This window comes from Ruminococcus flavefaciens 007c (genome assembly GCF_000571935.1).
GTDB classification, from domain to species: domain Bacteria; phylum Bacillota; class Clostridia; order Oscillospirales; family Ruminococcaceae; genus Ruminococcus; species Ruminococcus flavefaciens_F.
In genome coordinates this window covers 57,672-115,342 of sequence record NZ_ATAX01000008.1, presented here as the reverse complement: position 1 = coordinate 115,342, position 57,671 = coordinate 57,672, and the positions used below count along the sequence as shown (strand labels likewise).

52 protein-coding genes and 1 other annotated feature (2 of these 53 cut by a window edge) are annotated in these 57,671 nt (G+C 49.6%); of the genes, 33 read left to right on the top strand and 19 right to left on the bottom strand.

Features of this window, described 5'->3' with window-relative positions; translation table 11 throughout:
- The 7 genes from RF007C_RS02315 to RF007C_RS02285 all read left to right on the top strand — a co-directional run.
- Positions 1-526: the end of a YifB family Mg chelatase-like AAA ATPase gene (locus tag RF007C_RS02315; RefSeq protein WP_037296879.1), read on the top strand. 1,001 nt of this gene lie to the left of the window's left edge; the window shows 526 of its 1,527 coding nt (coding positions 1,002-1,527); the start codon falls outside the window, past its left edge; the stop codon is at positions 524-526.
- A 66-nt stretch (positions 527-592) separates the two neighbouring features.
- Positions 593-1,750, top strand: a complete 1,158-nt coding sequence (locus RF007C_RS02310) for an FtsW/RodA/SpoVE family cell cycle protein (RefSeq protein ID WP_037296876.1) — start codon at positions 593-595, stop codon at positions 1,748-1,750.
- 293 nt (positions 1,751-2,043) lie between these two features.
- The gene (locus RF007C_RS02305) at positions 2,044-2,382 is read left to right on the top strand and encodes a hypothetical protein (protein WP_037296873.1); all 339 of its coding nucleotides are present in this window, start codon (positions 2,044-2,046) and stop codon (positions 2,380-2,382) included.
- A 73-nt stretch (positions 2,383-2,455) separates the two neighbouring features.
- Positions 2,456-2,689, top strand: a complete 234-nt coding sequence (locus RF007C_RS02300; RefSeq protein WP_037296871.1) for a hypothetical protein — start codon at positions 2,456-2,458, stop codon at positions 2,687-2,689.
- 222 nt (positions 2,690-2,911) lie between these two features.
- The gene (locus RF007C_RS02295; RefSeq protein WP_037296868.1) at positions 2,912-3,742 is read left to right on the top strand and encodes a dockerin type I repeat-containing protein; all 831 of its coding nucleotides are present in this window, start codon (positions 2,912-2,914) and stop codon (positions 3,740-3,742) included.
- A gap of 41 nt (positions 3,743-3,783) precedes the next feature.
- Positions 3,784-4,602: a dockerin type I repeat-containing protein gene (locus RF007C_RS02290; RefSeq protein WP_037296865.1), complete on the top strand. Its 819-nt coding sequence runs from the start codon at positions 3,784-3,786 to the stop codon at positions 4,600-4,602.
- Positions 4,603-4,605: 3 nt separating this feature from the next.
- Positions 4,606-5,679, top strand: coding sequence for a radical SAM/SPASM domain-containing protein (locus RF007C_RS02285; protein ID WP_037296862.1), 1,074 nt, complete (start codon positions 4,606-4,608; stop codon positions 5,677-5,679).
- Between the two features lie 287 nt (positions 5,680-5,966).
- Here the strand turns inward: RF007C_RS02285 and RF007C_RS02280 are convergent, their stop codons facing one another.
- From RF007C_RS02280 to RF007C_RS02270, 3 genes are read right to left on the bottom strand one after another with little or no spacing between them, the layout of a single operon-like run.
- A complete protein-coding gene (locus RF007C_RS02280; protein WP_037296859.1) occupies positions 5,967-6,764 on the bottom strand; it encodes an N-acetyltransferase in 798 nt (265 codons plus the stop codon).
- Positions 6,761-7,765 carry a M42 family metallopeptidase gene (locus tag RF007C_RS02275; protein ID WP_037296856.1) on the bottom strand — a complete coding sequence of 335 codons (1,005 nt, stop codon included), beginning with the start codon at positions 7,763-7,765 and terminating at the stop codon, positions 6,761-6,763. The genes RF007C_RS02280 and RF007C_RS02275 overlap by 4 nt, the downstream gene beginning before the upstream one ends.
- Positions 7,765-8,778 carry a M20/M25/M40 family metallo-hydrolase gene (locus RF007C_RS02270; RefSeq protein ID WP_037296854.1) on the bottom strand — a complete coding sequence of 338 codons (1,014 nt, stop codon included), beginning with the start codon at positions 8,776-8,778 and terminating at the stop codon, positions 7,765-7,767. The genes RF007C_RS02275 and RF007C_RS02270 overlap by 1 nt, the downstream gene beginning before the upstream one ends.
- A gap of 236 nt (positions 8,779-9,014) precedes the next feature.
- Between RF007C_RS02270 and RF007C_RS02265 the strand changes: the two genes are divergently transcribed.
- On the top strand, positions 9,015-9,875 hold the full coding sequence (locus RF007C_RS02265) for a DUF11 domain-containing protein (protein WP_037296851.1): 861 nt from the start codon (positions 9,015-9,017) through the stop codon (positions 9,873-9,875).
- A gap of 33 nt (positions 9,876-9,908) precedes the next feature.
- Here the strand turns inward: RF007C_RS02265 and RF007C_RS02260 are convergent, their stop codons facing one another.
- Positions 9,909-10,643 (bottom strand): polysaccharide deacetylase family protein, encoded by a 735-nt coding sequence (locus RF007C_RS02260; RefSeq protein ID WP_037296850.1) that lies wholly within the window; start codon positions 10,641-10,643, stop codon positions 9,909-9,911.
- Positions 10,644-10,772: 129 nt separating this feature from the next.
- On the opposite strand from RF007C_RS02260, the gene RF007C_RS02255 reads away from it, so the two are divergent.
- The gene (locus RF007C_RS02255) at positions 10,773-11,054 is read left to right on the top strand and encodes a hypothetical protein (protein ID WP_037296847.1); all 282 of its coding nucleotides are present in this window, start codon (positions 10,773-10,775) and stop codon (positions 11,052-11,054) included.
- Positions 11,035-11,604 (top strand): hypothetical protein, encoded by a 570-nt coding sequence (locus RF007C_RS02250; RefSeq protein WP_037296846.1) that lies wholly within the window; start codon positions 11,035-11,037, stop codon positions 11,602-11,604. The genes RF007C_RS02255 and RF007C_RS02250 overlap by 20 nt, the downstream gene beginning before the upstream one ends.
- 67 nt (positions 11,605-11,671) lie before the next feature.
- Here the strand turns inward: RF007C_RS02250 and RF007C_RS02245 are convergent, their stop codons facing one another.
- The 3 genes from RF007C_RS02245 to RF007C_RS02235 form a co-directional block, all read right to left on the bottom strand.
- Complete coding sequence (locus tag RF007C_RS02245) at positions 11,672-12,022, bottom strand: hypothetical protein (protein ID WP_037296844.1); 351 nt, start codon at positions 12,020-12,022, stop codon at positions 11,672-11,674.
- 65 nt (positions 12,023-12,087) lie between these two features.
- Positions 12,088-13,269 carry an iron-containing alcohol dehydrogenase gene (locus RF007C_RS02240; protein WP_037296842.1) on the bottom strand — a complete coding sequence of 394 codons (1,182 nt, stop codon included), beginning with the start codon at positions 13,267-13,269 and terminating at the stop codon, positions 12,088-12,090.
- Between the two features lie 39 nt (positions 13,270-13,308).
- Positions 13,309-14,322, bottom strand: coding sequence for an SDR family oxidoreductase (locus RF007C_RS02235; RefSeq protein ID WP_019679267.1), 1,014 nt, complete (start codon positions 14,320-14,322; stop codon positions 13,309-13,311).
- 390 nt (positions 14,323-14,712) lie between these two features.
- Between RF007C_RS02235 and RF007C_RS16220 the strand changes: the two genes are divergently transcribed.
- From RF007C_RS16220 to RF007C_RS02220, 3 genes are all read left to right on the top strand, one after another.
- Positions 14,713-15,855 (top strand): leucine-rich repeat domain-containing protein, encoded by a 1,143-nt coding sequence (locus tag RF007C_RS16220; protein WP_051456480.1) that lies wholly within the window; start codon positions 14,713-14,715, stop codon positions 15,853-15,855.
- Positions 15,856-15,983: 128 nt separating this feature from the next.
- Positions 15,984-16,808: a hypothetical protein gene (locus tag RF007C_RS02225; RefSeq protein WP_037296841.1), complete on the top strand. Its 825-nt coding sequence runs from the start codon at positions 15,984-15,986 to the stop codon at positions 16,806-16,808.
- Between the two features lie 68 nt (positions 16,809-16,876).
- A complete protein-coding gene (locus RF007C_RS02220) occupies positions 16,877-18,448 on the top strand; it encodes an SEL1-like repeat protein (protein ID WP_037296840.1) in 1,572 nt (523 codons plus the stop codon).
- 69 nt (positions 18,449-18,517) lie between these two features.
- Here the strand turns inward: RF007C_RS02220 and RF007C_RS02215 are convergent, their stop codons facing one another.
- The 4 genes from RF007C_RS02215 to RF007C_RS02200 all read right to left on the bottom strand — a co-directional run bounded on the left by RF007C_RS02215 (position 18,518) and on the right by RF007C_RS02200 (position 21,212).
- Complete coding sequence (locus RF007C_RS02215) at positions 18,518-19,507, bottom strand: diaminopimelate dehydrogenase (RefSeq protein WP_037296839.1); 990 nt, start codon at positions 19,505-19,507, stop codon at positions 18,518-18,520.
- A 468-nt stretch (positions 19,508-19,975) separates the two neighbouring features.
- Positions 19,976-20,188, bottom strand: coding sequence for a hypothetical protein (locus RF007C_RS02210; RefSeq protein WP_037296836.1), 213 nt, complete (start codon positions 20,186-20,188; stop codon positions 19,976-19,978).
- Positions 20,188-20,853 (bottom strand): tRNA (guanosine(46)-N7)-methyltransferase TrmB, encoded by a 666-nt coding sequence (gene trmB / locus RF007C_RS02205; RefSeq protein WP_019679272.1) that lies wholly within the window; start codon positions 20,851-20,853, stop codon positions 20,188-20,190. Before trmB ends, RF007C_RS02210 begins: the two co-directional genes overlap by 1 nt.
- Before the next feature lie 146 nt (positions 20,854-20,999).
- Positions 21,000-21,212, bottom strand: a complete 213-nt coding sequence (locus tag RF007C_RS02200; protein ID WP_037296835.1) for a DUF6897 domain-containing protein — start codon at positions 21,210-21,212, stop codon at positions 21,000-21,002.
- 418 nt (positions 21,213-21,630) lie between these two features.
- Between RF007C_RS02200 and pyrR the strand changes: the two genes are divergently transcribed.
- From pyrR to RF007C_RS02145, 11 genes are all read left to right on the top strand, one after another.
- Positions 21,631-22,152 carry a bifunctional pyr operon transcriptional regulator/uracil phosphoribosyltransferase PyrR gene (pyrR, locus tag RF007C_RS02195; RefSeq protein ID WP_019679274.1) on the top strand — a complete coding sequence of 174 codons (522 nt, stop codon included), beginning with the start codon at positions 21,631-21,633 and terminating at the stop codon, positions 22,150-22,152.
- Between the two features lie 34 nt (positions 22,153-22,186).
- Positions 22,187-23,461 carry a dihydroorotase gene (locus tag RF007C_RS02190; RefSeq protein ID WP_037296833.1) on the top strand — a complete coding sequence of 425 codons (1,275 nt, stop codon included), beginning with the start codon at positions 22,187-22,189 and terminating at the stop codon, positions 23,459-23,461.
- 22 nt (positions 23,462-23,483) lie between these two features.
- Positions 23,484-24,410 (top strand): orotidine-5'-phosphate decarboxylase, encoded by a 927-nt coding sequence (gene pyrF, locus RF007C_RS02185; RefSeq protein ID WP_019679276.1) that lies wholly within the window; start codon positions 23,484-23,486, stop codon positions 24,408-24,410.
- A gap of 240 nt (positions 24,411-24,650) precedes the next feature.
- On the top strand, positions 24,651-25,127 hold the full coding sequence (locus RF007C_RS02180) for a hypothetical protein (RefSeq protein WP_019679277.1): 477 nt from the start codon (positions 24,651-24,653) through the stop codon (positions 25,125-25,127).
- A 199-nt stretch (positions 25,128-25,326) separates the two neighbouring features.
- On the top strand, positions 25,327-26,424 hold the full coding sequence (locus RF007C_RS02175; protein WP_037296831.1) for a carbamoyl phosphate synthase small subunit: 1,098 nt from the start codon (positions 25,327-25,329) through the stop codon (positions 26,422-26,424).
- 42 nt (positions 26,425-26,466) lie between these two features.
- Positions 26,467-29,658 (top strand): carbamoyl-phosphate synthase large subunit, encoded by a 3,192-nt coding sequence (gene carB / locus RF007C_RS02170; protein ID WP_037296829.1) that lies wholly within the window; start codon positions 26,467-26,469, stop codon positions 29,656-29,658.
- Positions 29,659-29,847: 189 nt separating this feature from the next.
- On the top strand, positions 29,848-31,809 hold the full coding sequence (gene uvrB, locus RF007C_RS02165; RefSeq protein ID WP_037296824.1) for an excinuclease ABC subunit UvrB: 1,962 nt from the start codon (positions 29,848-29,850) through the stop codon (positions 31,807-31,809).
- Positions 31,810-31,979: 170 nt separating this feature from the next.
- Positions 31,980-34,175: a dockerin type I repeat-containing protein gene (locus RF007C_RS02160; protein ID WP_037296823.1), complete on the top strand. Its 2,196-nt coding sequence runs from the start codon at positions 31,980-31,982 to the stop codon at positions 34,173-34,175.
- Between the two features lie 186 nt (positions 34,176-34,361).
- The gene (locus tag RF007C_RS02155; RefSeq protein ID WP_037297048.1) at positions 34,362-36,170 is read left to right on the top strand and encodes a cellulase family glycosylhydrolase; all 1,809 of its coding nucleotides are present in this window, start codon (positions 34,362-34,364) and stop codon (positions 36,168-36,170) included.
- Positions 36,171-36,247: 77 nt separating this feature from the next.
- Positions 36,248-38,236 carry a cellulase family glycosylhydrolase gene (locus RF007C_RS02150; RefSeq protein ID WP_430344438.1) on the top strand — a complete coding sequence of 663 codons (1,989 nt, stop codon included), beginning with the start codon at positions 36,248-36,250 and terminating at the stop codon, positions 38,234-38,236.
- A 40-nt stretch (positions 38,237-38,276) separates the two neighbouring features.
- A complete protein-coding gene (locus RF007C_RS02145) occupies positions 38,277-38,498 on the top strand; it encodes a hypothetical protein (protein WP_037296821.1) in 222 nt (73 codons plus the stop codon).
- A 710-nt stretch (positions 38,499-39,208) separates the two neighbouring features.
- Here the strand turns inward: RF007C_RS02145 and RF007C_RS16815 are convergent.
- The 6 genes from RF007C_RS16815 to RF007C_RS02105 all read right to left on the bottom strand — a co-directional run bounded on the left by RF007C_RS16815 (position 39,209) and on the right by RF007C_RS02105 (position 47,751).
- Positions 39,209-41,506: a D-alanyl-D-alanine carboxypeptidase family protein gene (locus RF007C_RS16815; protein WP_082316664.1), complete on the bottom strand. Its 2,298-nt coding sequence runs from the start codon at positions 41,504-41,506 to the stop codon at positions 39,209-39,211.
- Positions 41,507-41,824: 318 nt separating this feature from the next.
- Entirely contained in the window at positions 41,825-43,783 is a 1,959-nt protein-coding gene (locus RF007C_RS17410; protein ID WP_037296810.1) for a DUF5620 domain-containing protein, read from the bottom strand.
- Between the two features lie 224 nt (positions 43,784-44,007).
- Positions 44,008-45,360, bottom strand: coding sequence for a CdaR family protein (locus RF007C_RS02120; protein WP_019679288.1), 1,353 nt, complete (start codon positions 45,358-45,360; stop codon positions 44,008-44,010).
- Positions 45,357-46,247 carry a diadenylate cyclase CdaA gene (gene cdaA, locus RF007C_RS02115; protein WP_037296807.1) on the bottom strand — a complete coding sequence of 297 codons (891 nt, stop codon included), beginning with the start codon at positions 46,245-46,247 and terminating at the stop codon, positions 45,357-45,359. Before cdaA ends, RF007C_RS02120 begins: the two co-directional genes overlap by 4 nt.
- A 144-nt stretch (positions 46,248-46,391) precedes the next feature.
- A complete protein-coding gene (locus RF007C_RS02110; protein ID WP_037296804.1) occupies positions 46,392-47,528 on the bottom strand; it encodes an aminotransferase class V-fold PLP-dependent enzyme in 1,137 nt (378 codons plus the stop codon).
- Complete coding sequence (locus RF007C_RS02105) at positions 47,515-47,751, bottom strand: putative Se/S carrier-like protein (protein WP_037296802.1); 237 nt, start codon at positions 47,749-47,751, stop codon at positions 47,515-47,517. The genes RF007C_RS02110 and RF007C_RS02105 overlap by 14 nt, the downstream gene beginning before the upstream one ends.
- 164 nt (positions 47,752-47,915) lie before the next feature.
- On the opposite strand from RF007C_RS02105, the gene RF007C_RS02100 reads away from it, so the two are divergent.
- Together RF007C_RS02100 and spoIVA are read left to right on the top strand one after the other, a co-directional pair.
- Entirely contained in the window at positions 47,916-49,457 is a 1,542-nt protein-coding gene (locus RF007C_RS02100) for a DUF3794 and LysM peptidoglycan-binding domain-containing protein (protein ID WP_037296800.1), read from the top strand.
- A gap of 38 nt (positions 49,458-49,495) precedes the next feature.
- Positions 49,496-50,971 carry a stage IV sporulation protein A gene (gene spoIVA / locus RF007C_RS02095; protein ID WP_037296799.1) on the top strand — a complete coding sequence of 492 codons (1,476 nt, stop codon included), beginning with the start codon at positions 49,496-49,498 and terminating at the stop codon, positions 50,969-50,971.
- Between the two features lie 49 nt (positions 50,972-51,020).
- On the opposite strand, the gene RF007C_RS02090 is transcribed toward spoIVA, so the two are convergent.
- Positions 51,021-52,019 carry a hypothetical protein gene (locus RF007C_RS02090; protein ID WP_037296798.1) on the bottom strand — a complete coding sequence of 333 codons (999 nt, stop codon included), beginning with the start codon at positions 52,017-52,019 and terminating at the stop codon, positions 51,021-51,023.
- Between the two features lie 4 nt (positions 52,020-52,023).
- Positions 52,024-52,266: a hypothetical protein gene (locus RF007C_RS02085; protein WP_037296797.1), complete on the bottom strand. Its 243-nt coding sequence runs from the start codon at positions 52,264-52,266 to the stop codon at positions 52,024-52,026.
- Between the two features lie 206 nt (positions 52,267-52,472).
- Here RF007C_RS02085 and RF007C_RS02080 point away from each other — a divergent pair, with 206 nt between their 5' ends.
- From RF007C_RS02080 to RF007C_RS02050, 7 genes are all read left to right on the top strand, one after another.
- The gene (locus RF007C_RS02080; RefSeq protein ID WP_019679294.1) at positions 52,473-53,288 is read left to right on the top strand and encodes an amidohydrolase family protein; all 816 of its coding nucleotides are present in this window, start codon (positions 52,473-52,475) and stop codon (positions 53,286-53,288) included.
- Positions 53,289-53,311: 23 nt separating this feature from the next.
- The gene (locus RF007C_RS02075) at positions 53,312-53,725 is read left to right on the top strand and encodes a peptide deformylase (RefSeq protein WP_019679295.1); all 414 of its coding nucleotides are present in this window, start codon (positions 53,312-53,314) and stop codon (positions 53,723-53,725) included.
- Between the two features lie 101 nt (positions 53,726-53,826).
- Positions 53,827-54,083 (top strand) — a binding site (T-box leader).
- 63 nt (positions 54,084-54,146) lie between these two features.
- Positions 54,147-55,613, top strand: a complete 1,467-nt coding sequence (gene trpE / locus RF007C_RS02070; RefSeq protein ID WP_019679297.1) for an anthranilate synthase component I — start codon at positions 54,147-54,149, stop codon at positions 55,611-55,613.
- Entirely contained in the window at positions 55,610-56,176 is a 567-nt protein-coding gene (locus RF007C_RS02065) for an anthranilate synthase component II (RefSeq protein WP_037296796.1), read from the top strand. The genes trpE and RF007C_RS02065 overlap by 4 nt, the downstream gene beginning before the upstream one ends.
- Positions 56,177-56,188: 12 nt before the next feature.
- Positions 56,189-56,860: an SAM-dependent methyltransferase gene (locus tag RF007C_RS02060; RefSeq protein WP_082316663.1), complete on the top strand. Its 672-nt coding sequence runs from the start codon at positions 56,189-56,191 to the stop codon at positions 56,858-56,860.
- A gap of 4 nt (positions 56,861-56,864) precedes the next feature.
- On the top strand, positions 56,865-57,158 hold the full coding sequence (locus RF007C_RS02055; RefSeq protein ID WP_037296794.1) for a chorismate mutase: 294 nt from the start codon (positions 56,865-56,867) through the stop codon (positions 57,156-57,158).
- On the top strand, positions 57,155-57,671 hold the 5' portion of the coding sequence (locus RF007C_RS02050) for a class I SAM-dependent methyltransferase (protein WP_037296792.1). It continues 266 nt past the right edge of the window; 517 of the gene's 783 nt are visible here — the first part of the coding sequence; its start codon is at positions 57,155-57,157; its stop codon lies off the right edge, out of view. The genes RF007C_RS02055 and RF007C_RS02050 overlap by 4 nt, the downstream gene beginning before the upstream one ends.

Sequence of the window (57,671 nt, the reverse complement as noted above, 5' to 3'; positions counted from 1 at the left end):
GACTTATCCTTGCACCATTATGCTCATAGGTGCCATGAATCCCTGTCCCTGCGGATACTACGGACATCCAAAGAGAAAGTGTATATGTCCGAAAAATAAGGTGACGAGCTATCTTTCGAGGATCTCGGGACCTATGCTGGATCGCTTTGATCTCCATATCGAGGTGGCTCACGTGGAGTTCGGCGATCTTTCGTCAAAGGCGAAGGAGGAGAGCTCGGCAGATATAAGAAAACGAGTTATCGCTGCAAGAGCCGTTCAGGAGGAACGCTTCCGCAATACGGGCATAACCTGCAATGCGCTCATAACTCCCGATAAGCTACAGGGGTTCTGTCCCATGGACGAGGGCGCCGAGAAGCTGATGAAGAGCGTTTTCGACAGGCTCGGACTCAGCGCAAGAGCCTATGACCGTATACTGAAGGTCGCAAGAACTATCGCTGATATAGACGGTTCAGAGGTCATACGTAAGGCTCATGTGGCAGCTGCGGCGCAGTTCAGGAGCCTTGACCGCAAATACTGGGCGGAATGATAAAAACGCGGTGATCGGCGTTACGGATCAGCTTTTACTTAAAAACAGATAAACAAAGGAGAAACAATGAAATCGGCATTCAAAAAACTGCCTTCGGGCAAACACAGTATTGACGCAGGTCTGCTGTTTTCGGTAACGCTATGCGCTGCCATAAGCACCCTGCTGATATACTCCATAACCTATAACAAGGTCCTTGAGACCGTAGGCTCCAGCTACTGGAAAACACAGGCATTCTCAATGGTGGCGGGCGTAGCCGCTGCTGTGATCATCTCGTTCATAGACTACCGCAAGCTGGTAAAGCTGTGGTTCCTTTTCGTTCCTGCGGCGCTGGCATTGATGGCGCTGACCTTCACCTCCCTGGGATACAGGCGAGAAGGCGCCGACGACCAGGCATGGCTCAACCTCGGATTTATCCAGTTTCAGCCCTCGGAGGTGCTGAAGCTGGCATTCATACTCTCCTTCGCTCATCACCTGTCCCGTGATGAGGAGGAAATGAACAAGCCCCTTCATATGCTGCTGCTGCTGATACACGGAGCTGTCCCTCTCGGCATCGTAGCTTTGCAGGGCGATTACGGTACGGCTATCGTTTTTGCTGCTATATTCGCATTTATGATATGCTCTGCGAAGATCTCGTGGAAATACCTCGTTGCGGCGCCCTTTGTCATTGCTGCGGGCGTTGCGGGTATGTGGTTCTTTGCACTGAGCGAGTTCCATAAAAAGCGTATCCTCATACTCTTCCACCCAGGAACCGATCCCGAGTACATCGAGTATCAGCAGGATCTGGGACTTGCAGCTCTCAAATCGGGAGGAGTATTCGGCAAGGGGCTCTTCGGAAAGCCTGACGACTATATTACCGTTCCCGAGATACACAACGACTTCATTTTTACCTACGCAGGCCAGGTATTCGGCTTCGTAGGCTCTATCGGACTCATCATTATCCTTGCCTATATCTGCCTGAAGATATTCGGAGACAGTCGCGTAAGCCGCGACCATCTTGGTAAATTCATCTGCATGGGCGCCTTCGGACTGATACTCTCACACTGTATCATGAATATTGGCATGGTGCTGAAGGTGGCTCCTGTTATCGGCGTTCCGCTGCCCTTCCTCAGTGCGGGCGGTACCGCCATGATAAGTATGTACGCTATAATTGGCCTCGTGCTCAGCACATACAGTCACCGCGCCGTGAACTATAACGTTTTCTATGATGAGGACGAGGAAGACTGATATACTGCTCCTGCTTCGGCGGGAGCTTTTTCATGCCCTTCTATATATGGTGGAAAGGGGCTGAAATTCAACGGAAAACCATTGAAATACGGAATAAAAGATAACAGTTTCTGTGTTTTGCACAAACCGCAGCAATGAAATCAGTGCATTTATGACAATGAGGAGCAGCTCCGAAGCAGGGAACAATGAGCAGTTTTCGGCTTAAATACGGTGTATTTATATAGCCCGTAATATTGACAAACACCGGAATATGTAGTAAAATAAAAGCAGTAATGAAATATGGGGGTATAAACATGAAAAAAACTAGAAAAACCGCTCTTATGGCTGCTGTACTCACAGGAGCTGTTATGCTTACGGGCTGCGATCACGGACATGACGATGTGGTCACTGTATATGGCCCGCCTGTTACCACAGCTGCTTCAACAGAGGAGCAGACTACAGAGGCTCAGACAACAGAGCCTGCAGCTACCACATATAATCCTTCCGATGACGATGTACAGGTGGAATACGGTGCGCCGATCGTTCAGGATGATACTACAAAGCCCGATACTACGGAATATGATCCTGCAAATGACAATGTTCAGATCGTTTACGGTCCGCCCGAGTCATTCGGCAGCAATCCGGTTCAATAATATTTTTTTCCGCTCAGGCGGAAAGGCTTACATCTGACAGCTGCTTTATGCAGTGTTATTGGAGGTAATGCATATGAAAAAGAATAAGAAAACCGCCCTTATGGCTGCTGTGCTTACAGGAACTGTCATGCTTACAGGCTGCGACATCGGCCATGAAGAGGTACAGGACGTTTATGGGCCGCCTGTGATAACGGAGTCAAAGACAGCAGAGTCTGATACCACGGAATATGATCCCGCCAAGGACGATATACAGGACGTTTACGGTCCGCCGTCAGCCGGGAATGCTGCGGAAACGCCCGCTGAATAAGAAATATCAGAAGACGAAGAGTATGGGGAAGTAAAACTGCACAAATAACAGCACAGCCCTTTGTGCAGGTATACAAAGTTGGCTTGAAAAGAAAAAAAGTACGCTGTTTTGCGTCATTTATATTATAGCACTGTGGATTAGTGACAGTCGGATGCTATATATAAAATTCACTTGCCATTTCCCGGCTGTCACACCATAGATCTTCGAAGGGAGCGTTATAACATGAAAAAAACTATACGTACTGCTATGACAGCTGCTGTTTTTGCAGCTGCGAATATGTCGGCTCTGCCTTCAATGGGAGCCGGAGATAACGGCAGCAATCAGTGGCCGCCGTTCAATAATATGTCTGAAACTGTGGATTTTTCAGGACAGGGGGCTTATGGAGTATACGGTCCTCCTCCGACGGACGGAACATGGTGGGACAGTGAGCCGTGGAATAATCCGGGCACCGTGGAAAAGGTCCTGACTACGGTCACTACTACGACTCTGCCCGCACCTGTGTACGGTCCTGCGCCTACTACCACCGTTTCCGATGAGGACTGGGATAATGTTCTGACTACATTTACTTTCTTTATGACAACTTCGACTACATCTACCACTACGGAGGTAACTTATCCTCAGACTGTTTACGGCCCGCCTATAGATATTTTCAGGGGCGACATCAATATGGACTATGCAGTTGACTGCTTTGACGTTATTGCTGTCAGAAGGATGCTCATAAACGGCGCTGACATCCACAGTGATGCCGCTTATTTCGCCGATGTAAACTCTGACGGAAAGCTCAATATCGCAGATCTTATACTGATCCAGAAGCTTGTTCTCGGCAAAGTATCCGTAAATGAGCTGGGCAAGGAATACGGCAACAGATATAACCGTGAAACCGAGATCGAGAAGATAACAACTTCTGTAAAGGATGATCCTATTGTTACTACCATTGCCGAGCCCTATGATCCCGGTAAGGACGTTGTGATAACCCTCTACGGCATCAGACCTATCGATGACAGGCTGAAGGAAATGCTCGAGGAAAGAGACAAGGATATTACGGATAAATAAGACGTGAAAACAATATGAATGTATAAAAGGAGTGTGCCGGCATGAAAAAAACGTTACGTACAGTATTGACCGCAGCAATATTCGCAGCTGCGAATATGTCCGCTATACCTTCCATGGCGGCAGTTGACGGCTCCGGTCAGCAGGAAGAGGAAGGCAGCAATACCGTTGGTTTATCGTTTGAGGACTGGGTGAGAATGACGGAACAGCCCACTTACGATCTGTACGGCGTTCCTCCGATGTTTGATCCGAACGACACCGATATTACCGAATGGCTGGATCAGCCCTGGGATCTCAGTGATCTGGAGAAGACGGTAACTACGGTCACTACTACCTCTGTGCCTGCACCTGTGTACGGCCCTGCGCCTACTACTACCGTTTCCGACGCTGACTGGGATACAGTGGTCACAACTCTGACTACAAGCGTAATCCCTCAGCCTGCATACGGTGCGCCCGAGTTCTTTACCGGCGATGCAAATACCGACGGCGCTATCGACAGCTTCGATGTTATAACCCTCAGAAGAATGCTCGTTTCGGGAGAGGGAAGCGGCAGTGCCAGATATTACGGCGACATGAACCATGACGGAAAGATCAATGTTGCGGATCTTATCATGCTTCAGAGATACCTGCTGGGCAAGGTAAAGGATCTCGACAAGTACCGTAGTGATGAATACTCCGGAGAACTTCCCGAGATCGAAAAGATAACGGCTCCGTCAGATGAGATAACACCTGTCACCACTACTATCACCGAGCCCTATGATCCGGTGAAGGACGTCGTCATTGCTCTTTACGGCATAAGACCTATCGATGACAGGATCAAGGAAATGTTCGGAGACTTTAATAAAGATATTCAGGAGAAGTAAAATATGCTCAACGTTAATATGAAAAAAGATCATCTCGAAAAGATGAGACAATACAGAAAGTCGCTTATGAGAAGTCCGAAGCTGAGAAATCTCTTCCTGGAGCTTACACTCAGATGCAACGAGCGCTGTCTTCACTGCGGAAGCTACTGCGGAGATGTTTCCTCTGAGGAGCTTACGGTAGATCAGTACCGCACCTTCCTTCAGCAGGTGAAGGAGGATATGACTACAGAGGGAAAAATGCTTGACATTACAGGCGGCGAGCCCCTTCTCAGAAAGGAATTCTTCGATATTCTGGGGGCAGCTCATGAGCTGGGCTTCAGCTGGGGAATGACCAGCAATGCTACTCTCATCAATGACAGCGTTGCCCGCGATCTTCAGAGAGTCGGCATGGGTACCATATCCGTCAGCATAGACGGTCTCGAGGATACTCACGACGCATTCAGAAGAACTCCCGGAGGCTTCAGCAAGGCTATGAGCGGTATCGAGTCCCTTATCAGAGTGGGCGGCTTTGAGCATATTCAGGTAACTACTGTTGTTACTCATCAGAATATCGGCCAGCTGGACGAGCTTTTCAAGATATTCAACAATATGGACATAGACTCCTGGAGAGTTATCAATATAGAGCCTATGGGACGTGCAAAGCAGCACCCCGAGCTCATACTTACTCCCGATGATTACAGAACTCTCTTTGAGTTCATCAGAAACAAGCGTATCGCAGGCGAGCCTGTTACTTACGGATGCAGCCACTATCTCGGTCTTGAGTACGAGCGTGAGGTCCGTGACTGGTATTACCTCTGTACAGCAGGTCTCTATACCGCAAGTATCACTGCCAGCGGAGATATTATTGCCTGCCTCGATATCGAACGCAGACCTGAATTCGTTCAGGGAAATATCCTCCGCGACCGCTTCAGCGAGGTATGGGAGAAAAAATTCCAGATATTCAGACGTGACCTTTCAGATGACAACGAGGTCTGTTCAAAGTGCGACCAGAAGGATTTCTGTCACGGCGACGCTTACCACAGCTGGGACTTTGACAATAACCGTCCTCAGGTTTGCTTTAAGGATATTCTGTTCTGATAGTACTGTAAGTCTTCGGGCGATAATGATATAGAAATATTGAGCCATGGTATTTCTGATATGTCTGTCAGAAGTACTATGGCTTTTTAGGTGTATAATTCAGAATTAATATTTGCAGGGTATTGCGTTCTCGACGTCCCTTAATGGAACGTCGAGAACACCGTCACCTACAATTTATTCATTCTGATTTGTGCGGAATAATTACAGAATAAATATGCCCCGAGGCTCTGCCCCGGGGCTTTTTCATGCTATGGAAGGGGACACTCCCCCAAAAAACGGAACGATAGTTATCTGTCCTCCAGACGTCCCTTTGCTGCGCTGTCCTTCTCGATGTCGATACGCTCAAGAACTATCTCGCGCCCCGCGATCCGGAAGCCTATCTCTTTGTAAAAGCTTACACGTACATCAAGTGCAAGCAGATATGCACGCTTACCGAGCCCGTTGAAGAACTTGGCCAGCCATTTGAGAAATTCTCTTGCATAGCCTCTGCCTCTTGCCGCTTTATTTGTTGCTACCTGTCCTATGAGAACGGTGCTGCCGATGTCGAATACCGCCGAAGCAGTAGTTGAGCCGCGGTAGGTGAATACCCTGCTTATACCGTGACGGCAGCGGTGTGACGTGTCCGTGTACCACAGTGAAAAGTCTGCGATATTCGGGAAGCCCTCGCTGAGTATCTTGTATACGTCGGGGAGATTGGGATTGAATTCCACGTGCTCCTCGATGGCTTCAAGGGGTGTCTCGTCGGGTATGAGCTCGAAGATAGTACGGTTCAGCACCTGATAGCGTTCGGGTATGGTTATGCCCTCAAGTATCTTCTGGTCGCCTTCGATACGGAAGGGGACATTCATGCTGACAAAAAGGTCTATCTCCTGATTGGGTTCAAGGTTGCCGTCGCCGCATATTATAAGGGTGGAGTTGATGATGAACATGAAGCCCACACCTGTTTCATCGGTTATCTTGTAAAAACGGCAGAATTCGTAATTCGGGCCGTAGGCTCTCATATAGGCAAGCATCTTCTTGCCGGAGAGCGTCTTGTTGAGCAGTACGCGGTCAAGCTCGTACTCATGCTCGATAAGTGTTATCATAATTCGGGTATCCTTTTTAAGAGATTTTTCACAAGCTTGTAGGAGCTGGTCAGGTCGGAAAGCTCGATCACCGACGAGGGTGAGTGGAGATATCTGCACGGAACGGATATTGCTATGGTGCGGACTCCCTTTCCGCTGATATGTATCGCTCCTGCGTCGTTGCCTCCTGCTATCATGGTCTTGGTCTGGCAGGTGGCGATGGCAAAGGCCAGCTGATACAGCTCCTTGTCATATATGGTGCTTCTGTCCATAAATGATACCACAGGGCCGCTGCCCAGCTCGCAGACGCGCTTCTCGCCGCTTACGCCGTCAATATCCGCGGCAGTGGTGGCTTCAAGTACTATGGCATAGTCGGGAGCTACCGAGAAGGAGGAGACTGCCGAGCCGCGGAGCCCGATCTCTTCCTGTACGTTGAATACAAAATAGGTATCGTAATCCAGCTTTTCGTGGAGGAGCTTTATCATTATGGCACAGCCTGCGCGGTCGTCGATGGCCTTGCCCTTGACGCGGTGCTGTCCCAGCTCTGTGAATTCCGAGTCGAAGTATACACAGTCGCCGAGGGATACGTACTTCTCTGCGTCGGCTTTGTCCTTTGCTCCGATGTCTATATACAGGCTGTCGGTTTTGGGAGCCTTTTCACGCTGTTCCTTGCTGAGGTTATGGACTGCGGTGGAGCCGATGACTCCGCTGATACGGTCCTTTCCGACTCTGACGGGTCTACCTATGACAACAGAGGGATCTATACCTCCCACATTGCCGAAGCTGAGAGTTCCGTCGGAACGGATATATGTGACCATGAAGCCTACCTCGTCCATATGGGCGCATATCATAAGCTTTTTCTCGGGAGACTTGCTGCCCTTCTTGAAGCAGATGAGGTTTCCGAGATTATCTATGCTGTACTGGCAGACGTCCTTTATCTTGCTGATGATGAGGTCGCGCACCGCACTCTCATCGCCTGAGATGCCGTCAGTCAGGCAAAGTTCTTTCAGAAGCTCTTTCATTATCGTCCCTCCCTGATATATTCCGCAAGCAGTTTTGCGGTCATCTCAACGTCGGAAAGGTCAATGACCTCTACGGGAGTGTGCATATTGCGGAGCGGTATGGAAACGGTGCAGGCCTTTGCGCCGCTGCGGTTTACGGAATAGCGGTCCGCATTGGTGGAGGTAAGTCCGTTCATTACCTCCTTCTGGTAAGGTATGCCCGAAGCCTCTGCGACGGAAATAAGGTTGTCGCTTATCTCTCTGGAAAGGGAGGGTGACAGGCCTATCATAGGGCCCTTGCCCAGATATCCGCACTTGTTCTCCTCCTCGCCTATGGCGTAGGCAAAGCTTACGTCCACGGCTATGGCGATATCGGGATCGATCAGGAAAGCTCCTGTTTTCGCGCCGCGTTCGCCTACCTCCTCCTGAGTGGAGAAGATAACGGTAACGTTATATGCGGCTGACTGTCCGCTGAGCAGATCCAGCGCATAGAGTATAGCTGCAACTCCGCAGCGGTCGTCAAGGGCGCCGCCTGTGATACGGTCTCCTATGAGGCTGCGGCAGGAAGTGTCGAAGGTGACGGAGTCGCCCTGAGCGACTGCCTCTTCAAGCTCGACCTTGGTCATTCCTGTGTCGATGGCTACGTCCTCCCATTTGAGCACCTCTGCACCGCCGTCGGTAAGATGGGGCGGAACGGAGCATATCACTCCTTTTACACTGCGCTTTCCGTGTATAACCACGGGCTGTGCGGGGAGAAGTCTGCGGTCTATGCCGCCTATATTGCCGACCTTGATAAATCCGTCATCGGTGATATAGGTGACTACAAAGCCCACCTGGTCTATATGCGCGTCCAGTACCAGGGACGGCAGACCTTCTCGGTGTACGCCGAAATGTCCTATGACGTTGCCGTTGATAACGGAGGCGTCGGGACAGTATCCGCGCAGCAGCGACAGAGCCAGTTCTGCGGCTTTGTTTTCGCTTCCCGAAGCTCCCGCTGCCTCGGAAAGAGATGTGACTGTCTGTTTCAGATCCATTGCTATTAACTCCTTTCATTATGAAATATATTGTTACTATCTATTATACCAGAAAAAAAGAACTTTTTCAATAGGCACAAGGCTATATTTTAAGGATAACGGGGGCTGCGGTATATGTACTGCCATATACCCCGAAGGTACGTAACATACATAGGAGCAGCCACATATAATATACCGAGGGAGGGGAGTCTCCCTCCCTTAATACGGCGGTATTACGCCATATGGAGGAAAACAGCATGGCAACATTCTATAATCAGGCCACATTGTCCTACAACGGCACGGTGGCAAGCTCAAATATAACCTCGGGAGAGATAATCGAGGTGCTTTCCGCTTCAAAGAGCGCGGTTTCCGACACCTATTCCCCCGACAGCGGCAACGTGTTCATCATAAGCATAGTCAACACGGGTTCTGTGTGCTACAACGGTCTTACAGTCACTGACGATCTGGGAAGCTACAGCTTCGGAGAAGCAGACGACAGCGCAGTACCTCTCAGCTATAAGGAGGGCTCACTTTCCTATTATGTTAACGGAGTGCGGCAGCCCGATCCTGTTATAGCATCGATTTATCCTCTGTCAGTTACGGGGATAAATGTGCCCGCCGGTGGCAATGTGATGCTGGTGTATTCAGCCGATACAAACAGCTTCGCTCCTATGGGCGCAGGAGCTGGCATAACAAATACAGCCGTTATAAGCGGTACAGGGTTCGAGCCTGTGACAGCTTCTGCTGATGTAGCCTACGCTGAGGGCATAGACCTTGCTATCAGCAAGTCTCTTTCACCTGCGGCAGTAGAGGAGAACGGCGAGGTGACCTATACCTTCGTGATACAGAATTTCGGCACTTCTCCTGCTGAGGCAGCCGACAATGTAATATTCAGCGATACCTTCACACCTGCACTCAGCGGTCTTACAGCCGAGTTTAACGGTGCTGTCTGGACATCGGGCACTGATTATGCCTACGATCCCGCAACAGGCACATTCACAAGCCTCGACGGCACTGTAACAGTTCCTGCGGCTCAGTTCTCACAGAACGAGACAACAGGAGAGTGGTCCGTACAGGCAGGCGTCAGCACCCTTATCATCAAGGGCAGGCTGTCATGACAGCAAAGGGGACACATAGTGTCCCCTTTGAGTTTATACCTTATACCCCTTTGCACGGAAGCTGTCGATCAGGTCACCAAGTATCTCTGCATTTGTGGCTGATACCGAGTGGAGGAGCAGTATCTCGCCGCCGTGTGCTGCGTCAGAGAGCTTTTTCAGTCCATCGGCGGGCAGCGGCTGAGCATCTGTTTTCCAGTCCACATAGGCACTGCTCCAGAAGATCGTCCTGTAGCCGCAGTCCTTTGCGGTCTCAAGGGCTCTTTCGGAGTATTCGCCGCAGGGACAGCGGAAATACTGCATCTCGTAGCCGTAATTATCCAGTACATAGCTGTGGAGGGACATTATCTCCTCCTTTTCGTTCTCCTCGGAGAGAGTTGGCAGGCTTGCGTGAGTCATGCCGTGGTTCCCGATGATATGCCCCTCGTCTATCATGCGCTTTACGAGCTCGTGCTCTGTTCTTGCATAGGAACCCGTCAGGAAGAATATGGCTTGAACGTCCTTTTCCTTCAGTGTATCAAGTATCTTTGACGTATAGCCGTTTTCGTAGCCCTGATCGAAGGTTATTATGATCCTGCTGCTGTCTCCCGAGAGGGCGAAGGCGTCAAGACCGCCGTATCGGCTGTTGAATTCCACAGCTCCGAGAGGACGGTTCTTTTCATCGACTGCCGTTCCCTGACCGTAGCCTTTTTTTGTGTTGTCGGCGGCATATACTGCCGTACACGGCATGGCTGCGGCAGTGAGAATGGCAGCACAGGAAATTATTTTCATAAGCTTTTACCTCATATTTCAAAGTGCGGAAAGCTCCGCAAAGATATTATTGGCTGTGTTAAGTGAAAAAAACATGGTCTTTTTTGCATTTTTCGATTTTTTTTGCATATTTTTTATTGAGGTGATCTTATGGAAAACGAAGTTATTGACGAGGCGGAGGACAGCGGCAGCACTGAGGCTCTTGCGGAGGAGTACATAAAAAAGCGGAGAAACAGGCCCGATGACGTTATCGCCATGCAGGCGGTGGTTTGCATACTTGCAGCGGCTGCACTCTTTATCGGGAATATTTTCTATCCCGATATTACGGGAGCGGTATTCGGCAGGCTCCGCGGACTTGCGGCAGGGCAGGGTGATATAATGCAGAATCCCATAGACGCGGTGGCAGCGTACATTGATAAGCTTCAGGATTAAGGGGACTGCGGTAAGGATAGGCTTTTCATTCCTGGTGTTCAATGCACTGATATTCCTTCTGCGGGAAAGCAGTCAGGTATGCGCCTTCTATGCCGCCTGCATATTCCACGAATGCGGACATCTCACGGCTTTGTGGCTCACGGGGAGCAGTCCCTCTTATATCGTCTTCGGCTGCACGGGAATACGTATAGGAGTCCGCGGGAACGGTGCCGTGTCTGTATTGCGGAGCCTTATTGTTCTGCTGGCAGGACCTGCCGCTAATGTGACAGTATATTTTATCACGAAGCTCACGGACTGCGGCGGGGAGCTGGCTCTTCTCAATCTCACTGCGGCGGCCTATAATATGCTTCCATACCGCAGCCTTGACGGAGGTGCGGCGATCGCGCTGTTCACTGAGGGGCGTCCCTTTGAATCCGCGGCGGAGATCCTGCTCACTGTGCTGAGGCTGCTGATTGCTTCTGCTGCCGCACTGGCGGTATGGAAGTACGGCATAACTGCATTGCCTCTGCTGATAGCGGCTGCGGCGCCGCTGATACTGCGGGATGTATGAAAATGCAGTAAAAAAGCCATAGTGCTCCCGATCGGGAAGGACTATGGCTTTGTTTTCGTTTATATTATCAGCCGTCTATGCTCAGGTACATGAAGCTGCCGAGGTCGCTGTCGGCGTACTCAAAGCTGATGATATGAGAGTCGTCAAGAGCGTGATCGGTATAGCTCACGGTGCGGTTGCCGATATTGATCTGAGGTACTCCCAGACTGTCCTTCAGCTCATCGGCGGTCATCTCGCCGAAAGCATCGCTGATGCCGTTTTTTATGAGAAAGTCTGTTATCTCGTCAAGCCTTGAAGCGTAATTTTCAGCTATCTTCAGGGCCTGCTCCTCATAGCCGTCTCTCAGTTCATCACAGGTGATGATAACATTATCCAGATCTGCGATCCAGAGCTCTGAGCTTTCGTCGTATTCAAACATTGTTTTCCCTCCTTTTCAAAGGACAGGCAGTGCTGTATCGGGGCATATCCCCGGTATGCCGTTTATCATAAGCCTGCATTGGCAGCTATTCGATAGATAGTTGCGATGTCCTGAGAGGTCAGATGTACGAATCCGCCTGTCTTGCCGTCGCCTATGCCCATTTTCTTGACCAGCTTGTGTATATCCTCTTCCCTTGCGCCCAGCTGCTCGAAGTTTATTGGCATACCGATGCTGTGCAGGAAGCTCCTGAAGCAGGCGATGCCCTCCAGAGCAGTCTCGTCGGGGAACTCAAAGTTCATATGGCAGCCCCATACTCTCACAGCCATCTGTGCAAAGCGCATAACATCGTGCTTGTATACGAATTCCATCCATGCGGGCATTATTACTGCAAGGCCTGCACCGTGTGCGCAGTCGTAGAGGGCGGAGAGCTCATGCTCGATAGCGTGGCTGTTCCAGTCCTGACTTCTTCCTACGCCTACAATATCATTGTGAGCCACTGTGCCTGCCCACATTATATTGGCTCTTGCCTCGTAGTTGTCGGGCTGAGCGATAGCACGGGGAGTCTCCTTTATCATTGTCAGGAGGACTGCCTCGCAGAGACGGTCTGTGATCTCTACTTCACGGGTATTGGTGAAGTATCTTTCGAACACGTGAGCCATTATGTCTGTAGCTCCGCAGGCTGTCTGATATGCGGGCAGCGAGCAGGTGAGCACGGGATCGAGTATAGAGAAGCGGGGACGAAGCAGATCGGAGCCTACATCGCGCTTGAGGCTGCCTTCCTCCTTGGTAACGACGGACGCACCTGAGCCTTCGCTGCCTGCTGCTGCGATGGTGAGGACTGTGCCTATGGGCAGAGCCTTCTCTACCTCCTTGCCTGTACCGTAGAAGTCCCAGAAATCACCGTTATATGGAACTCCCAGAGCGATGGCCTTTGAGGAGTCTATACATGAGCCGCCGCCTACCGAGAGTATGAAATCAACGCCCTCATTGCGGCAGAGCTCTATTCCTTTGTAAATAAGAGTATCACGTGGATTGGGCTGAACGCCACCCAGCTCGGTGTATGCTATGCCGCTGGCATCAAGAGAAGCCTTTACGCAGTCGAGGAGGCCCGACTTTACTGCCGAACCCGAGCCGTAGTGTATGAGCACCTTTGTACCGCCGTACTTCTTTACCATTTCGCCGGCTTTTGTTTCTGTATCTCTTCCGAAGATAAACTCCGTAGGACTGTAAAACTGAAAATTATCCATTGTTTATTCCTCCATTGTGTTTCCTTTTACTGTTTTAAGTTACTGCATTGCTTTTTTTGACTGTTCCACAGCTGATACGACCTTGTCGCACCACCTGTCGAATTCCTCGTCATCCCTCTGACATTCCCTGTGGGCGAGTATATAGCGTATGGTCTGCCTTATACCGCGGTCGGCACGTACTTCTGCTCTGAAACCGGGAACTGCACGCTTTATCTTTGAGTTGTCAAAGATCACCGAGCAGGCCTTGTCTCCGATAAGCGAACCCTCAAGGTCATAGTCGCTGACTGCTGCCAGCCATTCCGAGGATACATGGCAGGCTTTCAGCTCCCTGCCCAGCTCGTCGGCTATTATGGAATATATCTGATTCCAGGTAACGCTCTCGTCCGAGGTTATGTGGAAGGCCTGGCCTATGGCGTGGATATTGCCCACAAGGCCTGCATAAGCTCTGGCAAAGTCGCTGTTGTGGGTAACAGTCCACAGGGAAGTGCCGTCGCCGTGGATTATTACGGGCTTGCCGTCCATTATGCGCTTTACCACCTGCCAGCTGCCGTTTCTGCCGTGTACTCCCAGCGGTACCGACCTCTCATCGTAGGTATGGCTGGGACGGACTATGGTTACGGGGAAGCCCTTTTCGCGGTAAAGCTTCATCAGGTATTCCTCGCAGGCAATCTTGTTGCGGGAGTACTCCCAGTAAGGATTCGCAAGGGGAGTGCTCTCGGTTATGACGCAGTCTGAAGGCGGTTTCTGATAGGCGGAGGCAGAGCTTATATATATGTACTGCTTTGTCCTGCCGCTGAACAGTCTGTAATCCCTCTCTGTCTGTTCGGGCACGAAACCGATAAACTCGCCTACACAGTCAAAGCTCATTCCTTCCAGCTTCCTTGCCGCATCTGCCTCGTCGGAGATGTCACACTGTATGACTCTGACATTTTCGGGGAGTTCAATGTTCCTGCTGCCGCGGTTGAGGAGAATGATCTCATGCCCCTGTTCTGCCAGAAGCCTGGTCACAGCCATACTTATAGTGCCTGTGCCGCCTATAAATAAGATCTTCATGTTTTCTTCACCTCTTTTAAGTTTTTTTGTACAATGCGCTCAAAAAGATGTCGCTTACATTATAACACAGATATTCCCGAAAAGCAACAGAAAAAAATAATTTAGATCATGTTCTGCACTTTTTATGTGCTGCGTTATTATGAGTTCAGGCCAGTAATAAACAGCAGTATATTTACAGACTGCGGACTCCGGTCCGCTGATATAGCCGCAAAGAGGCAGGACGCTTCTCTGCGGCGTTTTTGTACGGTGATATGAGGATATACATATGCGACAAAAAACAGGCTGGCGTTCTGTATAATCTGTAAGATTTACATTGTATTCGTTGACATTATATGGTAAAAGTGGTAAAATATTTGTATAGAATAATCTGCTTATTAAGGGGGATAAGTTATGGCACTGGTCAACGCTATCTGCACAAGCTGCAACAAAACAGTAGAAGTCGATAACAGTAAGGAGGCGTGGGTATGCCCGCATTGCAGCACGCCCTTCATTGTCGAAAAAGCCGTAAAGAAGTACAAGTCCCAGCATAAGGAGGTCGCAAGAAAAGTCATGGCTGTAAAGAAGAACAGCAATGATTTTGAGATAAAGGACGGCGTACTCACGGCTTACAAGGGAAAGGCCGATGAGGTCACTGTTCCCGGAGAAGTACATAAAATAGGGGATCATGTATTCGAGAACAATACCGGGCTGAAAAATATTATCATCCACGACAAGGTGGAAAGCATAGGCGAGTATGCTTTCCGCGGCTGTACTGCCCTGGAGAAGATCAAGTTCCCGGACAGCATAAAAGAGATCGGCACCTGGGCTTTCCGCGGCTGTACCTCCCTGAAGGAGCTGGTCCTGCCGCCTCAGCTGAGAAGCATAACCGACTGTCTCTTTGCGGACTGTTCGTCCCTTGAGTCGGTGGAGTTCCCGCCTATGCTCACTGAGATAGGTGCCTTTTCCTTTTCCGGCTGCAAGAGCCTGAAGGCGGTTGAGATACCGAAGTATGTGGCTCAGATGGGCAAGTATGCCTTTTCGGGCTGTGAGAAAATAGAAAAGGTTGCTATCCCGGAGGGCGTGAGCCAGCTGGAGGAATGTGCCTTTGCAAATTGTACGGCGCTTTCTGTTGTGGGGCTTCCAAAGGGACTGAAGTCCATAGGTGCCTCGGCATTCCAGAACTGCACCGCTTTGCGAAATATCGAGATACCTGCGGGAGTGCTCAGTGTTGACGGCTTCCGCGGCTGTACAGGTCTGCGTGCCATAGAGATACCTGCGGGAGTTACTGCTCTCGGCGATTTCAGCGGCTGCATCAATCTTGAATCCATACGCATACCTGCTTCCGTAAAGAAGGTGAGCGGCGGCTTCAACGACTGTCCAAAGCTTATGAATATATCATGGTCCAACCTTTCGGATAACGCTTCAAATTTCCCGTCCTACTACGAAACTGTCGTTGCAGGCAGAAAGACTGCGGGCAAATGCGTTTACTGCGGCGGCGATTTCAAGCTGCTTTCAAAGGTGTGCAAGGTCTGCGGAAAAAAGAAGGATTATTGATACATCAGCGGACGGCTTATGCCGTCCGCTCGGCATTTATTTTATAAAATATCAATATTTGTATTGACGGATATGACTTTTGGAGCTATAATATTATTATCTTTGTTTAAGAATAAAAGGAGATAAGTATGAAGCTCTCAATGCGTACCATAGCAGTTCTTTCGGCAGCAATGCTCTCTGCGTCATTCTGTAGCTGTGAGGATAAGAAAAGCTCACAGGCTGATTCACAGCCCTCAGAGGTCACCGAAACTGCTGCATCGGATACAACATCTGCATCTGATGTAAAGACTACTGCAAAAACCACGGAAACTACCGCAGCAGATGATAAGGATAAAAAAACAGAGACTACCTCAGCTTCGGAAACTACAAAAGCAGACGGTACTACCACAGCTGCTGCAGCTACCACTGCAACGGCAGACGCCCAGAAGCCTACAAAGGCTGCCAAAAAAGGCTTTGACAGCAGCTTTGAAGCTGCCAAGGCTTACTATAATGCCTACCTTAAAGGCGATGCGGACGCAGTATACGATATGCTCTGCGATGAGGAGATAGAGGCCTATCATTCATACCTTCGCTCCACCGAACTTCTGGAAGGTCAGAATCCGCAGGTGGTGTTCAAGCGCTCAAATGTCATAAATGCCATAAAGCAGTCGATCGGAGCCATTCACGGCCTGATGAAGGAGAAGTCCGACGTTCCGCCTGAAAAATGGACGGTATCCCTTACCGAGGAACTGCTCAGACCTACAGGCGAAAATGAGCTGAAAGACTTCAATAAGGTTCTCAGCACCGATTTTACCGCTGCTTCTGACTGCGGATACGTATACTACAAGGACGGCAACGACGATCATTCCTTTATCGGCAACGGCTGTGCCTTCGTGGAGCTGGACGGCAGATGGTATCTTTCATATACCACCATAATGAACGCTGAGCTCATTACATATCTTGATATTTTCTGATAACTTCGGGGGCGGTATTCCGCCCCTTTCCGATAACAACAGCATTTACCTCATGGAGGTGCCACTTTATGGACAATAATTTATTCGCCGAGACTTCAGGTGCCGTTAAGGAGGTCATCGATCGTTTCGGCATAGACATACTCTCGGATCATAAGCGCTTCTGTTCGGCCTTTTCAGATTTTGCTCCCAGGCTGAACAAGGAGAATAAGGCGTTTTTTGTGGTCCTGAGCGAAAATATAGGAGATATTTTCATTGCTGAGAACGATGCTGTTCTCAGCGGCGAGAAGTCCGCAGACAGCGTCATCGACAGGGCTGTCACGGAGATATGCGAGTATCTCAACAATGACAAGGCCGAGCTCATTTCCCGGAGCATAGCCCTTGCTCTCGGCTGGAGCTCTCAGAGCGCGGCAGTTCCTCAGCAGAATACTGACGAGCACTTTTCCGAAGGTATCCGTTCTTCTCTTATCGAGGATCTGTTCAGAAGAGCTTCCAAAGGCGACAACGACGCCTGTTTCAATCTTGGTGAGCGCTTTTTCTACGGCAGAGGCGTCAAGCAGGACTACGTTAAGGCTGTAAAATGGTATACGATGTCCTCTGACAGAGGAGATTGCAGCTCTCAGAAAAAGCTGGCGGACTGCTACTATCTCGGTCAGGGCGCAGAGCGTAATGTGGCAAAGGCTGCCTACCGCTATGAGCAGGCTGCCGAGCAGGGAGACTATGACTCGCAGAAGGCGCTGATCCGCTGCTATACCCTCGGCGGCAACGGACTTATGCCCGACAAGGCAAAGGCGGATTACTATTCACAGCGCTATGGCATATACTCCGAGGCCGATACTGCCGACGGAATGATGAAAAGAGCCCAGAACGGCGATCCCGAGGCACAGTTCCGTCTGGGCGGTATGTACCTAAGCGGCGCAGGTGTGGAGCACGATCCCAAGCGCGGTATATACTGGCTGAAGCAGGCCGCGGATAACGGCTATGCAAAAGCGCTTTTTGACCTTGGCTGCTGCTATTTCTCAGGTACGGGAGTTCCAAGGGATAAGATCACTGCTGTGATGCTGTTCGGAAAGGCTGCTGATCTGGGAGATCTTGACGCGGTGAACAATCTGGGAGGCTGCTGCCTCCGCGGAGACGGTACTCCGAAGGATCAGAGACGTGCGGCAGACTATTACAGAAAGGCTGCGGAAATGGGACATCCCAAGGCGCAGTATAACTACGGAGAATGCTGCTTTAACGGCTGGGGAGTTCCCATGGACAGAGTTGAGGCTGCAAAGTGGTTCAAGGAGGCGGCTCTTCAGAACGATCCCGACGGACAGTACTCCTATGGCTGGTGTCTTGCCAACGGTGACGGCGTCAGACCTGATGCCGTAGGCGCAAAGAGAATGTTTGAAATGGCGTCCATGCAGCGTCACCCTTCGGCTCAGAAGGCTCTCGGCTACTGCTATACTAACGGCACGGGAACTGCAAAGAATTTTGCCATGGCTGCGGAGCTCTTCGGTAAAGCGGCTTCATCGGGAGATATGGAGGCTGCGGAGGTACAGGTCGCCTGCTATAAATACGGCGGAGAGTATCTTGCTCCCAATGAGTACAAGGCAAGGCGGTATGCCGAGCAGTACGGACTGGAATACGATAATATATGACGGCTGTGTCCGCCGCATTAAATGAAAAAGTCCCGAAGCATTGCTTCGGGACTTTGTTATACTGAAAGATCAGAGCATTGAAGCTCTCAGCTCTTCGCCGCTGAGCTTTGAAAGATATGCAGGCGGAACGTCAAATGCTGTCTTGCAGCCTGTTGCACCCTCGGCCTTCATTCTTGCCAGAGCTCTTGCAAAGCAGATGAGTACGCTTGCTGTGAACTCGGGGTTGGACTCGAGCTTCAGTGAATACTCTATCATCTGGTGTGTTTTTTCACCGTCGCCGGTGAGACCGCTTCTCATTACGAAGCCGCCGTGAGGCATCTTGTTGTGCTTTGCATCAAACTCTTCCTCTGTGATGAAGTTTACTGTTGTATCGTACTCGTCAAAGTAATTCTTCATAGTCTTGATGTCGTTCTCGATCTTTGCAAGGTCTGCGCCTTCCTCGGGAACTACCCAGCACTCTCTCAGGTGCTTCTGGCGGGTAGTGAGCTCAGGCTGGCTGCCGCTGCGGACAGCTTCCATAGCGGACTCTATCGGAACAGTGTACTGTATGCCTCTCTTAACGCCTTCAACTCTGCGGATAGCGTCGGAATGTCCCTGGCTTACGCCCTTGCCCCAGAATGTGTAGCTCTTGCCGTTGGGGAGTATGGACTCTGCATAGAGTCTGTTGAGTGAGAACAGACCGGGATCCCAGCCGAGTGAAATAAATGCCAGGTGACCGCTCTCCTTTGCAGCCTTGTCAACGTTTGCAAAGTGCTCGGGGATCCTCTTGTGTGTATCAAAGCTGTCTATAACATTGAAAAGCTTTGCCATTTCGGGTGTCTGCTTGGGAAGATCAGTAGCGCTTCCGCCGCAGATTATCATTACGTCGATATCATTTGCCATTTTTTCGGCATCGGCGATGCTGTATACCTTTGCGCCAGCTGTGAGCGGCTTGACTGTTGAGGGATCGCGGCGGGTAAAAATGCCTGCCAGTTCCATGTCATCGTTCTGTCTTATCGCAAGCTCTACGCCTCTGCCGAGGTTGCCGTAGCCTGAGATACCGATTCTTACTTTTTCCATGTGGAAATACCTCCTTATAATTGCCGTGCTCGCCATTGAACATAGCTTATGAACATTATAGCACCTTTTTTTAGAGTTGTAAAGCTCTAAATCAAAATTTTGCAGCGTGACGCTGCGACCTTGCCACGTTGTCGCTCGTAAACTCGCTTAATATCATTAAAAATGATATCTGTACTTCGCTTACAGCGCTATGTATAACATAACACATTGTAGGGGGGCGGCGCAGCTAACCGCTGTACGTACCTTCTGTTCTACGGACATCTCCCTGCACAGCAGGGTGTCACCCGACGTCCCGCGCAGGGACTGATGTGTACATCAGCCTGACAAAACAAATGAAAAACGAGGGGCGATGCAGGCATCGCCCCCTACATTTGGTCATTCATAATTCGTGAATTGTTTGCGGGCGGCGGAACGCCGACCCTATAAGCTGACGGCTGATGGTTCAAATCATATTTTTGCGGAGCAAAATTATGATTTACGCTTTTTCTTTGCCTTGTGCTTGAGCAGGACAAGTCCTGTGAGGGCAGCTGCCTTTGCGGCGGTCTTTGCAACCTTGACGGGATCTATCTTTGTGCGTATATCCTGCGGTACGTTTCTGGTCACGCTGAGATCGCCCTTGCCTGCGGCCTTCATGGAGCCGCCTTCAATATGTATCTTGCCGAAGTCCTTCCGGAATTCCATTATTTTTCCTCCTTTACAGGCTCTGCGATAAGGAATTTTATCTTCTTGCCTTCCTCCGTGAACATATTCTCATGCTCGGTGACGAAGTTCTCATAGGGGCTTTCTGCGTGAAGATCCCATGTCTTGTACTTTATCCTGAAGCCCGCTTCCTCGAAGTACTCAAATGACTCCTCAAAAAGCTCGTCGTCATCAGTCTTGAACCATATCTCGCCGCGGAGGAACTTCTTATAGTTGAGAAGCTGCCTTGTATGCGTCAGACGGCGCTTTTTATGCTTCTTTTTCGGCCAGGGATTGCAGAAATTGATATATATCCTGTCTGCGCGGTCGTTTTCGTCCCATGCAAGATCAAGGCGCTCGATATTCTGTATGGCTATGCGGACGTTGTCGGGAGCTGTGCCCTTTTCCTTGTATGCAGCCTCCAGCTTGCGCTTTGCGAGCACCAGCATCTCGTTCTTGATGTCCATAGCGATGAAGTTGACCTCCGGGTGGGCGGGAGCAGCCTGTGATATGAAGCCGCCCTTGCCGCAGCCAAGCTCCACATAGAGGGGCTTTTCGGGCTCGTCAAAGAGCTCCGTCCAGCGGCCGATCTGTTTCTGTGGCTCGTGTATATAGAAGGGGCAGGCCTCAAGCTCGGGCTTTGCCCATGGTTTGTGTCGAATTCTCATATTATTCCTCCATAATCAAACTTGATTTCATTATATCACATGGCAACGCAAATTGCAAGACACGAAAAAGAGCGGGCAGTTTCCAAAGAAACGGCAATAATGTAAAAACCCCCGAAATATCTTCGGGGGATGATATTCTCGGCAGCTTATACTGCCACAAGCTTCTTCTTGCCTTTCTTGTTGCGCGGATATTCCTGTATACGGCTGATATAATCAGCATTCAGCAGCTGCTTCTGACCGTTTTTGTTCTCCACCTCTATCCAGTTGTCCTCGATCTTTGTTACAACGCCTGAAACTCCGGATGAAGATACATAGATGACAACTTCCTTGCCGATATAGTTCTTAATAAGCTCATTCATGGTAAAAACTCCTTTTTTCCTTTTGATTCGGTTCTTCTTTGCGATCCTTAGCTGTCTGAGCCGTCTTGCTCTCTGGGCAGGCAGAACAAACAGTACCAGAAATAATATAAACCACAACCACCAGTATTGCATCGGATACCTCCTTTTTAATAAAACGGAAGTTTTGTATAATATACTTCGGATATTATATCAGAAATAAATTAATTTGTCAATTGATAATAATAATGATGAAATCACTGGACAAGCAGCCGAGACTGTGGTATAATAGATGTGTTGATTGGAAACTACCCTTTAATCCGATCCCGTGAGGTCGGCAAGGTGCGTTTATAAATACTGTAACTATAACTATAACCATAGCTATAACTATAAGTATGCTCCCTGCCGCGCGGGGAGCATTTTTTGTTGGAAGGTGAGCTTTATGGAGAAAAAGCGCGTTATCATGGACGATAAAGCCGTAGCAAGAGCTATCGCCCGTATCTCATATGAGATCATCGAACGCAATAAGGGCACTGAGGATCTGTGCGTTGTCGGTGTGTTTTCGCGCGGTGTACCCATCGGCAGACGCATAGCCGCCAAGCTCTCGGAGCTGGAGAAGAATCAGGTGCCCTTCGGTGCTCTGGATATTACTCCCTACCGTGATGACAGCAAGCACGGCGGCGTGGCGGAAAAGACCGATATTCCCTTTGATATTACGGATAAAAACGTTGTTATCGTAGATGATGTAATATTTACGGGAAGAAGCTCACGTGCGGCCATCGACGCCCTTATCAAGCGCGGCAGGCCCCGTTCCATACAGCTTGCGGTGCTTATAGACCGCGGACACAGGGAGCTTCCCATTCGTCCGGACTATGTGGGAAAAAATCTTCCCACCTCTCACAGTGAGGTCGTTAAGGTCTCTGCTGCTGAGATAGACGGCAGTGACGGAGTTGCTATTTACTGATACACTTATCCCACCAATTGAAAGCGAGGTTTTTATGTCTCAGATCCTTATAAGGAATATCCGCGCAGTTGATACTGAAACGGATAAAGTTACAGACGTACTCATAAAGGAAAGCAGGATCGCAGAGGTCGGCAAGGATATTCCCGCTGATGCGGAACAGGTCATAGACGGCACGGGGCTGGTGCTCATGCCTTCGGTCTTTGATATGCACGTTCATCTGCGTGATCCGGGCTTTACTCATAAGGAGGATGTCCTCACAGGCTGCTCAGCGGCTCTGGCAGGCGGAGTTACGGGAGTTCTGGCAATGCCGAACACCAAGCCTCCCTGTGATAACCCGGAAACTATCCGCTATATCATTGACAAGGCAAAGGACACCGGAGTTGATGTATACCCCGTAGGCTGCATAACAGGCGGCATGAGCGGAAACGGTCTCTGCGACTACGAGGCTCTCAGGGCTGCAGGCTGCATATGTATATCCGACGACGGCAGACCTGTTGAAAATGCGGAAATGATGAGAAGAGCACTGGAGCTCTCTAAGGAAAACGGCCTGCTGGTTGCTTCACACTGCGAGGATCTGAGCATTATAAACGGCGGCATCATCAACAAGGGCAAGACCTCCGAAAAGCTGGGGGTAAAGGGCATGGACAGAGCCTCCGAGGACTACATAACTGCCCGTGAGATGATCCTTGCTTCATCAGTGGACGCAAGGATACATATATGCCATGTTTCCACCGAGGGCAGCGCCGCTATGATACGCTTTGCAAAGTCAAGAGGTGTAAAGGTCACCTGCGAGACGGCACCGCACTACTTCATGCTCACCGACAAGCTCCTTGAGAAGCGTGATGCGGATTACCGCATGAACCCGCCCCTGAGAACTCCCGGGGACGTAAGCGCAATTATAGAAGCCATAAAGGACGGCACTATCGACTGCATAATCACAGACCATGCGCCTCATGCTGCGGAGGAGAAGGCGGACTTTGAGAAGGCTCCCAACGGCGTTGTGGGACTGGAGACCTCACTGGCAGCTACCCTTACTGCTCTCTATCACACAGGTGAGATAGACCTGCACAGGGTGGTGGAGCTTATGTGCGTGAATCCCCGTAAAATTCTGGGGCTCGATATACCTGCAATAAAGGTCGGCAGTACAGCAGACCTGCTCATTGCGGACATAAACAAAAAATGGACAGTAGATCCCGGAAAGCTTCATTCCAAATCCCATAACACGGTATTCAAGGGCATGAAGCTCACGGGAAAGCCCTTAGTTACTATATCCAAGGGCAGGATACGCTTTGACGGCAGAAACGAATAATTATATACAAGGAGGAAAAGATATGTCATTTGACAGACTTATCGACAAGATCATTGAAATGAAGAACCCTACGGTGGTAGGACTGGATCCCAAGCTGGAATACGTTCCCGAGTTCATTAAGCGCCGCTATCTTGACAGTGACGGCTGGACGCTGAAGGCTGCTGCAAAGGCTATATTCGACTTCAATCAGGCTATCATCGACGAGATACATGACATAGTGCCTGCCATCAAGCCACAGGCTGCTTACTATGAGATGTACGGACACTACGGCATAAGGACTCTTGAAAAGACCATACGCTATGCAAAGCTCAACGGTATGTTCGTTATGACAGACGGTAAGCGCAATGACATCGGTGCTACGATGGAGGCTTACTCAAATGCACATCTCGGTGCAACAGCCGTAGGCGAGAACCAGCTTGAAGCCTTCGGTGCTGACGCCCTTACAGTTAACGGTTATCTCGGTACAGACGGTATCGAGCCTCTCCTTAAAGTCTGCCGCGAACGCGACAAGGGCATATTCGTGCTTGTAAAGACCTCCAACCCCTCATCGGGAGAGCTTCAGGATATGAAGCTTGCCGACGGACGCACCATATACGAGTGCATGGGCGATATGTGCGAGAGATGGGGTGAGGATACCCGCGGAAAGTACGGCTATTCCGCAGTAGGCGCAGTTGTAGGCGCTACATATCCCGAGATGCTCACTGAGCTCAGACAGAGACTACCTCATACTATGTTCCTCGTTCCCGGCTACGGTGCACAGGGCGGCGGAGCTGAAGGCCTGAAGGGCGGTTTCGACGAAAAGGGCCTCGGAGCTATCGTAAACTCCTCACGCGCAGTAATGTGTGCATATAAGAAGGAAGGCTGCGATGAGAGAGACTTTGCAAAGGCTGCACGCCGCGAGGTCATCCGCATGAGAGACGATATCTGCCAGTACATCAACCTTAAATAAGTTGAGAATTGAGAGTGTAGGGGCTGTCTTTGGAAGTCCGCAGACAATAAAAAATGTAGGTACGCCCATTGGGCGTCCGTGCCGCACGAATTATATTTTATGAAAAAGAGTTTTTCTGTATTTGTTATAGCTTTGTTCTGTATGAATAGTTGCGGAAAGATTAATGCTGAAAATGGAAATGTCATAGACTCGAACGCTGAAACCACTATTACAACTGAAGTATCAAGCAAGGAGAAAACTATGTTTACATTCAGAAATGCTACAAAAGAAGAAGCGGAAGAAATATTCAAACTCTCATATGGCGGAAATTGGATTTATGATACAGGAACAGCAGGCGAGAAAGAATATGCACTTTTCTTAGGAAAAGTTATGGCACGTTTCGGAAAAAACGGTTCACTGAGCACTGACTGGGAATGTATGTATTCATATCCCATTGCGGCTGAGGACGAAAACGGGAATAAGTATATCGTCGAAATATATCACGGTTCCGGAGGTCCTTCATATTCCATTCCTACAGATTTTGAAAATGATGATATAAAATCAAAATATGAGCAGGCGGCAAAGGAGCTTGTTGAGTATATCGAAAGCGCAGAGCCTGTGGACTATGAGTGGGAAAGTATATATGCAGATATTCCTGCAAGAATAAAGTACATTATCAAAGACGGAAAAGTTACCGTCGAAGATGAGATAATGGATTTTGAAGAGCTTGGATTATAAATTATTATCCAAGTAGGGACGGATATTATCCGCCCGCAATCAACAATGCAAAATAAACCGTCTGCGTAAGCGGATGCAATAATTCCGAATTCCGTATTACGAATTCCGAATTTTAAACGCTCTTCCATACAATGGCGTGTGGAACAGAGTGCAATACATCAGCAATACGACCTCTATAAAATCAAAGGGAGGAAAAAAAATGTCATTATTCAACATGGGAGAAAAAGCTTACCTTATGCTTGCCGACGGACAGGTGTTCGAGGGCAGGAGCTTCGGTGCAAAGGGCACTGTCATAGGTGAAGTAGTATTCACCACCGGAGTCACAGGCTATCAGGAGACTCTTACCGATCCCAGCTACTACGGACAGATAGTCACACAGACCTTTCCGCTTATCGGAAACTACGGTGTGAACTCTCAGGACAACGAGTCCGCAAAGTCATACGTAACGGGATATATCGTTAGAGAGTGGTGCAACGCACCGTCAAACTTCCGCTGTGAGGGCAATATCAACGACTTCCTGAAGGAGCATAACATCGTTGGTATCAATAACATCGACACCCGCCGTCTCACACGTACTATCCGCGAAGTGGGCGTAATGAACGGTGTTATCACAACAGAGGACGTCTACGCAAATAAGGACGAGCTTCTTGAGAAGATACGCGCTTTCACGGTCAAGGACGCTGTAAGGTCCGTTACAAATTACGAGACTCTCACCTACGAGCCCGAGGAAAAGAAGCTTCGCGTGGCGCTCTTCGACTTTGGCTACAAGCGCAATATCAGACAGGAGCTTTTAAAGCGAGGCTGCGAGGTAGTTGTAGTACCTGCATACACCACAGCTGCTGAGATAAAGGAGCTTGCTCCCGACGGCATCATGTTCTCCAACGGCCCCGGAGACCCTGCCGAAAATGTTGAGATAATCGAGAATATCAAAGAGATACAGAAGCTTGGCATACCCATATTCGGTATCTGTCTCGGCCATCAGCTCATGGCTCTTGCCAACGGCGGAAAGACCGAGAAGCTGAAATACGGCCATCGCGGAGCTAATCAGCCCGTTATCGACCTTGAAAGCGGTCTTACCTATGTTACCAGCCAGAACCACGGCTATGCGGTAGTAGGGGACAGCATTGATCCGTCGGTAGGTCATGTCTCCCATGTAAACGCAAACGACAAGACCTGCGAGGGCATACACTATACCTCAGTCAACGCAAGAACAGTTCAGTTTCACCCAGAAGCACACGGCGGTCCGCTGGACACAGCTTACTTGTTTGACGAATTCGTAAAAACAATGCTTAAATGAATTAAAAATATTTATTGTTGATCAAAACGGAGGTAAAATAGTATGCCACTCAGAAGTGATATAAAAAAGGTACTCGTTATCGGCTCAGGTCCTATCGTTATCGGACAGGCTGCCGAATTTGACTACGCAGGCACTCAGGCCTGCCGTGCACTCAAGCAGGAGGGACTGGAAGTAGTCCTGGTAAACTCCAACCCTGCTACAATTATGACCGATAAGGCCATGGCAGACAAGGTCTATATCGAACCCCTTACACTTGACGTTATCAAGCGTATCATCGAGATCGAAAAGCCGGACAGTCTGCTGTCCACTCTGGGCGGTCAGACAGGTCTTACCCTGTCCATGCAGCTTGCGGAGGAGGGCTTCCTCGAAAGCCACAATGTAAAGCTCCTGGGCGCTGATCCGGAGACTATCCACAAGGCTGAGGACAGACAGGCCTTCAAGGACACTATGGAGAAAATAGGTGAGCCCTGTATCCCCTCAAAGGTAGTTGAGACTGTCGAGGATGCAGTTGACTTCGCTCAGGTCATCAGTTATCCTGTTATCGTCCGTCCTGCATTCACCCTCGGCGGCACAGGCGGCGGTATCGCCCAGAATGAAGCAGAGCTCCGCGACATAGCTACCAACGGACTTCGCCTTTCGCCTATCACGCAGATACTTGTTGAGAAGTGTATCAGCGGCTGGAAGGAGATAGAGTTTGAGGTCATCCGTGACGCCAAGGGCAATGTTATCACGGTATGCTCAATGGAAAACTTCGACCCCGTAGGCGTTCACACAGGCGATAGTATCGTTATCGCGCCAGCTGTAACTCTCAGCGACAGAGAGTACCAGATGCTCCGTACAGCGGCTATAAACATCATCAAGGAGCTGAAGGTAGAGGGCGGCTGCAACTGCCAGTTCGCACTTCACCCCACAAGCTTCAAGTATGCCGTTATTGAGGTAAACCCCAGAGTTTCACGTTCTTCCGCACTGGCTTCAAAGGCAACGGGCTACCCTATAGCAAAGACTGCTGCAAAGATAGCTATCGGCTATACACTTGACGAGATAATCAATCAGGTAACAGGCAAGACCTATGCCTGCTTCGAGCCTGCACTGGACTACGTTGTAATCAAGTTCCCAAAATGGGCTTTCGATAAGTTCGTTTACGCAAAGCGTACTCTCGGCACTCAGATGAAGGCTACAGGTGAGGTAATGGCTATAGGTACAAGTTTCGAGCAGGCCATGATGAAGGCTGTCCGTTCTATCGAGCTGGGACTTGACACCATGAACCTCAAGAAGCTTGCAAAGCTCTCCACAGAGGAGATACGCGAAAAGCTCCACGTTATTGACGACGAGCGCTCATTCTGCGTATTTGAGGCGCTGAAGCGCGGTATTACTCCCGAGGAGATCCATGAGATCACTATGATCGACAACTGGTTCCTCTATAAGCTGCTGAACCTTGTTGAGCTTGAAAAGTGGCTTGCAGAGGGCGAGCTTACAGAAGAAAAGTACGACATTGCAAAGCAGTACGGCTACCTTGACAGCACTATCGAGCGCATTTCCGGACAGAAGTGCCCCAAGCACAAGAGCGCCGTATACAAAATGGTCGATACCTGTGCAGGCGAGTTCAAGGCTGAAACTCCTTACTTCTACTCCACATTTGACGAGGAGAACGAGGCAAAGCAGTTCATCGAGCGCACCGACAAGGGCAAGAAGAAGGTCATCGTATTCGGCTCCGGTCCTATCCGTATCGGACAGGGCATAGAGTTCGACTACTGCTCCGTACACTGTGTATGGACTCTGAAGGAGCTTGGCTATGAGGCTGTTATCTGCAACAACAACCCTGAGACTGTTTCCACTGATTTCGACACGGGCGACCGTCTGTACTTCGACCCTCTTACCAAGGAGGATGTTCAGTCCATTATCGAGACCGAGCAGCCCTATGGCGTTGTAGTGCAGTTCGGCGGACAGACCGCTATCAAGCTCACACGTTACCTCTCTGATATGGGGGTTCGTATCCTGGGGACTTCTGCTGATATGATAGACGCAGCAGAGGATAGGGAGCGCTTTGATGAAGTCCTTGAAAAGTGCGGTATACCACGTCCTGCCGGACATACTGTAATGAATACCGAGGAAGCCCTTGTGGCAGCAAATGACCTCGGATATCCTGTGCTCCTCAGACCTTCATATGTTCTCGGCGGACAGAACATGATAATCGCTCACTCCGACGCAGACGTAAAGGAGTACATGGGCATCATCATGAGCCATAATATAGAGAATCCCGTACTCATAGACAAGTACATGATGGGTACAGAAGTTGAAGTTGACGCTATCTGCGACGGCGAGGACTTCCTTATCCCAGGTATCATGGAGCATATCGAGCGTGCAGGCGTTCACTCGGGCGACTCCATATCCATCTACCCCGCACAGCATCTTTCTGAGCGTATCAAGCGCATAATCGTTGAGTACACAAGACTTCTCTCCAAGGAGCTCAACGTTATCGGTCTGGTGAATATACAGTATGTAGTCTACAACCACGAGGTGTTTGTTATCGAGGTAAACCCCCGTTCTTCAAGAACAGTTCCCTATATCAGCAAGGTAACGGGTATCCCAATGGTCGATATCGCCACAAAGATAATGTTCGGCGCTAAATTAAAGGATATGGGCTACGAAAGCGGACTTCACCCCGCAGGCGACTATGTTGCCGTGAAGGTTCCTGTATTCTCCTTCGAGAAGCTCACAGACGTTGATACCATGCTGGGACCTGAGATGAAGTCAACAGGTGAGTGCCTGGGTATTGGTAGAAACCTCGAAGACGCACTTCTCAAGGGACTTATCGCCGCAGGCTTCGACCTGAAGCGGGAGGGCGGAGTTCTCATATCGGTGCGTGACAGCGACAAGAGGGAGATCCTTCCCATTGCCGACAAGTTCGAGCAGATGGGCTTTGATCTCTATGCGACCTCGGGTACACAGAGCGTTCTCCACAGGAACATGATAGCGGCAAACCTTGTACGTAAGATCTCAGACGGCGAGCCCAATGTGGAAACTCTCCTCGACAGCGGCAAGATACATTATGTAATATCAACCTCCGCAAAGGGCAGGCTTCCCGAGCGTGACAGCGTAAAGATGAGAAGAAAGTCCATTGAGCGTTCAATATGCAGCCTTACAGCTGTAGATACGGCAAAATCGCTGGTCAAAGTTCTCGAGTCGGGCAGAACTATCAACGATGTGGAGCTTGTGGACATCACCAAGATATAAACTTGTAGGGGCTGGCGTCCTCGACAGCCCACGAAATGATTTGATTGTAGGGGCGGATATTATCCGCCCGCAAGATACGACAAAATAAATGCGGGCTGCCAAAGGCAGCCCCTACACATTTATTGTTTTACTGTAATAAACGTGCGCACATTGTGCGCCCCTACACTCTCAACTTCCAAAGGGGGAACTATGGATCACTTCAAGCTATGTTCAAACTACGCGCCCGCAGGCGATCAGCCCCAGGCTATCGACAAACTTGTAAACGGCATACAGTCAGGCAAAAAGGAGCAGATACTCCTCGGTGTTACGGGTTCGGGAAAGACCTTCACAATGGCAAATGTCATTGCTCGTGTCAACAAGCCCACACTTGTCCTCGCTCACAACAAGATACTTGCAGCACAGCTCTGCTCGGAATTCCGCGAGTTCTTCCCCGAAAATGCCGTGGAGTATTTCGTGTCCTACTACGACTACTACCAGCCCGAAGCATATGTGCCCAGCACGGACAGCTATATCGAAAAGGACTCCTCCATAAATGACGAGATAGACAAGCTGCGCCACTCCGCCACAACTGCTCTTGCGGAGCGCCGCGATGTTATCATCGTTGCCAGCGTGTCCTGTATCTACTCTCTCGGAAGCCCCGAGGAGTACCGTTCCATGTGCGTTTCCATACGTCAGGGGGCGGAGAAGCCCCGCGATCAGCTTATCGCAGAGCTCGTAAAGATACGCTATGAGCGCAACGACATTGCCTTTGAGCGTAACAGGTTCCGCGTCCGCGGTGATGTTGTGGAGATATTCCCTGCCATGTCAACGGATACGGCTGTCCGCGTTGAGTATTTCGGCGACGAGATAGACCGCATCTCCGAGATAAACGTAGTTACGGGAGAGGTGAAGGCTGTGGTTTCCCATGCGGCTATCTTTCCTGCTTCTCACTATGTAGTCGGCGACGATAAACTGGAATCGGCTCTTACCGAGATAGACCGTGAGCTGGCGGAGCGTATGGACTATTTTCAGAAGAACAACAAGCTCATAGAGGCTCAGCGTATCGAACAGCGTACCCACTACGACATGGAAATGCTCCGTGAAGTGGGCTATTGCAGCGGCGTTGAGAACTATTCCCGTGTGCTTGCGGGACGTCCCGCAGGAAGCACTCCTCTTACTCTTATGGATCACTTCCCCGAGGACTTTCTCCTCATAGTGGATGAGAGCCACGTTACGCTGCCGCAGGTTAGAGCCATGTATGCAGGCGACCGTGCACGAAAGACCACCCTTGTGGACTACGGCTTCCGTCTGCCGAGTGCTATGGACAACCGTCCGCTGAACTTTGACGAGTTCAATGAACATATACATCAGGCGATATACGTCAGTGCAACTCCCGGACAGATAGAGCGTGAAAAAACAGATACTATCGTTGAGCAGGTAATTCGTCCTACGGGACTTGTGGATCCCGAGATAATCGTAAAGCCCACTCAGGGACAGATCGACGATCTGCTTTCCGAGATAAATGAGAGAACTGCCCGTAACGAGAGAGTTCTTGTTACCACACTCACAAAGAAGATGGCGGAGGATCTTACCTCCTATTATGAGAAGCTGGGAGTAAAGGTGCGCTATCTCCACCATGATATAGATACCATCGAGCGTATGGAGATAATCAAGGATCTCCGCGAGGGAGTTTTTGATGTGCTTGTGGGAATAAACCTTCTCCGTGAGGGACTGGATATCCCGGAGGTAAGCCTTATCGCCATACTCGATGCGGACAAGGAGGGCTTCCTGAGAAGCGAGACCTCCCTGATACAGACTATAGGACGCGCAGCAAGAAACGCAGGCGGACAGGTAATAATGTATGCGGACAGCGTTACGGGCTCCATGGAGAGGGCTATCACCGAGACCGAGCGCCGCCGTTCACTGCAGATGGCCTATAACGAGGAGCACGGAATAGTTCCCAAGACCATAATCAAGGACGTCCGCGACGTTCTGGAGATAACCTCCAAGGCAAAGGTGGAGGAAAAGACAAAAAAGAAGAAGATGTCCGCTGCCGAGAAGCAGCGCGTTATCGACAAGCTCACCGTGGAGATGAAGAATGCCGCAAAGCTGCTTGAATTCGAGCACGCAGCCTACCTCCGTGACAAAATAAAGGAACTTCAGGAAAGCTGACCTTTATACATATTGCACAAAGCAAGCCTCAGGCTGTATATATATATATCATACAAAGTTTCAGATAGCTTTGAATATGATCGTTGACTTTGGCAATGAAATCATTTATAGTGTAAATAAAGAAAGTGTACGTAACTATCGTTTCCGTTTTTATGCGAAAGGATGATAATATGCTGAAAAAGATAGTATCTTTTTCCCTTGCGGCGGCTATATGTATCGGCTGCGGCTATTCCGCAGGAGTTATCAGTGAGCCTGTGACGGCGGCTTCGGACAGTGTAGCTTCAAAGAAAAAACAGCTGACTCTCTCAGAGGTCATAGGACAGCTTTCGAAAAAGGGCGAGGACCTTACATGGTCGGACTTCGAGCCCTTTGAGACTGAGTGGGCGCAGTCTGACGCTTCTTCTGTGATGCCTTCCTGCACTTATGATCTGGGCGGAGGCTATTACCTCTATGTCTGCGGTAATCCTCCCGAAAAGCCCGAGAAGGTGGAGCTGTACCGCTATGATCCTGCGGACAGTATAGATATACGCAGGGACGATCTTAACGCCTTCCTCGAAAGGACTTTAGCGAGCAGCGGGTATGATGAGCAGTCGGCAGCTTCTCGGAATCAGTATGTTGGGGGGACGGAAATTCTTACCCTTGACGGCGTAAGGGAGCTCTCAAAGAAGGGCAGCAGCCTTACATGGTCTGATTTTGATGATTACAGGGGCAGAGTTGCAGGCTCGGGGCTGTATATACTGGAATATGACCTTGAGGACGATTATGTCGTACTTATAGGCGGAGTCCCCGAGGAGAAACCCTGGTATATATATCTTTTCCGTTACTATGAACAAAACAGGATAGACATACGCACCGGGGACATTGACGCTTTTATTGAGAAAAATTCCGCAGGAGAGCTTCCCGATATCGGCTATACCTTTGAGGAGATAAGTGCCATGACCACCAAGGAGGTGGAGGCAGTGTTCGCCGCAAAGGGACTTGACAACAGCGACTTCTATCATGTTTGCCGTCAGGACAATACCTCGGTCAGCGGCGATAACAGGCTGGATCCTCTGTACTCCGTCATGCTTTATCCCGAGAACTACATGATAAACCTTACCGATCATGAGCTGGTGACAAGTGTTCCCATCTCCGGAGATATGAGCAGCCTTTTCACAGAAAGGGATATTGTCTGGAACAAGGAAAAGGTGCTGAAATCACTGGGACTTCCAGAGGAGTATTTCGACGTTGACGTCACCTCGGCGCTGGTGGGACGGCTGGAGCAGTCGGGAGAGGACACATTCAGACGCTACTGTCAGTGCGTTATAAAGTGCAGGGAGAAGGACGCCGTAAAGCGTGCGAACCTTATAAACGCGGCGCTGAACTACGCTCAGCTCAATCCCGATTTTGCCTTTAATCATGCGGAAATGAGCGGCGGTTTTTCTCAGACCGCAGTACCCGAGGTTCCGGAAAACAGCAGCAAATACACTATCGAGGAGAATTCCGTCCTGTTCAATGAGCCTGTTGATGTGGCATGGATAATGTCAGACAGGAACTTCGATGATTACTGCAAGGACAAGACCTACAAGTTCTATGTTCCCGATGGCGCAAAGTATATAATCCTTATCGGACAATACAATGTTGATCTGAACGAGCTCCTGAAAGACCCATATATTCCCGGTGTGGAATGTACTGTGCAGAGTTACACCGTTGAGAGAACAAACGGTGAGATAACAGTGAAAGCAGGGGAGGAGTATTTTGTCCCCTATCCTCATAATGCCGAGGAGGCTGAGACAATATGGGCGCAGAATGACAGCATTTATTCCAAGGTCATGGAACTGACGGGCAAGGACTACTTTTTCCGTACAATAAGGGCTCACGGTGATGACGAAGAGATCAACGACAACCGGCTCATGATCAGTTCTTCGGCGAAGGGAAGGCTTTTCGTCACAAGGGAGACTGCCGACGGCAGAACAGTCACTGAGGAGCTGCTGCCCGAGAGGGAGAACAAGGAGGCAGATACCAGATTGTTCGCTGTAACTGCTTCGGACGAGTCCATGTATCCTGAGGACTCTGTTCCTCTGCACGTCCCGACGTTAGGTTTAAAGGCAACCAGGATAGACCAGGGCGTTGTGACTGTATATGAGACCGAAGAGAGTTACGGCCATCTGAGCCAGTCCAGGCTGAGGATAAGCACCTGTAAGTTGGGAGATGTAAGCGGCGACGGTAATTTCAACGTCGGGGATATAGTGCTCTTCCAGAGGTGGCTCCTCGGTCAAAAGCCCGAGAACTTCAGGGAGTGGAAGGCTGCCGATATGAACGGCGACAACAGCCTTGACGTATTCGATCTTGTAAGCATGAAACAGTACCTGCTGGAGATTATGTAAAACAACCATGATATATACCGCACCTGTGCATGAAGCAGGTGCGGTTTTTGCTGCTCATATCTACTGTCTGTGCTTCTTGATGATTTTGTGAAAAACGCAGAAACTATTGACAATTTCCGCTTTAAATGCTACAATATAGTTAATATAAGTATACTGGATAAGTATACTGTGAGAGGGGAAATTAAAATGAAAAAATTAGCACGCTCTGCGGCTGCTCTTGTGTCAGCGGCTGCACTGGCTCTGACAGGAGCAGCACCCTGTCTTGGTCAGACAACGGTAATGACAGCAAATGCTGTCGATACCAACAACGATGACTGGCTCCATGCAAAGGGAAGCCGTCTTTACGACATGAACGGAAACGAGGTATGGCTCACGGGCGCCAACTGGTTCGGCTTCAACTGTACCGAGTGCGTACCCCATTACCTCTGGAGCGGAGACATTGACGATATGGTAAAGGATATTGCCGACCGCGGAGTTAATGTTCTCAGACTTCCTGTTTCCACGGAGCTCCTTTACAACTGGATGATCGGCGATCCCGATCCCATCGGAAGCGTTAACCCTAATGACGATCCTTCTTATCCGTTCAATATTGATCTTATCAATCCCGACGGTTCCATCGCCAACAGTCAGCAGACCTTCGATGTGCTCCTTGCAAAGTGCAAGCAGTACGGTGTAAAGGCATTCATTGACATTCACAGCCCCGAATCCAACAACTCGGGACATAACTACGGTATCTGGTACGGCAAGTCATTCAAGGGCAGAGACGGTAAGAACGTTGAGGTTACGACCGATCTGTGGATAGAGACTCTTGCATGGTGCGCAGATCACTACAAGAACGACGATACACTTATAGGCTTCGATCTCAAGAACGAGCCTCACAGCACCTATGGCGGCGCTCCCGTTGATGCTATATGGGACGATTCGGACAAGCCCAACAACTGGAAGAAGGCTGCCGAGGACTGCGCTGACGCTATTCTTGCCAAGAACCCCCATGCGCTCATACTCATCGAGGGCGTTGAGGGCTTTGAGGGACACGGCGCATGGTGGGGAGGCAATCTCCGCGGTGTTGCAAAGTATCCCGTTATGCCAAAGGCAGGTACATCACAGATAGTTTACTCACCTCACGATTACGGTCCTGTTGTAAGCCAGCAGACCTGGTTCGAGAAGAATTTCACCGAAGAGACTCTCCTTGATGATTACTGGAGAGACACTTGGGCTTACCTGGTAGAAAAGGATATGTATCCTCTCCTTATCGGTGAGTGGGGCGGACGTCTCGACGGCGGAAAGAACGAGCAGTGGCTGGGACTTATCCGCGATTATATGATAAAGAACCATATCAACCATACCTTCTGGTGCCTTAACGACGACTCAGGTGATACAGGCGGTCTCTGGAAGGATATACGTTTCTCCGCAACTGCGGGAGCTGACGGAAAGATCGAGGGCAATACCATGATAATCTGGGATGAGGAGAAGTACGAGACCTACTACTATCCCGCTATATGGAAAACACAGAAATCAAAGAAATTCATAGGTCTGGATCATCAGGTGGCTCTCGGAAAGAATGGAATATCACTCAATGAGTTCTATTCAAGCTATGCTTCCTCAGAGGGAAGCAATATCGATAACGGAAAGACCTCCAGCGGTACACCCGTTGTCTCGGAGAGCGGTACTACCACCACTACAACGGTGACCACAACATCAAATACAAGCACTTCCACCACCTCCACCACTTCGACATCCGTTTCCACCGTCAGTAATAGACTTTACGGAGACGCTAATCTCAGCGGTGATGTGGATCTTGCAGACGCTATACTCATAATGCAGGCTCTTGCAAATCCCAATAAGTACGGTCAGAACGGCACTGATGCCCATCATATCACCGAAGAAGGCGCCGCCTGCGGAGATGTTGACGGCGAAAAGGGACTCACAGGCGATGACGCTATGGTCATCCAGATGAAGCTTATCGGAAAGTACGACAAGCTTCCAATTGCTTAATGTATTGGCTCGCTGTGCTTAAGGGGGCACAGCGGACAAAATAAATTTTTTATGAGAGGGAAAAAATTATGAAAAAAATCTTGCGCTCAGTGGCAGCCTTTGCTGCCGCAGCAGCCGTAACTGTATCAGGTACGGCTTACTATGCACCTTTGGTAGCTCCCGACACTATCGCAAATGTCGCAGCTGCCGATGACACAGGCGACGACTGGCTACATGCAAAGGGCAGCCGCCTCTACGACATGAACGGAAACGAGGTATGGCTGACAGGTGCCAACTGGTTCGGATTCAACTGCTCTGAAAACTGTGCACACGGCCTATATGCTGCCGATGTTGACGATATGCTCCAGAGCATTGCGGATCACGGTATCAATGTTCTCCGTTTCCCGATTTCCACCACTCTGCTCAAATCATGGATGAACGGAGAGCCCCATAAGGTAAGTTCCGTACAGGCTTCATATACTCCTCCCACCGATCAGGTCGGAGAGGACGGCAAGGTAACTCCTGCGGGCTATTATACCAATATCAACAAGGATTTCGTTCTGGAGGACGGCAAGACCATAAAGAACTCCATGGAGATCTTCGACATCATCATGCAGAAGTGCAAGAAGTACGGTATCAAGGCTTTCATTGACATACACAGCCCTGATGAGAACAACTCCGGCCATGACTATGAGCTCTGGTACGGCAAGGCAGGCATAACCACAAAGGACTGGCAGGATACTCTGGTATGGCTGGCAAAGAAGTATGCAAACGATGATACACTCATCGGTTATGACCTGAAGAATGAGCCTCACGGCAAGCGTGCCTATAAGGACGGCGGATGCCCCAGCACAATTGCAAAGTGGGACGGCTCTACTGACGAGAACAACTGGGCTTATGCTGCAACAAACTGCGCAGAGGCTATCCTCGATGTCAACCCCCATGCACTTATTTTCATCGAAGGTATCGAGCAGTATCCTATGACAGAAAAGGGCTATGATTTCGATACACCCGATGTATGGGAGCCCAAGACAGAGGACGAGAAGAGATGGTACGGCGCATGGTGGGGCGGAAACCTCCGCGGTGTTAAGGACTATCCCATAAAGATGTCCACACCTGCAAAGCAGGCACAGATCGTTTATTCTCCTCATGACTACGGCCCGTCTGTTTATGCACAGACATGGTTTGACAAGAACTTCACTGAGGAAACTCTCCTTGATGATTACTGGCGCGGTACATGGGCTTATATCAACGAGCAGGATATGGCTCCTCTCCTCATCGGTGAGTGGGGCGGCTTCGTTGACGGAACCAAGAACCAGAAATGGATGGAGCTCCTCCGCGATTATATGCTCAAGAATCATATCAACCATACATACTGGTGTCTGAATCCTAACTCAGGCGATACAGGCGGACTTCTCAGCCACGACTTCCTGACATGGGATCCTGCACGTTACGGTATCCTCAAGAAGGTACTCTGGCAGACTGACTCGGGCAAGTTCATCGGTCTCGATCACCAGACTGCACTCGGTCAGAACGGTATCTCACTGAATACTTTCTATTCATCTGGTGCTAAGAGCAACCTCGACGGCGGCAAGTCAGGCGGCGGTACTCCCGTTATAGTAGACAAAACTACTACTACCACTTCGGTTACAACGACGACTACCACCACTACAACAACATCTACGACCTCTACAACAAGCACTACAACCACAACTACCACAACAACCAGTGCTCCCACAACTACCAGCACAACATCAACTACAACATCGACAACGACAACGACATCTCCTGTTACAACGAGCACCACTTCCTCAGATTCCAAGAATACAGGAAACGAGGTATGGGGCGACGCTAACTGCGACGGTACTGTTGACCTTGCGGACGCTATCCTCATCATGCAGTCACTTGCCAACCCAAATAAGTACGGCATCGGCGGTACAGCTCCCAAGCCTCTCACAAGGCAGGGTCAGATAAATGCTGATGTTGACGCATCTACAAGAGGACTTACAGGTGACGACGCTGTTCGTATCCAGGAGTTCCTCATCAAAAAGATAGGTTCTCTTGCTCCCATCGTTGACGGTCAGTAATTGAACAGATAGATCGCTGCGGTAACAGCGGCGTTTATAAATGAAAAAAGTAAAAGAGCAGTCCATGGAGAAGGACTGCTCTTTTTCTGAATATATAGAGACCATTATGGAAAAAACGCTGTATCAGATCTTTTCGCTTACCGGTACGGATATGCGTTCCTGCCCTTCTTTGCGGCGCATCATGCCGGTGACAGGCAGGCCGCAGCCGCAAAGGCTGAAGCACATAAATATCTGTTCTTATGGTGAAAACATTTTCTTTTAAAAATAGTGATTTTTGAGGTGTAAAAAGACGAAGATCATCCCGTTTTCTTCCGTTTGAACAAAAGCGCAGGGATTATTTGTGCAGACCGCATGATTTACAGCGGCTTCGTCTTTCCACACCGTCTGGATCACTTTTTATGAAAGGAATTGTTTTGTCCCCCATATTATATAACGCATGATCCTGTGAAAATGTGACACTGAAATAAAAAAAGAGGACCGCCGACACTTTTGCGCCGACGGTCATTTTTCTCTTTCCGAAAGGAGTGTTCATGAAGCGGTGGTGTGCGACACCGCCATGGGTGTGTTTTGCGTCGGGAGGTATGATCGACGCAGAAACGAGGAACAATGAAGGTTCTTGTTTATTTCTTTTTCCCTTTACTGTCTATATTATACCCTATGGATCACAAATATGCAATAACAGAGCGATTTCGGTTTGAATACAGTTCGGATATGAAATGCTTACGTACAGTTTCCTATCGGTTACATAAATCTGACAAATATGACAACAATATTTACGGAGAGTTTCTTCTGCTGTAAGAATTTTCATTGTACCTTTTTTGGTTTTCTGCATAATATAATGTAAGCAGCAATATGAGCGGCCGTCAGGAGGTGGAGCATTGCTCCCGCGGATAGCTTCCCGGCATATGGCAGAGCTCCTGACGGCTGCTTTGATATAAATTAAAGCTGCCGCAGGTCTGCGGCAGCTTTTGTTCAGTTTGCGTATGCGGAGGATATGCCCAGGTATTCTTCGAGGCAGAGTCCGCTGTTGTATACCTCGGTGGCTGTTGCAGTTCCAAGGTATCTTAAATGCCAGGGCTCATAGCTGAAGCCTGTGTAAGCTTCCTTGCCCTTGGGGTAGCGTATGATAAAGCCGTACTTATGAGCGTTTTTCTCAAGCCATGCACACTCGGGAGTATTAAGGAAGGTGTAATCTATGGAGTTTACATCTATCGCAAGTCCTGTCTGGTGCTCTGAGTGCCCCGGCCTTGCTGAATATGTATCGGCCAGGAGCTTTCCGTCCCTGAGAACATAGCTGTTGTAGAGAGTTTCCTGATAGCTGTATGAACGGTAGCCCGATGAGCACTTGAGAGAGAGTCCCAGCTGTGCAGCGTCAAGTGCCATTGTATTGAACTGTGCAAGGGCATTGGCGTTGAGTCCTGAAACAGCGTAATCCTTGGGAAGGGAATAGGTCTTGTTAACTATGAGTATTCCGTCCACATAGGTAACGCCATTTATGTTCTGTACTATATGTGAGGAGATATAGGGTGCTGTTGTAGTTGTGGTCGTGACAGTCGTAGTGGTAGTAGTCGTTGTTGTGGTAGTTGTGGTGGTCCTGCTCAGTACATTTACGACAATATCTGCCTTTACAGAGGGATTTGCCTTACTGATAACGGAAACGATGCAGCTTCCGGGAGATGCTCCGTAAACATTGCCCCATTTGTCAACTGTGGCTATGGCAGGATTTGAGCTTGTCCATACCTCTTCAACGTTGAGTGCTGTCTTTGGCAGCATTGTAACGTAGGATATGTCAAGATTTCCTACAAGTATGTTCATCTCATACTTACTGAGCTTTATTGCGCTTACCTTGTTGGGGTCGGTAACATTAACCTTTATGGACTCATGTACTGCGGGATTGGCTCTGCTGTATACTGTAACTATGCAGGTGCCCTCTCTGATTCCGCTGACCCAGCCTTCGTCATTGACGGTAGCAATGCTTTCATCCGAGCTGATCCATATCTCCTTTTTGTTGGTAGCATTTGTAGGCAGCATGGTAACGTAGGATATATCTCCGCCGCCTATGGGAATAGACATCTCTGTCTTGCTGAGCTTGATGGCGTTTACCTTGTTGGGATCACATACTGTAACCTTTATATCTGCCTTAACGGCGGGATTATTGAAGCTGGTAACCGTAACGACACAGGTTCCCTCCGATTTTCCTACGATCCAGCCTTCGTTGTCAACTACGGCGATGCTTTCATCGGAGCAGCTCCATATCTCTCTGCGGTCGGCAGTAGCGGGGAGCATGGTAACATAGGATATGCCGCCCATGCCTACATTCAGCTTCAGCACATTTTCGCTGAGCTTTATTGTATGCACCTTGTATGGATCAACGTATGCAGTGGTCGTTGCTGTGGAGGTCACAGTAGTCGTTGTAGTAGTAGGTGCGGCAGTAGTTGTGGTCGTGGTGGATGAGAGGAAAGTAGTCGACGAAGTGGTCGAAGTTGCAGTTGATGATACTGTCGAAGTCGTTGATGTCGTTGCGGCTGTTTTTGATACAGAGGTGGTTGCCGAAGAGGTTGAAGTATTAGTAACAGATGCAGCAGTTGTTGTAGTTGTCGCGGACGAAGCCGTGAGAGGGGGTGTGGCTTTTCCCGTTGTTGAAGCTGCTGTTGTTGTTATTGATGATGAGGTCGATGAAGTGGTCTTTGCCGCAGCCGTTGAAGTTGTCTTTGAAGCTGAGGCAGTTGATGTAGTTTTTGTTGTGGTCGTAGTCTTTGCTGCTGTTGCAGTTGTTGTGGTTGACGCCATCATTTCTTCCAGCTTCAGGAAGCTCTCGATGGGGAGAGTACCTCTTGTAGAAAGGTAGGCGTAGTACGAAAGAACGCAGGAAGCGTCCACGGAATCCGCCTTGCCGTCTAAATTGACGTCTGCTGCTATGGTTTGGGCAGCTGTAAATACTGAGGTATGATCCTTTGATGACATACTTGCATACGCCACAAGTATGGCGGAGGCGTCGTTGGCGTCTATCATGCCGTCAAAATTGACGTCGCCAAGGTTGATAGTCACCACAGAGCCCTTGTTGACAGTGTACGTCTTGTTGTTGCCTATGATCATACCGAAGGTATCCGCTTCGGCGGAAGCTCCGACAGCTGCTGAAGTGTCGTTTGCCATAATTACTGCCGCTGTTGCTGCAGCCTGCCCGTCAGCCGCAGAAGCACATAAAGACGGAACTGCTCCCGAGCACAGGGCAAATGACAGCATTGACGCTAATAATCGTTTAGCTCTCATTTTATTCTCCTTCTATGATATTTTCGGCCTTTTACCCCCTGTAACAGACCTGTTTGCATTTAACAGCCAGAAAAATGCTGAAAAGTGTAAAACCAATTATAGCATAAAATAGCCATAAATGGAAGTGATTTCTTAAAAAAATACCATATAAAGGCATTTTTTCGGTGTTTTACATAAAAAAGCCCTCATTGAGAACGGCAGCTCTTGAGCATTGTTAAGCTATTTTTTACGGGAACAAGGGAAGCTTTGGTGTTCAGGCGGTGCTCATAGCTGCAAAAAGCGGCGCATCAGCGCCGCTTTTCTATGTTATTTCAGTAATTACTTAGTAGGATCGAGAGAAGATACCTTCTTGAGGAGGTACTCCTGGATCTTAACAGCGTCATCACCTGTGAGGCCCTTTGTAGATGTATCAACATCTGCATTTGCCTGACCCTGCTTTGTAAGAGGCTTGGCAGCTGTACCGCCGATGCCGTACTTGTTGGGGTTGGCAAGTGACTGCATGATGAGGATAGCGTCTGCAAGGTCAACAGTTCCGTCACAGTTAGCATCGCCCCAGAGAGTAACTGTGGGTGATGTAACAGTAGTGGTAGTTGTAGTGGTGGTAGTCGTTGTGGTTGTAGTAGTGGTAGTAGTCTCGGGAACAGCATAGTATACTTCAACATTGTTTACCTTGATAGTATCGCTCTCGCCGTAATAATAGCCGAATACAACGTTTCCGTCGGGATTTACTATATTCTTTTCGGGGGTTGAGCCTGATACAGAGGTAGGAAGTATCCACATGATCTCAGCGCTCTTGCCTGCGCCCAGTACAACAGAGTTTACAGGCTCCTGGAACCAGTAATCGTTCTTTTCATCGGTAGTACCTGTACCTGTGCCGTATACAAGCTTCTTGATTTCCTTTGTGGCGGATACGTCGAAGCGTACTGCATAAACGTCCATATCGTCCTCTATGCCCAGATCCTTGTAGGATACCTCAAAGTTCTTCTTGGTATCCGAAGTAGCCGTGCAGTCCAGAGTAGCGCTCTGTGAGGTCTTTGAAGAAGCTGTATATGGAACGGTCTTGGTTATGGTATAGGTAAGAGCTGCGCTGGTGATGGTAACATCATCAGAAGAGGTGATCTCGGTGTACTTTGAAGCGTCCTTTGTACCGTACCAGAACTGGAAGCCGATAGAATCGCTGGGCGCGGTTGTCTGATCCTTCTGTACATCTGCGGGAACGTCCCAGAGACACTCGATATACTTGCCTGCGCCCTCAATGGTAGTACCTTCGCCTATGGTCTTGAGGCCGAATACAACGCCCTGCTCCTCAAATTCTTCTCTTGCTTCCTCGCCCATTTCGTTATACCAGTAGCCTGCTTTTTCCTTGCCGTCGATGATGCCTCTCTTTGGATACTCTGTATCGGAAGGAGAGCCCTCGGCAACGTTGGTTCCGCAGCCGTACATGAACTTGTCAACGTCAAAATCGGTCTCTACTACAACGTAGAGGGACTCTATGGTTACTTCATCAGTGCTTGAGATGCCGAAATCGCTGTACTTGAACTTATGGCTGTTCATAGGAGAATCATCATCGGGCTCGATACCCTTCTTTTCATAGTACTCTTCATCGTAGCCCAGTGTGAGTTTATAATCAAGGTCGTCCAGCTGCTTTGTAACTGTGGATGAGATAGTAGCTGTGCCGTCCTTATTGTCCTTGAAAGTCCAGGAGCCGCTCTTCTTGTTCTTGGAAGTAACGCCTGAGCTGCTGGAACTGCTGCTGGAGCTTCCGCCGCCAAAGTCAACGCCTGTGAGCTTAACGGTATTGTCTACCATATCTCCCTTGGAGTTATCCCAGTGTGCGGAGTAATAGCATCTGAATTCGAATTTTCCTCCCGGCTTTGCACCTGCCTTCTTAAGGTCGATGGTTATGGTGCTCGTTGCCTTGTCGAGCTTGCAGGCTGTACCCTCTGCCTTGGAGCCGTCTACCCATTTGCCGCTCTTATCGAGCTCAAGCCAGTAGGGATCCTCCTTGGTAGCGCAGCCGAAGCCGTATGAATAGCTCTGTCCGGAATAGCTGGTCTCAAGAGTGAAGGTCACCGAGTCGGCGCCGTCGTCGGGTATAGTGCCTTCATATACAGAATCGACCTTCATGGTCTGGGAAACGCCCTTGTTTTCTGAGACAGCAGAGAGTCCTGAAGTAGTTACCGCATTTACGGGAGCGGAATACATCGGGACCATTGCGGCAGCCATTGCAAGGCTTAAAACAGATGCTTTGATCCTGTTTGAGATATGGTTTTTCATTGCTTATCATCCTTTCAGAAAAAATAATTGTAAATAATATGTGTACAAGAATTCGTACAGGGAAATTATATCATGTTTTTACCATGCAAATGTTAACAAATTGTTAATTCATGGTCAAAATCGGTACAAACAATAAATATGTTGTTATATATTTGTGCAGGATGACGGTGTATGATTTGCAAATAAGAAAAGCTCCGCTGCCATAAAACAGCGGAGCTACGGGATCAGTTGGGTGTTGTGGTAACTGTTGACGACGATGAGGGGAGAGATTGTCTTTTGGTGCTCTCTTTGGGAGCCTTCTGAACATTTACCTTTCCCTGGCTTATTGCCCAGATGTTATTGTGTGACGGACAGGATACCGTTACGTCATACTGGAACAGATCGGGATTATTGGAGGTATCTACACCGAGAAGATCTACCTCTGCGCTGAGATCGGCAGCAGTGATGCCGTTGATGGTATCGGGCGGCCCTATCAGCGTTATATTGAGCTTTTCCGTGATGACTGTATATTCATATCCGTCGTTGGGAACATTGGTCGGGTGGATATTGTTATTGTTTATGCTCATCTCGCGTGAAGCAAGCCCCTCGTTGTCAAGGGTAACATTGATCTTGTCTGTTCCCGAAAGGTTTATGATATTCTTTGCCGAAAGCTTGCTGCTGATGTCAAAGTTCTTGGAATAACCCAGCTCCAGATCGCTCAGAGGTATGGATATCTCATAGGTATCACTGAGCTTGGTCTCGTTATCGTGGGTTCCGATGACGATAGTTTCGGGGGTTATGTTGAACTTGATACAGCTTGTATCCAGCTCGGTGGGAGCAGAAGTGATATTGACCTTGATAGTTGCCGTTTTCTGATCTATCACAGGAACCTTTATGTTAACATTGTTCGGCTCGAAGGAAAGATGATCGTTTTCGGTATAGTTTATCTGCTTACCGCTTTCGTCGTAAAGCCAGAACTCATTGCTTGTGAGTATCACGGTGCTGTCAAGAGTTTCCTTTTCAGTGGATACAGCATAGCACTTGTCTATCTTGTCGAGAATCTTGGAAGGACCCTTTATGGTCACCTCTGCGGGATCGCAGGCTATTTCTTCATCAAAGACAGCCTTGCCCTCCGCGAAGGTCTTGTTCTGTATCTTTGCCCCAAGAGTAAACGGGAGCTTGACGATCTTATCCAGCTCTACATCAACGGTAGGAGGATAGATCTTAACGTTTGAGAATTCGGCGCCGTTATTGCTCTTCAGCTTGACGGTGAGCCGTTTTGAACCTGCGGAGGAAATATTGTCGTAGTCCAGGTAAGCCGTAAGGGTATCGGCAGTTATACGGCTGTAATCGGTACGGCTGCAGTCCAGAGTCACTCTTACGTGGTCGGTCCTGTTGTTTATGACTGAAAGCTCCGAGGCAGACGTGCCGCTTGTATCAACGTCCAGCGGTACCTCCTTGATCTCCTTTGATTCGGAGGGGTACTGCGTCATGGCAATGATGAACCAGCTTGCAATGGCGCATATGAATGCTATTATCAGCAGCATAAGATTGCTTTTTGCTTCATTGATACTGCTTTTTTTCTTGTTCAGGATCATTTTTCTTTCTTCCTCCTTTCGGAGCGTGAAGAAAAGAGCTTCTTCTTGCCGATAGAAATCTCGGTCTTGTCATTGAGGATCTGATCCTCCAGAAGCAACCTGAGCTTATCGCGGGTATAGTCTCTGGTGAGCTCTCCGTTTATGGCAACGGAGATCTGACCTGTCTCTTCCGATACGACGATAACTATGGCATCTGAGTTTTCGCTCATGCCGATAGCAGCTCTGTGGCGCGAGCCCAGCTTCTTGTTGATGAGAGCGTCCTTTGCGGGCTTCGGCAGGAAGCAGGAGGCGGCAAGTATGATACCGTCGCGCATTATGACCGCGCCGTCATGGAGCGGAGTTTTCGGATAGAAGATATTGCCGAACACCTCTTTGCTGGGTGTGGCGTTAAGTATGGTGCCTGTCTCGATCTGTTCGCCGAGACGGACCTGCCTTTCCACGACTATCAGAGCACCTGTACAGGACGCGGAAAGCTCTACGCAGGAATCGCATATTGCATCAATGGCGGGAGTCCATTTCTCCTTCATCTCGTTGGAGTTGATGCCCAGACCGAAGAGTCGTATACCGAATTTGCTTCTGCCTGCTTTTTCGAGAGCTCTTCTCAGCTCGGGCTGGAAGAGTATTATGATAGCCAGAACACCCATACTGAGAGTCTTCTGGAGAAGGTAGCTGACTACCTTGAGATCTAAAGCCTTGCTTATGAAATATCCTGCCACCAGGAAAATGATACCCTTGACCAGCTGACCTGCACGAGTCTCGCGTATCAGCTTCAGCAGAAGGTAAATAACGCCTGTAAGGATAAGTACATCAATGACGTCGATAGGCTTGAACGTAGCAACGACACTGAGAAATGCGTCAAGAACCGCCTGCGGAGAAGAATGGAACATTTAACTGCACCCCCTCGGGGAAAGATTACACATATCTACTCTGTACGTTTATCTATTATGTATGAGGACTTACGTCCTCATAGCCAACTGCACAATACTGCATAATATTATTGTACCACAAATTCAGATAATTTCAATAGTTTTTTACGAATTTGGTAAATATTTCAATGTTTTAACATTATATACAAGCTTTCCGACCTCTTCTTCCGTGCTGAATACCGACGGAGCAAAGCGTACAGTGCCCTGTGCGGTGCCGAGAGAAGCGTGGGCAAGGGCTGCACAGTGGTAGCCTGCCCTTAGGCAGAAGCCTTTTTCCGCAAGGACTGCTGCTGCCTGCTCCGAGCTGAGCCCGTCGATATTGAATGACACTATGGGGGCATAGTCCGCTGCGACATCACGGTAAACGGTCACGCCGCCCATATCCTCAAGCTCCGATATAAACCGCGAGCAGAGTCTTTCCTCATGGGCGCGGAGCCTGTTCATGCCGTATTGCCCGATGAAGCGTATGCCTGCTTTTAATGCTGCGGCTCCGATTATATTTGGAGTACCGCTTTCAAGGCTGTCGGGGAGCATCTCAGGCTGGAAAAGACTCAGCGAGCTGCTGCCTGTGCCGCCCTGTATGACGGGCACAATGGGAAAGCTGCCGTCTGTTACGAGAAGTCCTGTGCCTGTAATGCCGTAAAGTCCCTTGTGACCTGCGGTGCAGAGGATGTTTATCCCCTGTGAAAGCTTTATATCGTACACTCCGCAGGCCTGTGCGCCGTCGGCGATAAAGCATATGCCCCTTTCACGGCAGAGCTTTCCTATCTCGCGGAAGGGGAGGAGCTGTCCCGTGACGTTGGAGGCGAGAGTGCAGACCACGGCGCGGGTATCGCTGCGTATTAGCTGGCGAAAGCTCTCCACAGTGCGCTGGGTGTCGGGAAAGACCTCCGCTACGGAGAGGGTTATCTGTTTTTTCATGACGAGGCTGACTGCGGGACGGGCAGAGGAGTTGTGCTCCATGCTGCTTATGATAAGATGCCCGCCCTCTGCCATGACACCCTGTATCGCCATATTCAGCGCATGGGTGCAGTTCAGCGTGAATACGGTATTCTCGGGCTCTGCCCCGAAGAAGGCCGCTGCCGTCTCACGGGCGCTGTAGAGGGCTTCCGAGGTGCGCATGGCTAGCTCGTGACCGCCTCTGCCCGCGTTGCCGCCGAAGTTCTGTATTGCTTCTGACACGGCGCGGCGTACCGAAAGGGGCTTCGGGAAGGTGGTGGCGGCGTTGTCAAAGTTTATCATCGTCTTCACCTCCGCTGTTCCTCACGGAGAAGGGGATCCTGTAAGCTTCAAGGAGCTCTGCCGCCTCGGCTCCGCTGCCGTAAACATGGACAGAGTAGCCGCAGCCCCTTGCTAAGCTTCTTTCTCTTCGCTTCAGTGCGCAGGGAACGCCTCTTGCCCTCAGCAGCCGCTGCCCCTTGACAGCGTAGGTATATGAAGGCATATCAAATACACATATAGTCAAAAGTATCACCCCTGACTGCTGCATACTGCGCAGTTGGGAAGCATCTGCGGTACTGTTCATTATATGATGAAAAAGGGGATAATGATATTATCCGTGCCGTGAGGAATACTTGTACTCCGCGGTGAATACAATTAAACAAAGCGATTTTCAAGGAGGTTCCCACAATGGAATTTAAACTGACAAAAGAGATTGTCCCTGCCGCTGAGGTGATATATGACGGCGTTCAGGAGCAGTCTGTGGAAATGGACTATATCCTTCCCGATTACTGTCCCGACATTTTCCGCCTGATACGGTGCGATACCGTTCCGGTCATAACGGGGCGCTCGGTGAGCGGCAGCAGGCTCACCTATGAGCTGAGGTGCGATATACGCATACTTTACTGCGGAGAGGACGGTGGGGCGGTGCAGTCCGTGGAGCAGCACAGAGCCTTCACCAAGACAGTGGAGCTGGGAAGGAATGCGGAAGATGCAGAGATCGTGCTTATACCGAAAACCGAACATGTGAACTTCAGGGCTGTGAACAAGCGGCGGCTGGATCTGCGGGGAGCTGTTTCCGTTAAGGTGAGGGTAACGGGGCGGAGAGAGCAGGAGGTGGTGTCCGACGCCTCGGGCATGAATATCCAGCTGAAAAAGACGGAGCTGAGATTTGCGGCGAAAAAGCTCAGCGGCGGTAAGAGCGTCCGTATAGAGGAGGATATAGAGCTGAGTGCTGCTCAGCCCGATATAGAAAGCATTATAAGCTGCCGCTGCACAGCAGGTCAGTGCGAAAAGAAGCTGGTTTCGGGAAAGCTCCTTGCCAGAGGCGAGGCTGATGTGGAGCTTCTTTATACAGGAGGAGGCACTGTGGAGACCATGCGCTTCTCTTTGGGGTACAGTCAGATAATCGATGTGGAGGGACTTGATGACAGCTACGAATGTACCGTGACTCCCGAGGTGGTGAGCTGCACGGCATCTGCTGCGGTCGATAAGGAGGAGCGCAGCAGGATACTGCGCTGTGAGGCGGAGCTGCGCCTTGTATGCCGCGGTGTCAGGACTGCCGCAGCCATGATAGCCGAGGATGCTTTTTCCACAGTCTATCCCTGTACAGTTGAGACCTCGGAAATACAGGCCGAGCAGATCCCTGCGGTGTATGACGAGAGCTTCCGTTACAGTATCAGACTTGCGGAGGGGGAGAACGTTCCGCAGAATATCTTCGCCATGTGGAGCGAAGCGAGAAACATCAACATACGCGCAGCAGACGACGGACGCTCGGTAGTCATAAGCGGTATGCTGACCTGTTCCATGGCGGCAAAGGATAAGGCGGGCATGATAATAATGCCCGATCATGAGGAAGCCTTTGAAAAGACTATAGGGCTTCCCGATGATATCAGCGGAGCTGCCCTGTCCGCAGAGGCGGCGGTACGCGAGACTTCCTATGAAATATCTGCCGAGGGAGTTCTTACGGCAAGATCCGACATTGTCGTAAAGCTTTCCGTGTACAGCTCCGATTCGGTAAAGGGTATAACTGACATCATCATAGACGACAGCATGAAGAAGGAGCGGGACGGCGATTACGCCATAAAACTGTATTTCGGCGCACGGAACGAAAGCATCTGGGATATAGCCAAGCGTTACAGCACCGACGTCAGCGCGGTTATGGAGGAGAACGACCTCACGGGAGAGCGTCTGGAAAGCGGCGGTATGCTGCTTATACCGATAGTATCGTGAAATAGAAACGGGAGCTCCCGTATAAAAAGGAGATTTGTATGACTAAAGATATATACAGCGATATTGCACAGCGCACGGGAGGCGATATCTACATTGGTGTCGTCGGACCTGTGCGGACAGGAAAATCCACCTTTATAAAGCGTTTCATGGAGTCTCTTGTCATACCGAACATAAAGTCGGTATCCATGAAGGAACGGGCTCTCGATGAGCTTCCGCAGTCTGCGGCAGGCAAGACCATAATGACCACAGAGCCGAAGTTCATACCAGAGGAGGCGGTCCGCACAGATCTCGGGGACGGCGCCGAATTCAACGTAAGGCTAATAGACTGTGTGGGATATATAGTTCCCAGCTCTATGGGATACATTGAGAACGAACAGCCCCGTATGGTGATGACCTCATGGTTCGATGAGGAGATACCCTTCAATATGGCGGCGGAGATAGGCACTCAGAAGGTCATAACCGATCATTCCACCATCGGTCTTGTCATTACCACGGACGGCTCTGTCACGGACATTCCCCGTGAGGAGTATGCGGAATGTGAGGAGCGCGTTATCCGTGAGCTCCGGGAGCTCGGCAAGCCCTTTGTGGTCATACTCAATACGGTCTCACCCGAGTCAGCGGCGGCTGCGTCTCTTGCAGCGGAGCTCACCGAGCGCTATGACGCAAAGGTTATACCTGTTAACTGCCTTGAAATGAGCGAGGAGGACATACGGGAGATAATGCGGGAGATACTTTTCTCCTTTCCCGTAAAGGAGATAAATATCCGCACCTCGGGCTGGATAAATACCCTTGAGAAGGGACACTGGCTGAAAAGCAGCATCATGGACTGCATAAGGGAAGCTGCAAAGGACATAAAGCTGGTGCGTGAAACAAGGCTTGCGGCGGCTGCCATTGCGGAGTGTCCTCATGTTGTCAGGGCGGAGATAAGCAGCATGGATCTGGGACGGGGGGCTGTGACTATTGACGCGGAGCTTGACAGCAGTCTCTTTTATCGCATACTCGGCGAAAAAACAGGCATAGAGATAGAGAGCGAAAGCGATCTTATGCCGCTTCTCACGGAGCTCAGCGAAATACGGCGCAAGTATAAGCGCATTGAGCCTGCCCTTGCAGAGGTAGAAGCCACAGGCTATGGCATAGTCATGCCCGAGCTGGAGGAAATGACTCTTGAGGAGCCAAAGATCATCCGTCAGGGTGGAAAGTACGGAGTCAGGCTGAAGGCCTCGGCTCCCTCGATACATCTCATGAAGGCAGGGATAAATACCACCATAAGTCCTATAGTGGGGACGGAAAAGCAGTCCGAGGAGCTGGTGATGTACCTGCTGGACGGCTTTGACGACGATCCGAAGAAAATATGGGAGAGCAATATCTTCGGCAAGTCCCTGCACGAGCTGGTTAACGAAGGGCTCCACAGCAAGCTTTTCAAGATGCCGGTGGACGCGCGTATGAAGCTTCAGGAGACACTGGAGCGTATCATAAACGAGGGCTGTTCAGGGCTTATATGCTTTATACTGTGAAAAAGGAGTACCATAAGGTACTCCTTTTCCGCAGGTAACGGCAGGACGTTTATACTGTATATTTTATATACATCTCGGAGGGCCTTACGGGACTGTCTGCGTCTATTGTGTTTATCCCGCTGAATGTGGGGATGTTTATTCCCGAATCAGTCAGGCTGGCTGTATCGTTTTCACCCAGCGGGCTCCCGTTAAGATCAATGTATACCACAGCAGAATTGCTGCCGCTGCGTACAGTTACGGGCAGTGAGAGCTTGTAGGGCTCCCAGCAGGTAACTCCCGAAAACTGTATGTAGTAATCCCAGTTCGTGAAGGGCTGAGCTTCCACGGAGGCGTCCACTATCATATAACGCATACTCATGAGAGAGGAGTATATCTTGGTGAAAAGTCCAACGTTCGTATTGCTGTTTACCGTGAAGATAACTTCTTTGTGATAGTAGGCTCCCGGCTGGACAAAGTCTGCCATTGCATCGGGCAGATCAACTATTACGGTGCCGTTTTCGGCTATGAGCTTTAACAGCGGGCCTTCGTTCAGTACGGAATTATAGAAGGTCACGTAATACTCGCCCAGTTCCTTGTTGAAGCCCTCTATTATTAGCTTATAGCGCCCCGCGGGCAGAGAGGCGAACCATTGGCAGTTGGCATATGCGGCAGGACGGGCGTCCGTAGCTGCGTAGTTTTCGGTATAGCCCGGATCAGCCATGGTCCACTGATTATAGTCTACGGCGGGTTTTCCCTGACCGCCGGGGATTGAGGGGCCGAAGACGTAGGGATATGTGATGTAGCCTTCGTTGTAGCAGTTGCTTATGCGTCCTGTAGGGATCTCGGACTGGTTAAGGTAGTTGAGGCCGTGGCTGCCTACTCCTCCTGCGGCGCCTCTGATACGCCAGTCGATGAGAGGAGAGCCCGCAGAGCGCAGCCGCAGGGGAGGTACCCCCGTAAGCTCGCGCTCCCTTGGTGTCTTGTTCCCGCTCAGGTGCTTTCCCGCCTGAAGAGTGTACAGATCATCGGCTTTACCGAGCTTGCCTGCTTTGAACATATCATACAGCATAGGCTCAGTCCTCCGCAGAGGGATCATATACCTCACCTGTGTCCTGGTCTACCCATTTTCCGTCGCTTCTGAAGCCGTAGACTGCTCCCGTAGAGATAACCCAGGCAATGGAGCCCTGTGAAAGTGTCCTTCCTGCCATAGCGTTTGCAGCGGGAAGGTCGTTTTTTGCGTCTGCTGCAAGCTCCGCTGTAACTACGGATCTGTCATTGTCAAAGCAGCAGAATTTTTCCTTTAAGATCGTGATCATTATTTGTTCCTCCTTTTAAGAACGAAAATAGTTTTTTTGAAAGCGCTTTCATAAGTAGTCTGAAACAGGCACTTTTTCAATGGAAAACCATTGAATTTCAGAGAAATATTTTTCTTTTAACTATAGCAAATGCTTTTATTCCCGTTTGACAAACAAATAATTATGGAGTATAATATTTTTTGAATTTGTTTTTAGGAGATGTTTGAATGAATCCCGAGGTATATGAAAAATATGAGATAATCGACGCTCATTCCCATATTTTTCCGGATAAGATCGCCGATACGGCAACTGACAGCATAGGGCATTTTTACGATATGCCAATGAATAACCGCGGCTTCAGCGAGAAGCTCATCGAGGCAGGAAGCAGGATAGGCGTTAAAAAGTACCTCGTCTGCTCAACTGCCACAAGTCCCCGTCAGACAAACAACATAAATCATTTTATTGCTCAGGAATGTGAGAAACACAAGTGCTTCTACGGCTTCGGAACTACTCATGCCGATTCCGAGGATCTTGAAGCGGATATAGAGCAGATCATATCCCTCGGACTTCACGGAGTAAAGCTCCATCCCGATTTCCAGAAATTCAATGCGGATTCTCCCGAGGCTTTCAGGATCTACGAGCTCATGGAGGGAAGACTGCCCCTTCTCATACACTGCGGCGATGCAAGATACGATTATTCCGCTCCCTTCCGTATAAAGAGCATACATGACAATTTCCCGAAGCTTCAGATACTTGCTGCTCATCTGGGCGGCTATCAGCAGTGGGACGAGGCGGAAAAGACACTTGCAGGCCTTGAGAACGTGAGATTTGACGTCAGCAGTTCACTGGCATTCATCACTCCCGAAAGAGCAGCTGCACTTGTACGGAAGTACGGTATCGAAAACTGCTTCTTCGGTTCGGATTTCCCCATGTGGAGCCATGAGGACGAGCTCATGCGCTTCCTGAAGCTGGGCTTCACCGAGAAGGAAAACCAGATGATACTTGCAGACAACTTCAAGGCGTTCCTTGGACTTGAAGTCTGATTTTCAGTGAAAGACTGATCGCTGTGATAAAAGATATAGTAAGAGACGAAGCCGTACTCAGTATAAAATCCGAGCCCGCAACAAGGGCGGATATGCAGACGGTAAGAGACCTCCTCGATACGGTGGAGGCAAACTCCGAGCGCTGTGTGGGCATGGCTGCAAATATGATCGGAGTGCACAAGACCATACTTGTGGCTCTGATAGGCGACGAATATGTCGCTATGATAAACCCTGTGATAGTTGACAGGTCCAAGGAGACCTACGAGACAGAGGAAGGCTGCCTTTCTCTGAGCGGAGTACGCAGCGTGACCAGGTATAAGACTATTGCAGTGGAGTATCTCGATAAGAAGTTCAAGCGCCGCAGAGGCATATTCCGCGATTATGAGGCGGAGATAATTCAGCATGAGATAGATCATTTCAGCGGCATTATCATATGAGTTAACGTCCCCGCAGAGCTTGCGGGGGCATTATTTATGTTAAAAATAAAAAATTTATTTGCCTGCTTGACAAGCAGGTTATATAGTGCTATAATTTAAAAAACAAACCGTTGAAGCGGAGATAAAGCTAATTATGCTTGTACAGAGAGCCCATGGTGCTGAGAATGGGGCAAAAAACAGGTTAGCAAATGGACCGCTGAGGGTGCAGTCAAATGAACGGTATGCCTATGAAGCTGTTCAGAGTATTCTGCGACGTTAGGATGTGCGTTAATCATCAGGGGTATGATAGTATCCTGCAAAGTGCACGGCTGAGCCGTGAATCAAGGTGGTACCGCGGATAAGTATATTCGTCCTTGACAGATCAAACAGGTCTGTCAGGGACTTTTTTATTTCCCCGTACAGACTGCGGAGGTGCTTTTTTATGAATTTTATGCCTGAACTGAGCAAGGTCAGAGAGATAGCTGCGAGCGGGAAGTACGATATTCTTCCTGTCAGCTGCGAGATACTCTCGGACGTATGTACTCCCATCGAAGCTATAACTGCTCTGAAAAACGTCTCGAATCACTGCTATATGCTCGAGTCGGTGGCAGAGAAGGAAAAATGGGGAAGATATACCTTCCTCGGCTTCGATCCGAAATTGCAGATAACCGCTGTGGGAGATCAGCTCACAATTGGAGATGTGAAAATGACATCAGATGATCCGTCAGTACAGATAAGACAGATACTTTCAAAATACAGAAGCCCGAAATTCGATTACCTTCCGCCCTTTACGGGGGGGCTGGCAGGATATTTCTCCTATGATTTCCTTGCCTACTCCGAAAAAACTCTCAGGACAGATGTCAGTGACACCGAGAACTTCAAGGACGTCGACCTCATGCTCTTCGATAAGGTCATAGCCTTTGACAACTTCCGTCAGAAGCTGATACTCATAGCCAATATGAGGCTGGACGAGGGCGAGGCAGGGTACAACAAGGCAAAGCTGGAAATAAAGCATATGGCTGAGCTCCTTCGCAGCGGAGAGCGCAGGAAAGAGCCTGCGGGACATCTTACCACCGAGGTAACGGCACTTTTCAGCAAGGAACAGTACTGTGATATGGTCGAAAAAGCCAAGAATCATATCCGCGAGGGAGATATTTTCCAGATTGTTCTCTCAAACCGCCTCAGCGCAGGCTTTGAAGGCAGTCTCCTCAATACTTACAGGATACTGAGGACAATAAATCCTTCTCCGTATATGTTCTACTTCTCGGGAACCGACGTGGAGATAGCGGGTGCTTCTCCCGAGACGCTGGTCAAGCTGGAGGACGGTGTGCTCCATACCTTCCCGCTGGCAGGCACCCGTCCGAGAGGAAAGACCGAAAAGGAGGACAAGGAGCTGGAGGAGGGACTTCTCCGCGATGAAAAAGAGCTTGCAGAGCATAATATGCTGGTCGATCTCGGCAGGAACGATCTGGGCAGGATAAGCAAGTTCGGTTCGGTGCAGGTGGAAAAGCTCCACAGCATAGAGCGCTATTCCCACGTTATGCACATAGGCTCAACTGTACGCGGTGAGATACGTGACGAGTTCGACGGTCTTGACGCTGTAAGCGCAGTGCTTCCTGCCGGCACTCTGTCGGGAGCTCCCAAGATACGCGCCTGTCAGCTCATAGCGGAGCTTGAGAACAACAAGCGCGGCATCTACGGCGGCGCTATCGGATATATCGACTTTACTGGAAATCTCGATACCTGTATCGCCATACGCATAGCCTATAAGAAAAACGGCAAGGTCTTCGTAAGGAGCGGTGCGGGAATAGTTGCGGATTCGGTACCAGAAAAGGAATATCAGGAGTGCATAAACAAGGCTGCAGCTGTTGTTAATGCGCTGAAAATGGCAGAGGAGGCAGACGAATGATACTTCTCATAGATAATTACGACAGCTTTTCATATAATCTGTATCAGCTCATCGGTGAGATATGTCCCGATATAAAGGTGATACGCAATGATGAGATGACAGTGGAGGAGATAGAAAAACTCGCTCCCGACAGGATAATCCTCTCACCCGGCCCGGGACGCCCCGAGGATGCAGGTATCATAATCGAGGCTGCCAAGACAGTGTGCCGGAAGATACCTACACTGGGAGTATGTCTCGGCCATCAGGCTATTTGCGCAGCCTACGGAGCAACGGTCACCTACGCAAAGGAGCTCATGCACGGCAAGCAGTCAGTGATAAGCTTCGTGAAGGACAGTCCGCTGTTCAGGGGAATAGACGAGAATTCTCCCGTGGCAAGATACCATTCTCTGGCAGCCGATGCAGATACTCTTCCCGATTGCCTTGAAGTTACCGCGCTTGCCGACGACGGCGAGGTAATGGCTGTACAGCATAAGGAATACCCCATATACGGCGTGCAGTTCCATCCCGAGTCCATAATGACTCCAGACGGAAGGACAATGCTGAAGAACTTCATAGACCTTTAAGAGTCAATGGGGATGAAGCTTGAAAAGGTAGTGCCGTGGGGCAGGAATATCAACGAATACAGAGCGATGTTTATGCTGAGCGATGACGATATGAAAAAGAGGATAGCAGGCTTCGGCGACGGACCTGCAAGCTTTAATCGTCAGGCTTCCGCGGCAGGCTCGGAGGTTATGTCCTTTGACCCTGTATACGGCTTCTCGGCACAGGAGCTGAGAGCGCGTATCAGCGAAGTAAGGGATATAATTATTGCTCAGATGAGGGAAAACTCAGAAAACTACGTCTGGGATAAGATAAAAAGCGTTGAAGAGCTTGAAAAGATACGCATGTCGGCTATGGAAATGTTCCTTGAGGACTTTGAGCAGGGTAAGCGCGAGGGCAGATATGTCTGCCATGAGCTTCCCGAAAGGCTTCCCTGTGAGGATATGAGCTTTGATATAGGGCTAAGCTCCCATTTCCTGCTCATGTATGATTCTCTCGGGTATGATTTCCACATTGCCGCTATAAGTGAAATGCTGAGGGTGTGCAGAGAGGTGAGGATATTCCCTCTGTGTGACCTTGACAGCAAGGCTACCAAGCTTACGGAAAAAGTGATCGGGTATTTCAGCCGTGACTTCAGGACGGAGATACTGAAAACAGATTATCTGTTCCAGAAAGGTGCGGATAAGATGCTGAGAATTCGGAGGTGACACGATGAAATGTACATCTCTTGAAGAGGTAAGAGCAAATATCGACAGGATAGACGACGACATAATAAAGCTTATGGCTGAACGTACTGAATATGTCCGACAGGCGGCTGAGTTCAAAAAGGACGAGAGCGGCGTAAAAGCTCCCGACCGGGTAAAGGCTGTTCTTGAAAGAGTCGGTGAAAAAGCTCGGAAGTACGGAGCACCGTCCGATATTGCAGTTACTGTTTACAAATATATGATAGAGGGCTTTATCAGTCTGGAAATGGATAAATTCAACTCAGGAGGTCGCAAGCCATGAGTTACCTTGAAGATTTTTACAAAGCCTACGATGAGGACAGAAGGCTTCTCTCACAGTCGGGACAGGTTGAGTACCTCACCACCATGAAGTATATCAATGAATGCATCGCGGAACACAGTCAGCCCAAGATACTCGAAATAGGCGCAGGTACTGGACGCTACAGCGTGACTCTTGCGAAAGAGGGGCACAGTGTTACAGCAGTTGAGTTGGTTGAGCACAACCTTGAAAAGCTGAGAGCCAAGCTTGACGGCACTGAGAAGATCAAAGCCATACAGGGAAATGCTCTTGATCTGTCAGAGCTTGCTGATAACTGCTTTGATATCACACTTGTGCTTGGACCTATGTATCATTTGTATATCCGCGAGGATATGCTGAGAGCACTGTCCGAAGCGGTGAGAGTCACAAAAAATGGCGGTCACATACTGGTCGCCTACTGTATGAACGAAGCCGCGGTCATACAGCACGCTTTTCTTCACGGAAATCTGCAAAAGGTACTGGATAACGATATGCTCA

Excerpts from the sequence above, each read along its gene's own strand:
- RF007C_RS02295 (WP_037296868.1), top strand. The coding sequence starts at position 2,912 with ATGAAAAAAACTATACGTACTGCTATGACAGCTGCTGTTTTTGCAGCT.
- RF007C_RS02145 (WP_037296821.1), top strand. The coding sequence starts at position 38,277 with ATGAAAAAAGTAAAAGAGCAGTCCATGGAGAAGGACTGCTCTTTTTCT.
- trpE (WP_019679297.1), top strand. The coding sequence starts at position 54,147 with ATGAATTTTATGCCTGAACTGAGCAAGGTCAGAGAGATAGCTGCGAGC.
- trmB (WP_019679272.1), bottom strand. The coding sequence starts at position 20,853 with ATGAGAATTCGACACAAACCATGGGCAAAGCCCGAGCTTGAGGCCTGC.
- RF007C_RS02235 (WP_019679267.1), bottom strand. The coding sequence starts at position 14,322 with ATGAAGATCTTATTTATAGGCGGCACAGGCACTATAAGTATGGCTGTG.
- spoIVA (WP_037296799.1), top strand. The coding sequence starts at position 49,496 with ATGACTAAAGATATATACAGCGATATTGCACAGCGCACGGGAGGCGAT.
- RF007C_RS02290 (WP_037296865.1), top strand. The coding sequence starts at position 3,784 with ATGAAAAAAACGTTACGTACAGTATTGACCGCAGCAATATTCGCAGCT.
- RF007C_RS02220 (WP_037296840.1), top strand. The coding sequence starts at position 16,877 with ATGGACAATAATTTATTCGCCGAGACTTCAGGTGCCGTTAAGGAGGTC.
- pyrF (WP_019679276.1), top strand. The coding sequence starts at position 23,484 with ATGTCATTTGACAGACTTATCGACAAGATCATTGAAATGAAGAACCCT.
- RF007C_RS17410 (WP_037296810.1), bottom strand. The coding sequence starts at position 43,783 with ATGAAAAACCATATCTCAAACAGGATCAAAGCATCTGTTTTAAGCCTT.
- RF007C_RS16815 (WP_082316664.1), bottom strand. The coding sequence starts at position 41,506 with ATGAGAGCTAAACGATTATTAGCGTCAATGCTGTCATTTGCCCTGTGC.
- RF007C_RS02210 (WP_037296836.1), bottom strand. The coding sequence starts at position 20,188 with ATGGAATTCCGGAAGGACTTCGGCAAGATACATATTGAAGGCGGCTCC.
- RF007C_RS02065 (WP_037296796.1), top strand. The coding sequence starts at position 55,610 with ATGATACTTCTCATAGATAATTACGACAGCTTTTCATATAATCTGTAT.
- carB (WP_037296829.1), top strand. The coding sequence starts at position 26,467 with ATGCCACTCAGAAGTGATATAAAAAAGGTACTCGTTATCGGCTCAGGT.
- RF007C_RS02260 (WP_037296850.1), bottom strand. The coding sequence starts at position 10,643 with ATGAAAATAATTTCCTGTGCTGCCATTCTCACTGCCGCAGCCATGCCG.
- RF007C_RS02110 (WP_037296804.1), bottom strand. The coding sequence starts at position 47,528 with ATGATAAACTTTGACAACGCCGCCACCACCTTCCCGAAGCCCCTTTCG.
- RF007C_RS02155 (WP_037297048.1), top strand. The coding sequence starts at position 34,362 with ATGAAAAAATTAGCACGCTCTGCGGCTGCTCTTGTGTCAGCGGCTGCA.
- RF007C_RS02215 (WP_037296839.1), bottom strand. The coding sequence starts at position 19,507 with ATGGAAAAAGTAAGAATCGGTATCTCAGGCTACGGCAACCTCGGCAGA.
- RF007C_RS02280 (WP_037296859.1), bottom strand. The coding sequence starts at position 6,764 with ATGATAACACTTATCGAGCATGAGTACGAGCTTGACCGCGTACTGCTC.
- RF007C_RS02120 (WP_019679288.1), bottom strand. The coding sequence starts at position 45,360 with ATGATCCTGAACAAGAAAAAAAGCAGTATCAATGAAGCAAAAAGCAAT.
- pyrR (WP_019679274.1), top strand. The coding sequence starts at position 21,631 with ATGGAGAAAAAGCGCGTTATCATGGACGATAAAGCCGTAGCAAGAGCT.
- RF007C_RS02100 (WP_037296800.1), top strand. The coding sequence starts at position 47,916 with ATGGAATTTAAACTGACAAAAGAGATTGTCCCTGCCGCTGAGGTGATA.
- RF007C_RS02245 (WP_037296844.1), bottom strand. The coding sequence starts at position 12,022 with ATGTTTGAATACGACGAAAGCTCAGAGCTCTGGATCGCAGATCTGGAT.
- RF007C_RS02060 (WP_082316663.1), top strand. The coding sequence starts at position 56,189 with ATGAAGCTTGAAAAGGTAGTGCCGTGGGGCAGGAATATCAACGAATAC.
- RF007C_RS02190 (WP_037296833.1), top strand. The coding sequence starts at position 22,187 with ATGTCTCAGATCCTTATAAGGAATATCCGCGCAGTTGATACTGAAACG.
- RF007C_RS02270 (WP_037296854.1), bottom strand. The coding sequence starts at position 8,778 with ATGGATCTGAAACAGACAGTCACATCTCTTTCCGAGGCAGCGGGAGCT.
- RF007C_RS02180 (WP_019679277.1), top strand. The coding sequence starts at position 24,651 with ATGTTTACATTCAGAAATGCTACAAAAGAAGAAGCGGAAGAAATATTC.
- RF007C_RS02200 (WP_037296835.1), bottom strand. The coding sequence starts at position 21,212 with ATGAATGAGCTTATTAAGAACTATATCGGCAAGGAAGTTGTCATCTAT.
- RF007C_RS02080 (WP_019679294.1), top strand. The coding sequence starts at position 52,473 with ATGAATCCCGAGGTATATGAAAAATATGAGATAATCGACGCTCATTCC.
- RF007C_RS02085 (WP_037296797.1), bottom strand. The coding sequence starts at position 52,266 with ATGATCACGATCTTAAAGGAAAAATTCTGCTGCTTTGACAATGACAGA.
- RF007C_RS02055 (WP_037296794.1), top strand. The coding sequence starts at position 56,865 with ATGAAATGTACATCTCTTGAAGAGGTAAGAGCAAATATCGACAGGATA.
- RF007C_RS02175 (WP_037296831.1), top strand. The coding sequence starts at position 25,327 with ATGTCATTATTCAACATGGGAGAAAAAGCTTACCTTATGCTTGCCGAC.
- RF007C_RS02255 (WP_037296847.1), top strand. The coding sequence starts at position 10,773 with ATGGAAAACGAAGTTATTGACGAGGCGGAGGACAGCGGCAGCACTGAG.
- RF007C_RS02160 (WP_037296823.1), top strand. The coding sequence starts at position 31,980 with ATGCTGAAAAAGATAGTATCTTTTTCCCTTGCGGCGGCTATATGTATC.
- RF007C_RS02090 (WP_037296798.1), bottom strand. The coding sequence starts at position 52,019 with ATGCTGTATGATATGTTCAAAGCAGGCAAGCTCGGTAAAGCCGATGAT.
- RF007C_RS02225 (WP_037296841.1), top strand. The coding sequence starts at position 15,984 with ATGAAGCTCTCAATGCGTACCATAGCAGTTCTTTCGGCAGCAATGCTC.
- RF007C_RS02310 (WP_037296876.1), top strand. The coding sequence starts at position 593 with ATGAAATCGGCATTCAAAAAACTGCCTTCGGGCAAACACAGTATTGAC.
- RF007C_RS16220 (WP_051456480.1), top strand. The coding sequence starts at position 14,713 with ATGGCACTGGTCAACGCTATCTGCACAAGCTGCAACAAAACAGTAGAA.
- RF007C_RS02265 (WP_037296851.1), top strand. The coding sequence starts at position 9,015 with ATGGCAACATTCTATAATCAGGCCACATTGTCCTACAACGGCACGGTG.
- uvrB (WP_037296824.1), top strand. The coding sequence starts at position 29,848 with ATGGATCACTTCAAGCTATGTTCAAACTACGCGCCCGCAGGCGATCAG.
- RF007C_RS02300 (WP_037296871.1), top strand. The coding sequence starts at position 2,456 with ATGAAAAAGAATAAGAAAACCGCCCTTATGGCTGCTGTGCTTACAGGA.
- RF007C_RS02240 (WP_037296842.1), bottom strand. The coding sequence starts at position 13,269 with ATGGATAATTTTCAGTTTTACAGTCCTACGGAGTTTATCTTCGGAAGA.
- RF007C_RS02305 (WP_037296873.1), top strand. The coding sequence starts at position 2,044 with ATGAAAAAAACTAGAAAAACCGCTCTTATGGCTGCTGTACTCACAGGA.
- RF007C_RS02275 (WP_037296856.1), bottom strand. The coding sequence starts at position 7,765 with ATGAAAGAGCTTCTGAAAGAACTTTGCCTGACTGACGGCATCTCAGGC.
- RF007C_RS02285 (WP_037296862.1), top strand. The coding sequence starts at position 4,606 with ATGCTCAACGTTAATATGAAAAAAGATCATCTCGAAAAGATGAGACAA.
- cdaA (WP_037296807.1), bottom strand. The coding sequence starts at position 46,247 with ATGTTCCATTCTTCTCCGCAGGCGGTTCTTGACGCATTTCTCAGTGTC.